The organism is Halorussus salinisoli (genome assembly GCA_005239435.1).
Taxonomy (GTDB): Archaea; Halobacteriota; Halobacteria; order Halobacteriales; family Haladaptataceae; genus Halorussus; species Halorussus salinisoli.
Map to the genome: position 1 here is coordinate 1 of SZNP01000007.1, position 54,360 is coordinate 54,360.

61 protein-coding genes (1 of these 61 only partly in view) are annotated in these 54,360 nt (G+C 65.1%); 32 read left to right on the plus strand and 29 right to left on the minus strand.

Annotated features, from left to right (window positions below; all coding sequences use genetic code 11):
* The 3 genes from E2484_RS18680 to E2484_RS18690 all read right to left on the minus strand — a co-directional run.
* On the minus strand, window positions 1–703 hold a 703-nt coding region (locus E2484_RS18680), incomplete at its 3' end, for a twin-arginine translocation signal domain-containing protein (RefSeq protein WP_137286713.1).
* 259 nt (window positions 704–962) lie between these two features.
* Window positions 963–1,940 carry an aldo/keto reductase gene (locus E2484_RS18685; RefSeq protein WP_394347933.1) on the minus strand — a complete coding sequence of 326 codons (978 nt, stop codon included), beginning with the start codon at window positions 1,938–1,940 and terminating at the stop codon, window positions 963–965.
* A 57-nt stretch (window positions 1,941–1,997) separates the two neighbouring features.
* Window positions 1,998–3,446 (minus strand): extracellular solute-binding protein, encoded by a 1,449-nt coding sequence (locus E2484_RS18690; protein ID WP_137286715.1) that lies wholly within the window; start codon window positions 3,444–3,446, stop codon window positions 1,998–2,000.
* Between the two features lie 224 nt (window positions 3,447–3,670).
* On the opposite strand from E2484_RS18690, the gene E2484_RS18695 reads away from it, so the two are divergent.
* Window positions 3,671–4,522 (plus strand): hypothetical protein, encoded by an 852-nt coding sequence (locus E2484_RS18695; RefSeq protein ID WP_137286716.1) that lies wholly within the window; start codon window positions 3,671–3,673, stop codon window positions 4,520–4,522.
* A gap of 41 nt (window positions 4,523–4,563) precedes the next feature.
* Here E2484_RS18695 and trmB read toward each other — a convergent pair whose 3' ends face one another.
* Window positions 4,564–5,619, minus strand: coding sequence for an HTH-type sugar sensing transcriptional regulator TrmB (trmB, locus tag E2484_RS18700; RefSeq protein WP_137286717.1), 1,056 nt, complete (start codon window positions 5,617–5,619; stop codon window positions 4,564–4,566).
* A gap of 524 nt (window positions 5,620–6,143) precedes the next feature.
* The gene (locus tag E2484_RS18705) at window positions 6,144–6,887 is read right to left on the minus strand and encodes a proteasome assembly chaperone family protein (RefSeq protein WP_137286718.1); all 744 of its coding nucleotides are present in this window, start codon (window positions 6,885–6,887) and stop codon (window positions 6,144–6,146) included.
* Window positions 6,888–7,009: 122 nt separating this feature from the next.
* Here E2484_RS18705 and E2484_RS18710 point away from each other — a divergent pair, with 122 nt between their 5' ends.
* Window positions 7,010–7,240, plus strand: coding sequence for a PRC-barrel domain containing protein (locus E2484_RS18710; RefSeq protein WP_137286719.1), 231 nt, complete (start codon window positions 7,010–7,012; stop codon window positions 7,238–7,240).
* 228 nt (window positions 7,241–7,468) lie between these two features.
* On the opposite strand, the gene E2484_RS18715 is transcribed toward E2484_RS18710, so the two are convergent.
* Window positions 7,469–8,086, minus strand: a complete 618-nt coding sequence (locus E2484_RS18715) for a metalloprotease (protein ID WP_137286720.1) — start codon at window positions 8,084–8,086, stop codon at window positions 7,469–7,471.
* Window positions 8,083–9,384: a TraB/GumN family protein gene (locus tag E2484_RS18720; RefSeq protein ID WP_137286721.1), complete on the minus strand. Its 1,302-nt coding sequence runs from the start codon at window positions 9,382–9,384 to the stop codon at window positions 8,083–8,085. Before E2484_RS18720 ends, E2484_RS18715 begins: the two co-directional genes overlap by 4 nt.
* Window positions 9,385–9,570: 186 nt before the next feature.
* On the opposite strand from E2484_RS18720, the gene E2484_RS25165 reads away from it, so the two are divergent.
* The 4 genes from E2484_RS25165 (at window position 9,571) to E2484_RS18735 (ending at window position 15,902) form a co-directional block, all read left to right on the plus strand.
* The gene (locus E2484_RS25165; RefSeq protein ID WP_170977415.1) at window positions 9,571–10,935 is read left to right on the plus strand and encodes a hypothetical protein; all 1,365 of its coding nucleotides are present in this window, start codon (window positions 9,571–9,573) and stop codon (window positions 10,933–10,935) included.
* On the plus strand, window positions 10,932–12,134 hold the full coding sequence (locus E2484_RS25170; protein ID WP_170977416.1) for a glycosyltransferase family 2 protein: 1,203 nt from the start codon (window positions 10,932–10,934) through the stop codon (window positions 12,132–12,134). The genes E2484_RS25165 and E2484_RS25170 overlap by 4 nt, the downstream gene beginning before the upstream one ends.
* A 4-nt stretch (window positions 12,135–12,138) precedes the next feature.
* Window positions 12,139–13,701 (plus strand): oligosaccharide flippase family protein, encoded by a 1,563-nt coding sequence (locus E2484_RS18730; RefSeq protein ID WP_137286723.1) that lies wholly within the window; start codon window positions 12,139–12,141, stop codon window positions 13,699–13,701.
* A 197-nt stretch (window positions 13,702–13,898) separates the two neighbouring features.
* A complete protein-coding gene (locus tag E2484_RS18735) occupies window positions 13,899–15,902 on the plus strand; it encodes a hypothetical protein (protein ID WP_137286724.1) in 2,004 nt (667 codons plus the stop codon).
* On the opposite strand, the gene E2484_RS18740 is transcribed toward E2484_RS18735, so the two are convergent.
* Complete coding sequence (locus tag E2484_RS18740; protein ID WP_137286725.1) at window positions 15,863–17,083, minus strand: DUF1616 domain-containing protein; 1,221 nt, start codon at window positions 17,081–17,083, stop codon at window positions 15,863–15,865. The two genes, E2484_RS18735 and E2484_RS18740, sit on opposite strands and share 40 nt — an antisense overlap.
* A 461-nt stretch (window positions 17,084–17,544) precedes the next feature.
* Between E2484_RS18740 and E2484_RS18745 the strand changes: the two genes are divergently transcribed.
* The gene (locus tag E2484_RS18745) at window positions 17,545–18,039 is read left to right on the plus strand and encodes an acyl-CoA thioesterase (RefSeq protein ID WP_137286726.1); all 495 of its coding nucleotides are present in this window, start codon (window positions 17,545–17,547) and stop codon (window positions 18,037–18,039) included.
* A 43-nt stretch (window positions 18,040–18,082) separates the two neighbouring features.
* Here the strand turns inward: E2484_RS18745 and E2484_RS18750 are convergent, their stop codons facing one another.
* Both E2484_RS18750 and E2484_RS18755 read right to left on the minus strand, forming a co-directional pair.
* On the minus strand, window positions 18,083–18,874 hold the full coding sequence (locus E2484_RS18750; protein ID WP_170977417.1) for a DUF4397 domain-containing protein: 792 nt from the start codon (window positions 18,872–18,874) through the stop codon (window positions 18,083–18,085).
* Between the two features lie 190 nt (window positions 18,875–19,064).
* A complete protein-coding gene (locus E2484_RS18755; protein WP_137286728.1) occupies window positions 19,065–19,835 on the minus strand; it encodes a DUF4397 domain-containing protein in 771 nt (256 codons plus the stop codon).
* Window positions 19,836–20,040: 205 nt separating this feature from the next.
* On the opposite strand from E2484_RS18755, the gene E2484_RS18760 reads away from it, so the two are divergent.
* A complete protein-coding gene (locus E2484_RS18760) occupies window positions 20,041–20,505 on the plus strand; it encodes a hypothetical protein (protein WP_137286729.1) in 465 nt (154 codons plus the stop codon).
* Here E2484_RS18760 and E2484_RS18765 read toward each other — a convergent pair.
* The 4 genes from E2484_RS18765 to E2484_RS18780 all read right to left on the minus strand — a co-directional run bounded on the left by E2484_RS18765 (window position 20,466) and on the right by E2484_RS18780 (window position 24,008).
* Window positions 20,466–21,380 carry an extracellular solute-binding protein gene (locus tag E2484_RS18765; RefSeq protein WP_170977419.1) on the minus strand — a complete coding sequence of 305 codons (915 nt, stop codon included), beginning with the start codon at window positions 21,378–21,380 and terminating at the stop codon, window positions 20,466–20,468. The two genes, E2484_RS18760 and E2484_RS18765, sit on opposite strands and share 40 nt — an antisense overlap.
* 168 nt (window positions 21,381–21,548) lie before the next feature.
* Window positions 21,549–22,439, minus strand: a complete 891-nt coding sequence (locus E2484_RS18770; RefSeq protein ID WP_137286731.1) for a class 1 fructose-bisphosphatase — start codon at window positions 22,437–22,439, stop codon at window positions 21,549–21,551.
* Window positions 22,436–23,230 (minus strand): class I fructose-bisphosphate aldolase, encoded by a 795-nt coding sequence (locus E2484_RS18775; protein ID WP_137286732.1) that lies wholly within the window; start codon window positions 23,228–23,230, stop codon window positions 22,436–22,438. The genes E2484_RS18770 and E2484_RS18775 overlap by 4 nt, the downstream gene beginning before the upstream one ends.
* Window positions 23,231–23,375: 145 nt before the next feature.
* Window positions 23,376–24,008 (minus strand): helix-hairpin-helix domain-containing protein, encoded by a 633-nt coding sequence (locus tag E2484_RS18780; RefSeq protein ID WP_137286733.1) that lies wholly within the window; start codon window positions 24,006–24,008, stop codon window positions 23,376–23,378.
* A 146-nt stretch (window positions 24,009–24,154) separates the two neighbouring features.
* Between E2484_RS18780 and E2484_RS18785 the strand changes: the two genes are divergently transcribed.
* Window positions 24,155–24,745: a cysteine hydrolase family protein gene (locus E2484_RS18785; RefSeq protein WP_137286734.1), complete on the plus strand. Its 591-nt coding sequence runs from the start codon at window positions 24,155–24,157 to the stop codon at window positions 24,743–24,745.
* A gap of 96 nt (window positions 24,746–24,841) precedes the next feature.
* On the plus strand, window positions 24,842–25,702 hold the full coding sequence (locus tag E2484_RS18790) for a 3-hydroxyacyl-CoA dehydrogenase family protein (protein ID WP_137286735.1): 861 nt from the start codon (window positions 24,842–24,844) through the stop codon (window positions 25,700–25,702).
* Window positions 25,703–25,720: 18 nt separating this feature from the next.
* Here E2484_RS18790 and E2484_RS18795 read toward each other — a convergent pair whose 3' ends face one another.
* A complete protein-coding gene (locus tag E2484_RS18795) occupies window positions 25,721–26,791 on the minus strand; it encodes a phytoene/squalene synthase family protein (protein ID WP_137286736.1) in 1,071 nt (356 codons plus the stop codon).
* Window positions 26,792–26,938: 147 nt separating this feature from the next.
* On the opposite strand from E2484_RS18795, the gene E2484_RS25765 reads away from it, so the two are divergent.
* The 3 genes from E2484_RS25765 to E2484_RS18805 are packed head-to-tail and all read left to right on the plus strand — an operon-like array spanning window position 26,939 to window position 28,497.
* Window positions 26,939–27,178, plus strand: a complete 240-nt coding sequence (locus E2484_RS25765; protein WP_321112731.1) for a hypothetical protein — start codon at window positions 26,939–26,941, stop codon at window positions 27,176–27,178.
* Window positions 27,124–27,327, plus strand: coding sequence for a GrpB family protein (locus tag E2484_RS25770; protein ID WP_321112732.1), 204 nt, complete (start codon window positions 27,124–27,126; stop codon window positions 27,325–27,327). Before E2484_RS25765 ends, E2484_RS25770 begins: the two co-directional genes overlap by 55 nt.
* Before the next feature lie 27 nt (window positions 27,328–27,354).
* Window positions 27,355–28,497, plus strand: a complete 1,143-nt coding sequence (locus E2484_RS18805; RefSeq protein ID WP_137286738.1) for an acyl-CoA dehydrogenase — start codon at window positions 27,355–27,357, stop codon at window positions 28,495–28,497.
* A gap of 167 nt (window positions 28,498–28,664) precedes the next feature.
* Here the strand turns inward: E2484_RS18805 and E2484_RS18810 are convergent, their stop codons facing one another.
* Window positions 28,665–28,958 (minus strand): helix-turn-helix transcriptional regulator, encoded by a 294-nt coding sequence (locus E2484_RS18810; RefSeq protein WP_137286739.1) that lies wholly within the window; start codon window positions 28,956–28,958, stop codon window positions 28,665–28,667.
* 95 nt (window positions 28,959–29,053) lie between these two features.
* Window positions 29,054–29,206: a DUF1059 domain-containing protein gene (locus E2484_RS18815; protein WP_170977420.1), complete on the minus strand. Its 153-nt coding sequence runs from the start codon at window positions 29,204–29,206 to the stop codon at window positions 29,054–29,056.
* A gap of 345 nt (window positions 29,207–29,551) precedes the next feature.
* Between E2484_RS18815 and E2484_RS18820 the strand changes: the two genes are divergently transcribed.
* The 3 genes from E2484_RS18820 (at window position 29,552) to E2484_RS18830 (ending at window position 30,878) form a co-directional block, all read left to right on the plus strand.
* Window positions 29,552–29,827 (plus strand): DUF7111 family protein, encoded by a 276-nt coding sequence (locus tag E2484_RS18820; RefSeq protein ID WP_137286741.1) that lies wholly within the window; start codon window positions 29,552–29,554, stop codon window positions 29,825–29,827.
* Window positions 29,828–30,001: 174 nt separating this feature from the next.
* A complete protein-coding gene (locus E2484_RS18825; protein ID WP_137286742.1) occupies window positions 30,002–30,595 on the plus strand; it encodes a class I SAM-dependent methyltransferase in 594 nt (197 codons plus the stop codon).
* 73 nt (window positions 30,596–30,668) lie between these two features.
* On the plus strand, window positions 30,669–30,878 hold the full coding sequence (locus E2484_RS18830; RefSeq protein ID WP_115796150.1) for a ribbon-helix-helix domain-containing protein: 210 nt from the start codon (window positions 30,669–30,671) through the stop codon (window positions 30,876–30,878).
* Window positions 30,879–30,890: 12 nt separating this feature from the next.
* On the opposite strand, the gene E2484_RS18835 is transcribed toward E2484_RS18830, so the two are convergent.
* A complete protein-coding gene (locus E2484_RS18835; protein ID WP_137286743.1) occupies window positions 30,891–31,304 on the minus strand; it encodes an MPN domain-containing protein in 414 nt (137 codons plus the stop codon).
* A gap of 186 nt (window positions 31,305–31,490) precedes the next feature.
* Here E2484_RS18835 and E2484_RS25775 point away from each other — a divergent pair, with 186 nt between their 5' ends.
* A complete protein-coding gene (locus tag E2484_RS25775) occupies window positions 31,491–31,625 on the plus strand; it encodes a DUF7503 family protein (RefSeq protein WP_321112734.1) in 135 nt (44 codons plus the stop codon).
* Window positions 31,626–31,627: 2 nt separating this feature from the next.
* Here the strand turns inward: E2484_RS25775 and E2484_RS18840 are convergent, their stop codons facing one another.
* Window positions 31,628–33,706, minus strand: a complete 2,079-nt coding sequence (locus tag E2484_RS18840; protein ID WP_137286744.1) for a caspase family protein — start codon at window positions 33,704–33,706, stop codon at window positions 31,628–31,630.
* A 126-nt stretch (window positions 33,707–33,832) separates the two neighbouring features.
* Window positions 33,833–34,507, minus strand: coding sequence for a hypothetical protein (locus tag E2484_RS18845; protein WP_137286745.1), 675 nt, complete (start codon window positions 34,505–34,507; stop codon window positions 33,833–33,835).
* A 111-nt stretch (window positions 34,508–34,618) separates the two neighbouring features.
* Between E2484_RS18845 and E2484_RS18850 the strand changes: the two genes are divergently transcribed.
* Window positions 34,619–35,296 (plus strand): VOC family protein, encoded by a 678-nt coding sequence (locus E2484_RS18850; RefSeq protein ID WP_137286746.1) that lies wholly within the window; start codon window positions 34,619–34,621, stop codon window positions 35,294–35,296.
* A gap of 387 nt (window positions 35,297–35,683) precedes the next feature.
* Here the strand turns inward: E2484_RS18850 and E2484_RS18855 are convergent, their stop codons facing one another.
* Window positions 35,684–35,989 (minus strand): DUF5779 family protein, encoded by a 306-nt coding sequence (locus E2484_RS18855; RefSeq protein WP_137286747.1) that lies wholly within the window; start codon window positions 35,987–35,989, stop codon window positions 35,684–35,686.
* Between the two features lie 158 nt (window positions 35,990–36,147).
* Here E2484_RS18855 and E2484_RS25175 point away from each other — a divergent pair, with 158 nt between their 5' ends.
* The gene (locus E2484_RS25175; protein ID WP_170977421.1) at window positions 36,148–36,294 is read left to right on the plus strand and encodes a DUF7503 family protein; all 147 of its coding nucleotides are present in this window, start codon (window positions 36,148–36,150) and stop codon (window positions 36,292–36,294) included.
* Here E2484_RS25175 and E2484_RS18860 read toward each other — a convergent pair whose 3' ends face one another.
* From E2484_RS18860 to E2484_RS18870, 3 genes are all read right to left on the minus strand, one after another.
* Entirely contained in the window at window positions 36,295–38,430 is a 2,136-nt protein-coding gene (locus tag E2484_RS18860; protein ID WP_137286748.1) for a hypothetical protein, read from the minus strand.
* A gap of 8 nt (window positions 38,431–38,438) precedes the next feature.
* On the minus strand, window positions 38,439–39,143 hold the full coding sequence (locus tag E2484_RS18865) for a DUF7504 family protein (RefSeq protein ID WP_137286749.1): 705 nt from the start codon (window positions 39,141–39,143) through the stop codon (window positions 38,439–38,441).
* 208 nt (window positions 39,144–39,351) lie between these two features.
* Window positions 39,352–39,807, minus strand: coding sequence for a ferritin-like domain-containing protein (locus tag E2484_RS18870; protein ID WP_137286750.1), 456 nt, complete (start codon window positions 39,805–39,807; stop codon window positions 39,352–39,354).
* 321 nt (window positions 39,808–40,128) lie between these two features.
* Between E2484_RS18870 and E2484_RS18875 the strand changes: the two genes are divergently transcribed.
* The 9 genes from E2484_RS18875 to E2484_RS18910 all read left to right on the plus strand — a co-directional run bounded on the left by E2484_RS18875 (window position 40,129) and on the right by E2484_RS18910 (window position 48,911).
* Complete coding sequence (locus tag E2484_RS18875) at window positions 40,129–41,352, plus strand: LeuA family protein (protein WP_321112783.1); 1,224 nt, start codon at window positions 40,129–40,131, stop codon at window positions 41,350–41,352.
* Window positions 41,353–41,529: 177 nt separating this feature from the next.
* A complete protein-coding gene (locus tag E2484_RS25780; protein ID WP_321112735.1) occupies window positions 41,530–41,655 on the plus strand; it encodes a hypothetical protein in 126 nt (41 codons plus the stop codon).
* Between the two features lie 163 nt (window positions 41,656–41,818).
* Window positions 41,819–43,600 carry a biosynthetic-type acetolactate synthase large subunit gene (gene ilvB / locus E2484_RS18880; protein ID WP_137286752.1) on the plus strand — a complete coding sequence of 594 codons (1,782 nt, stop codon included), beginning with the start codon at window positions 41,819–41,821 and terminating at the stop codon, window positions 43,598–43,600.
* Entirely contained in the window at window positions 43,597–44,313 is a 717-nt protein-coding gene (ilvN, locus tag E2484_RS18885; protein WP_137286753.1) for an acetolactate synthase small subunit, read from the plus strand. The genes ilvB and ilvN overlap by 4 nt, the downstream gene beginning before the upstream one ends.
* Window positions 44,306–45,367: a ketol-acid reductoisomerase gene (gene ilvC / locus E2484_RS18890; protein ID WP_137286754.1), complete on the plus strand. Its 1,062-nt coding sequence runs from the start codon at window positions 44,306–44,308 to the stop codon at window positions 45,365–45,367. The genes ilvN and ilvC overlap by 8 nt, the downstream gene beginning before the upstream one ends.
* A gap of 4 nt (window positions 45,368–45,371) precedes the next feature.
* The gene (locus tag E2484_RS18895) at window positions 45,372–45,689 is read left to right on the plus strand and encodes a hypothetical protein (RefSeq protein WP_321112736.1); all 318 of its coding nucleotides are present in this window, start codon (window positions 45,372–45,374) and stop codon (window positions 45,687–45,689) included.
* A gap of 168 nt (window positions 45,690–45,857) precedes the next feature.
* A complete protein-coding gene (gene leuC / locus E2484_RS18900; RefSeq protein WP_137286755.1) occupies window positions 45,858–47,297 on the plus strand; it encodes a 3-isopropylmalate dehydratase large subunit in 1,440 nt (479 codons plus the stop codon).
* Window positions 47,294–47,932, plus strand: a complete 639-nt coding sequence (gene leuD / locus E2484_RS18905; RefSeq protein WP_137286756.1) for a 3-isopropylmalate dehydratase small subunit — start codon at window positions 47,294–47,296, stop codon at window positions 47,930–47,932. The genes leuC and leuD overlap by 4 nt, the downstream gene beginning before the upstream one ends.
* A 1-nt stretch (window position 47,933) precedes the next feature.
* Window positions 47,934–48,911, plus strand: a complete 978-nt coding sequence (locus tag E2484_RS18910; RefSeq protein ID WP_137286757.1) for an isocitrate/isopropylmalate dehydrogenase family protein — start codon at window positions 47,934–47,936, stop codon at window positions 48,909–48,911.
* 43 nt (window positions 48,912–48,954) lie between these two features.
* On the opposite strand, the gene E2484_RS18915 is transcribed toward E2484_RS18910, so the two are convergent.
* On the minus strand, window positions 48,955–49,188 hold the full coding sequence (locus E2484_RS18915) for a DUF7563 family protein (protein ID WP_115863977.1): 234 nt from the start codon (window positions 49,186–49,188) through the stop codon (window positions 48,955–48,957).
* 471 nt (window positions 49,189–49,659) lie between these two features.
* Between E2484_RS18915 and E2484_RS25180 the strand changes: the two genes are divergently transcribed.
* Window positions 49,660–49,815 (plus strand): DUF7557 family protein, encoded by a 156-nt coding sequence (locus E2484_RS25180; protein ID WP_170977422.1) that lies wholly within the window; start codon window positions 49,660–49,662, stop codon window positions 49,813–49,815.
* Window positions 49,816–49,825: 10 nt separating this feature from the next.
* Here E2484_RS25180 and E2484_RS18920 read toward each other — a convergent pair whose 3' ends face one another.
* The 4 genes from E2484_RS18920 to E2484_RS18935 all read right to left on the minus strand — a co-directional run bounded on the left by E2484_RS18920 (window position 49,826) and on the right by E2484_RS18935 (window position 52,276).
* Window positions 49,826–50,470, minus strand: a complete 645-nt coding sequence (locus E2484_RS18920) for a protein sorting system archaetidylserine decarboxylase (RefSeq protein WP_137286758.1) — start codon at window positions 50,468–50,470, stop codon at window positions 49,826–49,828.
* Window positions 50,470–50,925, minus strand: a complete 456-nt coding sequence (locus E2484_RS18925) for a DUF5799 family protein (protein WP_137286759.1) — start codon at window positions 50,923–50,925, stop codon at window positions 50,470–50,472. The genes E2484_RS18920 and E2484_RS18925 overlap by 1 nt, the downstream gene beginning before the upstream one ends.
* 98 nt (window positions 50,926–51,023) lie before the next feature.
* Complete coding sequence (locus tag E2484_RS18930) at window positions 51,024–51,419, minus strand: OsmC family protein (protein ID WP_137286760.1); 396 nt, start codon at window positions 51,417–51,419, stop codon at window positions 51,024–51,026.
* 119 nt (window positions 51,420–51,538) lie between these two features.
* Window positions 51,539–52,276 (minus strand): metal-dependent hydrolase, encoded by a 738-nt coding sequence (locus E2484_RS18935; RefSeq protein WP_137286761.1) that lies wholly within the window; start codon window positions 52,274–52,276, stop codon window positions 51,539–51,541.
* Window positions 52,277–52,434: 158 nt separating this feature from the next.
* Between E2484_RS18935 and E2484_RS18940 the strand changes: the two genes are divergently transcribed.
* From E2484_RS18940 to E2484_RS18950, 3 genes are all read left to right on the plus strand, one after another.
* A complete protein-coding gene (locus E2484_RS18940) occupies window positions 52,435–52,737 on the plus strand; it encodes a hypothetical protein (RefSeq protein ID WP_137286762.1) in 303 nt (100 codons plus the stop codon).
* A gap of 171 nt (window positions 52,738–52,908) precedes the next feature.
* Window positions 52,909–53,433, plus strand: a complete 525-nt coding sequence (locus tag E2484_RS18945) for a gluconate 2-dehydrogenase subunit 3 family protein (RefSeq protein WP_137286763.1) — start codon at window positions 52,909–52,911, stop codon at window positions 53,431–53,433.
* Window positions 53,430–54,360, plus strand: partial view of a GMC family oxidoreductase gene (locus E2484_RS18950; protein WP_137286764.1) — the 5' portion only. 704 nt of this gene lie beyond the right edge of the window; only the first 931 of its 1,635 coding nucleotides appear in the window; its start codon is at window positions 53,430–53,432; its stop codon lies beyond the right edge, outside the window. Before E2484_RS18945 ends, E2484_RS18950 begins: the two co-directional genes overlap by 4 nt.

The following is a 54,360-nucleotide window of genomic DNA, read 5'->3' on the forward strand; positions in this document are numbered from 1 at the left end:
CCTTGGTGACCTGCGAGAACTTCTCCCACTTCATCGAGTTCTGAGCCCACTCGTCGAAGTCCGACTGCCCGTACCCGGCGTTCTTCAGGTACTGCTTGTTGTACTGCATCGTCGGGAAGTCCGGGAACAGCGGGATGGCGAACAGGTCGCCGTTCGGTCCCTTCGCCGTGGAGACGCTCGCCTCGAAGTACTCGTTCTCGAGTTCCTGCATGCGCTGCTTCGGGAAGTTCCCGGCGTTACTCAGGTTGAGCAACTGGTCCCGGACGATGAACGGAATCGTCCACCCGCTGTCGACGTACAGGATGTCGGGCTTGGAGCGACCCGCCGACAGCCACTGCTGGTACTGCGACCGGCGGTTGTCGGTGACCGACGGTCCCGCAAGGATTTCGACTTCGATATCCTTCGAGAGTCCGTTTTCGTACAAAATCGGCTGGAGTTCTTGATTCCACGTCTCTCCCTGAAAGTCGGGGTCGGTCGCCCACTGAAGCGTGGTCCCCTGCCCCTGATTGTCGACGTCACCGACAGTTCCGCCGCCGTCGTTGGCGGTGTCGCTCCCGTTGTCTTCGGGCTGGTCGTTACCAGTACAGCCCGCGATGCCCGCCGCCGCTCCCGATGCACCTACAGCCTGAACGAACTTTCGGCGCGAGACTCCTCCGTCTCGCCTGCGACTATCGTCAGACTCGTGCGAACTACTATCAACCATTCCACTACTTATCACGGCGTTTTCCCATATATACCCTAGTGATAGTAACTACATCTGTTGTTACAAATCCCTTAGCAGTAAGGAGTGGTTTCCGAATCGGGTAGTATGGTTGTGTACCGCCTAAACTCCGAGCGTCCGCGCCGTCCAGTATTTTCGTGGCGAGAGCGGACACCGCAATCACCTCGGAGTAGGGCCTATAAAACCGCCGGATACCCCAGAACGAAACGGTTGCAACTGTTGTCGTTCCGAAAAACGGAGGTTATAAATCAGCTATGTTTCGTGACCAAACCGGGTTTTTGGGCGCTTCGAGGCGTTCTCGTTCCTCGTCCGACAGCGACACGTCGAGCGCGGCGACGTTCTCTTCGAGGTGGTCGATGCTCCGCGGACCGATGATGGGCGAATCCACGACCGGTTGGTGGAGGAGCCACGCGAGGCTGACCTGCGCCGGCGTGACGCCCTTCTCGTCGGCGACTTCTCGCACCGCGTCGAGTACCGCCCAGTTCTCGTCGGTGAATCGCTCGTAGGTGTGTTCGTCGGTCGCGGCCCGGCCCTCCTCGGGTTCGGAGTCGCGGTCGTACTTGCCGGTCAGGAACCCGCCGCCGAGCGGACTCCACGGGACGACGCCGATACCCTGGTCGGCGCAGACCGGGAGGACGTTCTCCTCCTCTTGGCGGTCCACGAGGTTGTACTGGGGTTGCATGCAGGTGAACCGGGCGTAGTCGTCGAGGTCGCTCTCGTAGAGCGCCTGGGTGAACTGCCACGCCGCCATCGTGGAGGCACCGATGTACCGCACTTTCCCGGTCTCGACGAGGTGGTCGAGGGCGTGGAGGGTCTCTTCAATGGGCGTGGTCTCGTCCCATCGGTGAATCTGGTAGAGGTCGATGTAGTCAGTGCCGAGTCGGTCCAAGCTACCCTCCACCTGGTCCAGGATGTGCTTGCGCGAGAGACCCTGCTTGTTCGGCCCGTCGCCCATCGACCCGTACACTTTCGTCGCGATCACTAGCTCTTCGCGGTCGTACTCCTCGATGACGTCGCCGACGATTCGCTCGCTCTCCCCGTGAGAGTAGACGTTCGCGGTGTCGAGGAAGTTGATGCCGAGGTCGATGGCACGGTCGATTATCTCGTGGCTCCGCTCCTCGTCGCCGATCATCCACTCGCGGTCGCTCCCGAAGTTCATACAACCGAGGCAGAACCGGGAGACTTCGAGTCCGGTATCGCCGAGCGTGGTGTACTCCATCTCTGGGTCGGACATGAACCGCTCTACGGCGACCCTCGATAAAACGATACGGGCAGATCAACCGCTCTGTTCGATCTGCTCGATTTGAGCCTTGAGGTCGGCCATGTTCTGCTCCGGGTTCCCTTGCTGGCTGTACGCGAGGTTGACTTGCTGGGCGATTTTCGCCGACTCCTGGGGCCAGACTGCCGTGACCGGACGCGGAATCGCGTTCTCGCCCGCCACTTTGAGGGTGTCGAGATACCGGCCGATGACCGGAACGTCGGCCGCCCGGTCGGACTCGAACAGGGCCGATTTCGGTGGAGACCATCCGAGTTCCTCGAAGATGGTGATCTGAACGTCGTCAGCCGTGAACGCCCGTAACACCTCGAACGCCGCCTCCTTGTTCTGAGAGTTCGGGTTGACGGTGTTGTGCCACCCGCCGAGCGCCGCGACCGGGCCGCCAGTCCCCTCGTAGTTGGCTTCGTCGGCCGTGACGCCGAACGGGATAGGCATCGCGCCGAGGTCGGTGCCGAAGTTGTCTTCGGTCCCGTTCTGTCGGATGGCGAACGGCCAGTTGCGGTGCATCACGGCGTTGCCGTTCGTGAACGGCGCGAGCGAAGGGCCTTCGGTCCACTGGAGGACGGCTTGCGGCGTAATCGGCCCCTGGAAATCGCTCGACGTCGCTCGGGCGTCCGGACCGTGGATGAACGTCCGGACCATCCTGATGGAGTCGATGACCTGCTGTTCGTCCACGGTGACGGGTCGGTCGCCCACCGGCCCGAACAGGTTGTCGAGGCCGCCGAAGTAGGTTCCACCCCAACTCGACATGAACTCGTTGAAGTCACAGCACGACAGTCCCTCGTAGGCTTGCGCCTGAAACGTGAAGCCGAAGTCGATGTCGTCGTTTTCGTTCAGCACCGTGTTGGTGACTTCCGAGAACCGCTGCCACGAGATGGACTCGGTCGCCCAGTTCTCTCCCTCGGGGTCGAAACCCGCGTCCTCCACGAGGTCCTTCCGATACTGTATCGTCGGAAAGTCCACGAACAGGGGAACCCCGTAGAGATCGCCCTCCTGACTCGTCGCAGTCGAGACGGCTGCCTCGAAGTACTCGTTGTTGACGGTGTCGAGGACGTCCTGTGGGAGATTTTCGCTCAGGTTGAGCAACTGGTCCCGGACGAGGAACGGAATCGTCCACCCGTTGTCCATCCGCATTATGTCGGGCTTCTGTCGCCCGGCCGACAGCCACTGCTGGAACTGCGCCTGTATGTCGTCGGAGATGTTCGACCCCGCCACGAGGTTGATTTCGATGTCGTTCGAGAGGCCTGCGTCCCGAAGGGCCTGTACTATCGCGTCCTCGGCGCCTTTGGCTTCTTGATTAGCAACCCACTGTATGGTCGCTCCCTGACTCGTCACCGCTCCGACCGGCCCGCTCGCCACCCCGACCGCGATACCCGTCCCACCGGTCGCCTGCAGGAAGTCACGACGGGAGACGCCGCTGCTTGCCGCACGTTCTGAGCTTTCTGTCATCTCGAACCACCGCCAGTAGTAACGGCCCTTAATCGCTTTGTTATTGAGTAACTCACCGGTGTCCTCCTTCGGGTAATTGGGCTATCAAGTACGGTGTCCGACAGTTACTATTCGATTCGAAGTACCGTCCGTCCGCCAGGTCCGGGGCTCGTTCCGGCATCAATTCTCGGTGAGGCGTCAGTACCGCCGGAACCCTGAAGGCACGACCCTCGTATTCGTAAACGATGCGCTCCCGCTACGAATCGCTCCGGAACGACGAACACACGGGTGAACGCCGATGCTGGCCCTGTACAGCCGTCAACGCCGCGATACTGCTGTTCGCGTGCGTCGGCGTCGCGCGCCGACGCTCGCGGTCGCTCGCGGCCGCGCTCGGGGTCGTCGGCGCGGCGGCCATCGCGTTCCGTGGGTATCTGGTCCCCTACACGCCGCGGTTCGCGCCGCGACTCGTCTCCGCTCTGCCGGGCGAGTTCTCCCTCGGAAAATCCGGTGGTCCAACGCCTGGCGCACCCGACGCCTCGGAGTCGCTCGGCGACTCCGGCGGGGGTGAAGCAGTTCTCGCCGCGCTTCTCGACGCCGGCGTGGTAATCGCCGCCGGCGAGACGGTATACCTCGAAGACGACTTTCGAGAGGCGTGGCGCGCGGAGATGCGGAACCTCCGGAACCGGGACGACGACGGTCTCGCGGCCGCGCTCCGGGCGGCCGCGCCCGAGGGTCGGGTCGTGGACGTCGTGAACCCGAGCGAGAACGGATGGATCGAACGGGACGACCGCTGGTTCGTAGTCTCCGACGGGAGCGACGACCCCGCTACCGAAAACTGGCTGACTCGACCCGTCGCCGTCGCCGAGACCGCCGCCGTGCGGACGCTGGCCGACCGCACCGACCTGCCAGCGAGTCGTCGGGCGCAGGCGGCCGGGCCGCTCCGGACCTTCCTCGAACGCTGTCCGGTCTGCGACGGGTCGGTCGAGGAGACGACCGCGATGGACTGCTGTGGCGGTCCGGGCGGGACGCGACCCGACGCGCCGGACGAGGTGCTGGCCTGTGGCGACTGTGATGCGCGCCTCCACACGTTTCAGTAGAGCGCCCGGCAACGTTGAAATAGAGTGCCCGACGAGGGTAGTCAGCGCGCGGGCGGACTGTTCCGACCGATTCGGATTTCGTGGGCTTCGACGTCTTCGAGGGCGGCGACCTGTCCGCCGACCGTGACCTCGCCGTCGTCGGTCCGAATCTTCATCCCGGCGACGCGTTCGCCGCCCTCGAACGAGAAGCCGACGACTTCGCCTTCCACGACGCGAGACTCGCCGGTTTCGATGTCTCGACCCTCGATGGTGGCGTAGAAGTCGCCGTCGAGTTCCTGCAACTCCTTCACGCACCGCCGGATAGAGGCGTAGCGGCGGGGGAACGGGCGGTCCTCGCCGTCGGTCGCGAGGGTGCGCTCGGCGGTGGTCCAGAGGACGGTACCGAAGAAACCGGAGACGAGGAAACCCAGCGCCGACCGGTTGAAGATGACGCCGTAGCGGTCCTCGTCGTCGCGCAGGGCGTCCTGAGTGGCGTAGATGGAGTACTCGCCGTCTGCGACCGCGATGACGGGCGTCGTGATGCCCCGCCGAGCGCGGGCCGTGGTCGCCACGTCGAGGTAGTCGAACTCCTCGGGTTCGGGCGCTTCCGAAGCGGGCGTGACCAGCAGTTCGACGCTGACGCCAGCGTCGATGGCGTCGCTGAGGTCGTCCGCGAATCGCTTCAACAGGTCGGGCGTCAGCGAGAGCGCGATTTCGAACTCGGCCGCAGCGATGACGTCTTCGAGGTACCGGAGGATGGTAGAACGGGACTTGACCAGCGAGACGGCTTCGGTGTCGCGGGCGGGAGCGGTGTATCTGGCCTCCAGTTCCGAGACCATCTCCATCAGCGACGACTGGACGCCGGAGAACGCTTCTTCGGGGTCTACCGCGATGACTTTCATCGGCCGCGACTCTCGCAACTCCACGAGACCGCGGTCGCTGAGGCTCCGAACCGTGTCGTAGACTCGCGGTTGCGGGATGTCTGTCCGGTCGGCGATTTGGCTCGCGGTCAGGTCGCCGTGTTCGAGGACGGTGAGGTAGGCGTCTATCTCGTACTCCCCGAGGTCGAACCGGTCTCCAACCTGCTCTATCGTCGCGTGTAGGTCGTCGGAGGTCATATACGTGGACACACACGGGAGGGGTAAATGATTTATCCGGTTTCGAGTAGCACTCCGTTTCGGAAACACGTTTCATCCTCTGCGTATCTTCGAGGAGAGAGTGAGACGCGAAGCGACGGCTCAGAGAAATAAATTCATAACCTAAAGATATAAAAAAGTATCTAAGGCGTACGAAAATCGTTCTCTCTCGGACGGGCCAACTTCCGGTCGGCACGCTCCGGGATCGTTCCGGCTTCGTTTACAAACCCTCGGAGCGCCGGAGGCCCGCGGTCGGACGCAAGTCGAAGCACACGGCGGCAGGCGAGGAAGGAAGAGACGAGCGAACACACGAGCAACGACTGCGGTGAGTACCAGCAGTTCTACCGCGAGCGAACGACCGAGGCGAGTGAGCGAGCGGACCAAGGAACCCTCGAACGAGGTCCGAACGAAGTGAGGACCGAGTGAGGGGGTGACGCCGTGTTTCTGTCGAGCTTTTACCAGCGGAGGGCCGCCGAAGGCGGCCCGGAGCGCAGTAAAAGGTCGTCCTACATGTACATCCGTCCTTCCGGCCCGTCGGTCTCGGCGCGCTCCGAGAGGCGTTCGGCGAGGTCCTCGTAGTAGCCCCGGACTTCGCCAGCGAACTCCTCCAGCGGTCCGGTGTCGATATCGAGGTCGTAGACGCGCTGTACCGCGTCGAGGAGTCGAATCGCGGCTTCCACGTCGGGGGCCTGGGCGTGAACCGGCGTGACGAACACCCCGGTCCGGAGGTCCGACTCCATTCCGCGAGCCATCACCTCGGCGTTCATTCCGTCGAGGAATCCGCGACCCATCGCCGTAATCCCGGCGTCGGCGAGTCGGTGGTCTCGGTAGTCGTCGGTGGCGACGTAGAACACCTGATGCTCGTCGGGCGCGTGGGGAATCGTGACCCCGTGGAGGACCGACACTTCGTCGATGCCGCCGGTCTCGGTCCACTCCAGTACGGCCTCGCTGAACGGTTTGGCGGCCCACGCCGGGACGAACAGTTCGCCGACGAGAACCGACAGTCCGGCCTCCTCGTGCGAGAAGACGCGAGTGTGGTGGCGAGGCTGGCCGTTCTCGAACGGCGTAATCGCCGGAAGCTGGTCGGCGGTGATGTGGCCGACCTGCTCGAATTCGAGGTGGTCCACGAGGTAGTCCACCGCGGTCAGACCAGCGAGTCCGAACTGTGAAAATCCTGCGATGACCGTTTCCTGCGGGTTCTCGGCGTTGATCTCGAACGAAGCACCTGCTGAACGCGGTTCCCCACTCATGCGACAGGCTACGACGAAGCGGTCCTTAGGTCTTTGCTGGCACTCGGGCGGCTATCGCGTCGAGGATGTCGTATCAACCTTCGCCCACAGTACTCTTGGCTCGCCGTGTTGCGAGTAGAGCCGTGACCCAGCCACTCACCGAAGACGACGAGGGCAAGCGAGTCGTCGGCCCGAACGACGAGGAAATCGGCACGGTCGAGAAAGTAGACGCGGGCGTCGCACACGTCGACCCCGGGTCGTCGGTGTCCGAGGCGGTCAAGGAGCGACTCGACTGGGGCGACCAGGGCGATTACACGTTCCAGGAGACGCACGTCGGATCGGTGACGGCCGACGAAATCCTGCTGGCGGAGTGAGACGAGACCGGAGAAATCGAGCAAAGTCAGTCGATACTTTCTATCCACTCGTTACCCACTGATCGCAACGACGAAGCAACCGAGGAGGAAGCGGGGTAGCAAAGCCCCCGCGCGCTCGCGGCCCCTTTCAACCCGGCGTGGTTTCGTCCGTCGGCAGACCCACGTGGCTTGGCCGGTCAACAGTTCCGACTCTGAACGGATTGCAGAGCGTCGAAAGAATCGAAACCCTCAGATGAACGAGAAACCGAACAGCGCCCACGCCGCGAGCGCGAAGCAGGGGAGGCCGAAGCCGAGGAACGCCGCGAAACTCCACTTCTTCACCGTGTTGCCGTCGAGCGGGCCAAACGGAATCATGTTGAAGCCCGCGAGCAGGAAGTTGATGCGGACGCCGAGACCGGCCACGTCGCCGAGCATGCCGCCGAGGAGCAACTCCAGCGGGAAGAACAGCAGTCCGAGCGCCACGTTGGTCAGCGGCCCGGCCACCGCGATGAGACCGTGTTCCCGGAGCGTGGCCTGCCCGCGGTGGTAGACGGCACCCGGCGCGGCGAACAGGAAGCCGGCGAGCGCGCCCGCGACGGCGAGGAACAGCATCCCGTAGTCGGCCCGGAACTCCGCGACCTGTCCGAACTTGATGGCCGTCACCTTGTGAGCCATCTCGTGGAGCAGGAAGCCCAGTCCCGCGGTGACGAGACTCGCCGGGAGGAGGCCGAGCAGGACGTCTGGCTGGTACATGATGGCCCGCCCACCGCCGCCGAAGAACAGCGCGAAGGCGACGCTCAGGGCCGCCCACGCGATAGCGATGTCGAGTAGCTCACGGGTGCCGAACCGAATGTTCCCCACTCTCATGTCAGCGACCGAACGATGAGGTCCGCGCTGTTCTGTGCGCCCTGCACCATCAGGTCGGAGATCTGACCGACGCCGCCGATTTGAGACCCGAGCAGTGGCAGGACCACGAACGGGAACGCGAAGCTAGCTATCATGCTCCCGACGTTGGTCATCGCCACGATGGCGATGAGTCGGAAGAGCGGAACGTCGAGCATCCGGCCGAGGAGGTCCCGAATCGGACTCTCCTCGTCGCTCAGAATCTCGTTGAGTTCGGCGATGTCACCCACGTTGACCGAGGTGTACTTGAGTTCGACGTAGCCCGCGAACCACCCCGGCGCGAGCAGCGGGTTGACGCTGGTGAGCCACGCCACCGCGCCGCCGACGCCCGCGGAGGTCCAGCGCGCGCCCGCCAACTTCGCCAGTCCGAACGCGAAGACGCCGTTGAACAGGAACCACGCCGCGAAAACTTTCAGGAGGAACGTGTTCTGCACCCCGGCCATGAACAGCAGGAAGAAAAACGACAGGAAGCCGAGCGCCATCACGTAGCCGAAAATCTTGAACAGCGAGAACCGACTCCCCGACTCGGTTCCCACGAGGTCCTCCATCGGCGGCAGGCGCTCGGGGTGTTCGAGATACTCCTCGATGCCCGCTCGGTGGCCCGCGCCGACGACTGCGACGACGTGGTGGCCCGCCCTTCGGAGCGCCACGAGTCGGTGGGCGATGAAGGCGTCGCGCTCGTCGATGAGGGCTTCCGCTCCGCCGGGCGAGAACTGGCGGAACTCCTCCATCATCGCGGTCACGACGTCGCCGTCTGTCAGTTCCTCGATGTCGAACTCCTCTTCCTCCGCGGAACCGCCGACGCCGACCATCGCCAGGCAGAGTTCCCAGACCATCCGAAGCTTCTCGAAGAAGGTCATCCGGGCCCAGAACCGCTGGATAGTCGTCTGGATGTCCCGGTCGACCAGCGCTACCTCGCTACCGACGCTCTCGGCGGCGTCGATAGCGGCTTGCATGTCGGCCCCGGGCTCGATGTCGAAGCGGTCGCCCATCCGCGTCTGCACGTACGACAGCATCCAGTAGGCGATGAACTGGAAGACGGTGTTCCCTTCGAGAAGGTCCGAGGGTTCGAGGTCTTGGGCCACCTCGCCCTGCATCTGGCGATACCGGCCCTCGTCGAGTTCGACCGCGACCACGTCGGGGCGCTCCTCGTCGATGGTCTCGCGGACCTCCTCGACGCTGTCCGCGGAGACGTGGGCGGTCCCGACGACGTGGACACTCCCCTCGCCGTCCCCGGAGTCCAACTCGGCTGAATCGCTCATCGTTCGCCTTACACGCTATCCCTTTTTACCGTTGTCGGTGCCGAGAGAATTACCAGCCTGCCGAGATTTCCGCCCGTTTTCCGCGTCGACCGGCGCGGCCGCCTGCCCCGGGAACGAGGCGTTACACCGAGGAAATCGCGCAATAACAATGGCCCGCGCGTTCCACGACCACACGAACACCGCTTCATGAACCGCCGACGATTCCTCGGGGGCGCGTCCGCGGGTGCGGCGCTCGCGCTCGCTGGCTGTCCGGCCACGCGCGACGAGTCGAGCTCCGACGACGTTCGTCCCTCCGAAGACACCTACGTCTCGGACGAGGGCCCGGTCTCCCGCGCGGACTTCGACCGCGAGGTCAACGCGCGAGACGCGGGCGCAGACTCCGGCGGCGAGACGCCGATAGACGACCTCTTGAGCGACCACGCGAGGTCCGACCGGGACGAACTCCTCGTCTTCCCCGAGGGTCGCTACCGACTCGGGAGTCTATCGCTCGAAGATGCCGGTCGGTTCGGCATGGTCGCCGCCGACGGGGCGACTCCGACGCTGGTTCCGGACGGCCCGACCGACGAACTCGGACCCGCTTTGCTCCAGGTTATCGACGCCGAGGCGTTCGTCCTCGACGGGTTCGCGCTCGACTTCCGCCGGCAGGGGTACGGCGGCAAACTCCACGTCACGACGAGTGGGAACCTCGCGGTCCGAAACGTCGGGGTCCGCGGGCGGTACCCCGCCGACGCCAGTGGGTTCCACCTCGCGGTCGAATCCGAGGACGCGACCGGACTGGTCGAGAACGTCTCGGCCCCCGGCGGCGGCCCGAAGGGTGGCAAGTCCATCGGCGCGTTCGTGGACCGCCGCCACGCGGGCGAACTCACATTCCGGAACTGCTTCTTCCAGAACTTCCCGAACAACGGACTCTACGCCTCCGCGCCCGGCGGCGACGGGAGCCTTCGGGGTTTCGGCGGCGTCGTCCGGGTTCTGGGCGGTCTCTACCGGAACAACAACATCGCCAACGTCCGCCTCGGTGGTCGCGGTGCAGTCGCCCGCGGCGTGACCATCGTCGTGGACGAGGTGCCGCCGTACAACGAACTCAACGCCAGAGGTCTCCTCTTTCGAAACGGGGGCGACCACCGGGTCGAGAACTGCCGAATCGTCCTCGGCGAGGACGCGGGCGACAGTCTCGGCGCAGTCGTGTTCAACCCCGACGCGGGCCGGGTCTCGATTCGGGACAGCAACGTCGAACTGGACCGCGACGAGGTTCCCGCGGTGTACGCGCCGCGACCCTCCGGGAAGGCCCCCGCCGAGACCGGGCCGGTGTTCGAGAACGTCTCGATTCGAGGCACTGCGGGAGGCGGTCGAACCGTGGACGTGACGGGACGGGACCGAACCCAACTCCGGAACTGCCGGGTCGTCCAGTCGGGCGACAACCGAGCGGGCGTCCGGTTCGCCCGGTCGGATCGGTGTCTCCTCGCTCGCACGACCATCGACGTGACGGGAACGCCGATACTGAACAGTCGGTCGTCCGTGAACAGACGCGACGTGAACGTGGTGGGAGCGTGACGACCCAACACTCGTCCGGACGAGACAGTCAAAATTCTCCCCGAAACAATCGTTACTACACCCGAAAGGGTTATGACTCTATCCAAAAGAAATCAGATTCGTTCCGAGGCAAGTACGGAACGGCGGCAGAGGAGCGACTCCCGCCGCTCTCGGTCGTCGTCATCGCTCGAAACGAGGCGGACCGCATCGACCGATGTCTGGACGCAGTCCGGACGGCGACAGAGGCGTTCGACAGCGAGGTGGTCGTCGTGGACTCGAACTCGACCGATCGGACGGTCGAGCGGGCGAGCGACCACCCGGCGTCCGTCCTGCGGATTCCCGACGACGACCTCTCGGCGCCAGCGGCGGGCCGGTACGTCGGCGCGGCGTTCGCGGCGGGCGAACAGGTGCTGTTCGTGGACAGCGACGTGGTACTGGCAGACGGCTGGCTCGAAGCCGCGTCTCGGAGGCTCGCGACCGCCCCGAATCTCGCGGGCGTCGGCGGCCATCTCGACGAGGGCGAGGCGACGGCCAACGACGCCAGCGAAACGGCGGACGGAGACGCGACCGAAGCGACCGAAACGACCGGGACCACCCAGACGACCGAAGAGGTCGATTGGCTCCACGGAGTCGCCCTCTACGACGCCGACGCGCTGGCTTCGGTGGGCGGCTTCGACCCCTTCCTCCGGTCGCTGGAGGACCTCCACCTCGGCTTCGAGTTGACCCGCGAGGGCTACCGACTCGTCCAGTTACCGACCGTCGTCGGCGACCACGCCCGTGACTCCGCGACGCACCTCGAACCGGTTCGGCGGTGGCGGCGGGGGTTCTTCCACGGAGTCGCCGACGCCCTCTTTCGGTCGGCGTCGTCGCCGCGCCTGCTCGTCAAACACCTCGAAACGCTCCGGCACTCGGTCGCCGCTAACTGCTGGCTCCTCGTCGGACTGGCGACGCTGGCCGCGCCGCCCGCCTTCGCGGTCTGGTTGGCGATTTCGGTCGTCGGAGTCGCCGCGATGGCCTGGACGCAAGGTCTCGTGCGCACGTACGAACTACTCACGTTCTGGTTCTTGCTCTTTGTCGCCGTGGCGACCCACGACTGGCGCGCGCCGCCCGGCCGGGACCAGTACCCGCTCGACCGAATCGAGTGCGTCAAGCGCGGTCCCGGGTTGCAGTCCCGGCGAGCGCGCGGACGAGCGTTCAGACGGGGGTCCCGAACCAGGTGATTCGATGGGTCGGAATCTCTTCAGCGCCTTCCTCTCTATCTTCAGCGCGCGGGTCCTGACCTCGGTGGTCGCAATCCTCTCGCTCCCCGTCGTCGTCCGGATTCTGGGACCGGCCGGGTACGGCGACTACGCCTTCCTGATGTCCGCGTTCAACCTCCTGATGATATTCGTGAGTTCGGGCGTGACCGAGGGCGTCCAGAAGTTCGTCGGCGAGGACCGCGACGACGAGTGGCGCGACCGGGTGGTCGGCTTCTACCTCAAACTCGGGGTGGCGCTCGCGATGATCGGTGGCGTCGGCGTCGCCGGAGTCGCGGTCTTCGGCCCGGTCGAACAGTGGCTCGGCCCGGAGTTCCGGCGCTACTTCGGCCTGCTCGCCCTGCTGGTACTGACGGTCCAGTTCCGGTCGTTCACTCGCCGGACGCTGATGGGCATGGGGCTGGAACGCTACTCCGAACCCCTCCAGGTGGCGAGCAAGGTGGTGTGGGTCGTCGCGGCGCTCGGTCTCCTCTCGCTCGGGTGGGGCGTCGCGGGTCTGCTCGCGGCCAACGTGGTTTCGAGCGGGACCACGGCGCTGGTGGGCGGCGCGCTGATACTCGGCCGGGTGTCGGTTTCGCGGGTCGTCTCGCGACTTCCCCCGGAGTTCCCCCGGTCGGAGCTCCTGTCGTTCAACGCGCTGAACGTCGTCCTCGCGCTCCTGATGATGTCGCTGTATCACGTCGACGTACTCATGCTCCGGACGCTCGCTGGCGACTCGGTGACTGGCTACTACAAGGCCGCGCTCGCCGTCGCGGAGTACCTCTGGTTCGTCCCGCTCTCGCTTCAGACCCTGCTCCTGCACTCGACTTCTGACCTCTGGGCCGACCGCCGACTCGCCCGCATCGAGTCGCTGGCCGCCAAAATCACCCGCTACGCTCTCCTTCTGACGGTCCTGCTCGCGCTCGGGGTCGCCGCGCTCGCCGACCGGTTCGTCCCGCTCTACTTCGGCGCGGAGTACGCACCCGCAGTCGCGCCGCTCCGTCTCCTCCTGCCGGGCGCGCTCGCGTTCGCGGTCGTCAGACCCGTCTTCTCCATCTCGCGGGCGAACGGCGACCTCCGGCCGCTGGTCGCCGCGACGGGCGGGGCCGCGCTCCTGAACGCGGCTCTCAACGTCGCGCTCATCCCTCGATACGGGATGGTCGGGGCCGCAATCGCGACCGGGGTCGGCTACGGTTCGATGCTCCTGTTTCACGTCGCCAGCGCCCGACGACTCGGCTACGACCCGCTCGCCGACCTCCGGGCCGGGCGGGTGGCCGCGACCGCCGGGTTCGGGGCAGTGGCAATTTTCGGGACCGCCGCGGTGCTGGAACGCGACCCGGTCGCGCTCGCGGTAGTCCCGGTCGTCGGGTTCGCGGCGTACCTCTCGGCGGCCCTGCTCACGGGTGCCGTCGGGAGGGACGAGATGGGAGAGATCGCGGCGGCGCTTCCGGTTCCCGAGCAGGTTCGCGCGTTCGCCGGGTCGCTCGCGGGGGTGTTCGCGGGCGCGCTCGCGGTGCTCGGCGTCGAAACCGACGAGGGGAGTGGCGAGTGACGAGGAGATGCAAGCGACGACGTGGTGACGAAGAAACGCCTCGTTGGACTGCTCGCCGGGCCGATCGACCGGGGGTAACGTGTGGATAACAAAACGCTCGGTGGCTGTAGCGTCCCACGACCGATGAACCGGTCCGTCGCTGTCGAGCGGTCGGCATCCGGAGGAAGTACGAGACGTGTCGAGACGGCAGGTGAGACATGAGCGGTAGCAGTCGATTAGGCAGTTACGTCGCCGACCGGCGTCTCGACGTTCTCGGAGCAGTGGCGGGGCTACTCGTCGCGGTCGTCCTGTTCCCGATGCGGTTTCTGGCCTCCCAGATATACGTCGAGACGATTCCGATAGTAGTCGGGTCGGCCTGCTTGCTCTACCTGCTCACGGTCCGCGAGGACGTGCGCGAGACCGACCTGCCCGAACTCTCCGGCGGATTCGCCCGGTTCGCGCCGGGCGTTGTCGTGGCCGGAATCGGCGTGATGGCCGCCCTCGCCGCGGTTTCCGGGCGCCGAACCGTCGGCTTCCTCGCGCTGGCGGCGGTCGTCGCGGCCGGGATTCTGATTCAGATCGCCTTCGTCGCGGAGGAGCAGTTGGACGTGCGCGTGCTGTTGGTCCAGATTCTGGGTCTCGCGTTCGTGGTCCGGTTCACCGCGCTCTACCTGACGCCGGGACTGGTCGGCATCGACAGTTGGTCGCACCTCTACGAGTTCGCCGACGCGATTCTGGCCGACCACTCGCTCGCGGCCATCGGCGACACGAAGTACTTCACCGCGCCGCTCTACCACCTGCTGGTCGTGACCGCGGCGGAGGTGCTCGGGGTGTCGCTCCGGCGGGGTCTCTTCCTCTCGCTCGGAGTGTTGATGGCGCTCTCGGTGCTTTTCGTCTACGTCACTGCCCGCTTTTTCGTCCCGGTTCGGTGGGCGCTGTTCGGGACGGCGATGTTCGCGGTCTCGGACCAGGCCGTCCGGTGGAGCATCCACGTCATTCCCACGAGTCTGGGGCTGTTCTTCTTCGGAGCCATCGTCTACGCGCTGGCCCGACTGTTCTACACCGAGTCGCCGCGGCGCAACGTCGCGCTGGTCGTGGTGTTCAGCGTCGCCATCGTCCTCACCCATCAGGTGTCGTCGTTCATCATGCTGGTGCTGGTCGGAGCGGGCGTCTTCGCCCAACTGCTGGTCAGGTTTTCGGGCCGGTGGAGTCTCGGCCCGCTCGCGCCTCCCGGAGGCGGCGAGGGTGCGAACGAGGTCGGAAACTCGGACGCCGCCGGGGCCGGTGTCGGGGCCTCGCAGGTCAACTTGCTCGGCGTGCTGGCGTTCGACCTCGGCCTGCTGGTGATTATGTGGTCGATAACGCCCTACGGCGACGACTCGTTCCTCCGGACCGTTCTGGACTGGCTGGTTCTCACGCTGGCGGACTCCGCCGGATTCCTCAATCTCGCGGGGTCGGCCGGGGCCAGCACCGGCGACGCAGGCGCGGAACCCAGCCTGTTGGCCGATATAGCGACGTATCTCGACGCCGGGGGAATCCTGCTGTTGCTGTTCGTGACCGTCCTCGGAAGCCTCGTCGCACTCGGCCGGAGTCAGGCCCGCCAGCGCGCCTACACCTTCGTCGGCGCTATCGCCATCATGCTGGCGTTCGCCTTCGTCCTACCGCTGTTCGGTATCCGGACCTTCCTGCCGAGTCGGTGGTTCGCGTTCCTCCACGTCCTGATGGTGGTCGTCGGTGCGATCGGTCTCTACCACCTCTCTCGGACGCTCCCGCGCGAGGTGGCGGTGGCGCTCGTGGTGATGTTCGCGGCGACGTTCTCGGCGGTGATGGTCTTCTCGGTCAGCGGCACCCGCGACAACCCGGTCGTGTCGAGCGAGCGCACCCGGTACGCTTACACCGAGAGCGAACTCGCGGCGGTTCGGACCATCGGCGACGTTCGGCCGAACTCGGCCGAGCGACTCTACACCGACCACCCGTACAAGGCGGTGTTCAGACGCACCGAGGCTCACCCGTCGGCGACACTCGAACTGACCGCGGGCGGGAGACCGATAGCCGGGACCGACGTGCGGGTCTACCGGCGCTATCAGTCCGACGGCGGCGCGCGCTTCGAGGGACCGGACGGGTTCGCGCCGATTCGACATCTCTCCGAGCGAGAGGTCTGCGGTGCCCGGGCGAGCAACGTCTACTCGAACGGCGACGTTCGGATGTGTTTGGCGGAATAGACCCGACGGTTCTGGGGCAGTCGCTGGCGGTCTGATCGGTTCGACGACCGACCCTGAGTTTCCGGGGCAGTTGCGGACGTCGTGGTCGCCTGGTTCCCGCCGTCGTTCAGCCAGAGGTCCACGTAGCGGTAGGCCGACTCGGCGGTCGGGTCGGCCGGGACCGGCCCCTCGAACAGCATCACGCGAAGGCGGACGTCGGGGCCGACTGTCGGCGGCGCGAGGTCGAGTCGGACGCGCTCGGTTTCGCCCGCGGCGACCGATACCGCGGTCCGGTGGAGACGTTCCTCGGCGCGAACGCTGGTGCGGTCGTCGGTCGTCTCGACGCGCTGGAGTTCAACTACCAGCGAGTAGTTCACGGCCCGGCCCTCGTGGTTCTCGACGCCGACGACCAGTGGCGTCTGCTCGCCCGGCGCGAACGCCGGGAAGTCGTCGGCGACGAGGGTTCCGTTCTCGTTCTCGCTGAGGAGGTAGAGTTCGGTGAACTGCTGGCCGGGTTTCGGCACCGCGACCGCGAAGCCGATGCCCGCGACCGCGACCAGCACGCCGACCGCGAGGACGACGTTGGCGGCCCCGAGTCCGTCCTCGTCGGTCTCTCCGGCGTTCGTCGCCGTCTCTCCGGCGTCCGACGACACCGGCGACGGCTCGGGTCGGAGCGTCGGCGCGAAGCGGGCCTCGGCCGGGAGTCGGAGGCGAGCGACTGCGGCGACCAGGCTGGTCAGCACGGTGAATCCCGCGAGCGCGACGACCAGCGGGCGGGCGTACAACCCCATCGGCGTGAAGTTCAGCGCGAGCGCGGTGGCTGGCGTCACGGCGGCGCTGACGCCGACGGCCAGCGTGACGCGCTCGACCGCGTCGATGCCAGCGCGCTCGCGGAACTGGAATCGCGGGGCCACGGGGTCGCCCGCGTCGTCGATGCGCTCGACCGCGGGTTCGTGGCCGGGGAACACCACTGCGACCGCGGCGTACCCCGGCAGAAAGAGCAGGAGCGGCAGACCGACCGCGAGGGTGACGACTCGCGCGAGAATCGCGACCGGAGACGCGCCGAGCGGGTTCGACAGCGGCGCTCCCGGTTCGACTTCGAGCAGGACGACCGCCGCGAGCAGGGCCAGCGCGACCGCCGCGAGCAGGTCGAGCGGAACGCGGCGAGCGACCCGGACCGGCGAGTCGGGTCCGTCGCTCATCGGTTCGTCGGTCGAGCAGTGTCCGCCGATCGAGCAGTGTCGGCGAGCGAGCGACTCGTAGCGACAGTTTGCTGGAGGTTCATTAGCGTCGAAGTCGGTTCGGTCGCCCTTTGTTATGGCGGCGTTTCCGGCCGGATTGGGCGGGGCGACGTGTTCGTGAGTCGGCGCAGACCACGGTACGCGCCCCGGGACACCGACTACGGGACGCGACCGTGAGCGCCGACAGGTGCGAACGGTCGGGGAGGTACGGGGGCGCGGTGCCGTACGGTGGCGGTGCCGTGCAACGCCCGTTTCGTCCTGCGACAATACTTTTGCTTGTTAAGGAAATTTATACGCTCGGAATGGAATGAAAATTATATCTGGTAGAAACGTCTTCGTTTCTCATCCGTCCGTAGTCGGTCGAGGGAGACCGTACGTGAAAGGCGAAAACGGCATGGCCCGGGAGCGAGACGGTTCGACCGATGTCCGACACCGCGACGCTGATGGACTCCTACACGGAGATGACCGAGTTGCTACTGCCTAACGACACCAACAACCTCGGCCGGGCGCTCGGCGGGGCAGTCCTCCACTGGATGGACATCTGCGGGGCTATCGCCGCGATGCGATTCTCGAACCACCAGTGCGTGACCGCCTCGATGGACCACGTAGATTTCATCTCGCCAATCGACCTCGGCGAGGTCGCCATCGTGGAGGCGTTCGTCTTCGACACAGGACGGACCAGCATCGACGTGAAGGTGGACGTGCGGGCCGAAGACCCCCGCGAGGGCGAGGAGCGCGACACCACCACTTCCTTCTTCACCTTCGTCGCGCTGGACGACGACGGGACGCCGACCGAAGTGCCGAGTCTCGACTGCCCGACCGAGAACCAGCGGGCGCTCCGGGATGCGGCACGCGAACAGCGCCGCGAGCAGTTGACTGCGGTCGCCGAGAAAATCGAGAACGGCGGCGACGAGTGAGTCGTCGCGCCACGCGAGTCGTCGCGCTACGTAAGTCGCCGCGCTACGCTTCGGTCGTCGTCTCGTTCATCTCCGCGGGTGTGGTCTCCATCGGAGTCGTCTCCTCGACCGCTTCACCCTCGGAGTCGGTCACGAGTATCAGCTGGAAGGGTTCGTCCCCCGCGGCCTCCTCGGGCGAGAGGTAGCCCGCGGCGAACGCCGTGTTCGCGGTTCCGCTCTCCAGCGAGACGTTGACCGTGCTGACGACCTCGCCGTCGTTGTCCTCGGTCGCGGTCCGGACTTCGAGTTCGTAGTCGTCGGCGGGAACTTCCACGTAGTCGCTCGCGTTGGCGAACGAGACGTTGTCGAACAACACCGTGTCGGTTCCGGCGACGGTCACGTCCACGGCGGGCGCGTCGGGCGAGGCGTGAATCAGCCTGACCGAAGCGTTCCCTTCGCCGGGCGTCTCGAAGTCGTCCTCGAAGACGCCGGGTTCGAACGTCTCCTCGCCGACTTCACCGAGCGCCGCGATGGTGGTCTGCGTTCCGGCGTCGAGGGTCACGTTGCCCTCGAACACCACGGACTCGTCCTCGCTCGTCTGAATCGTCACGTTGTGCTCACCCGCGGAGACGTTGAGATAGTCGCTGACGGTGCCGAACTCGACGCCTTCGAGAACGGGGTCGCCGTCCACGAGTACGTCCACTGCGGGCGCGTCGGGTGAGACGTGAGCGACCCTGACTTGTGCTTCTTCGTCCTGTACGGCCGCGAACGACCCGCCGACGCCGAGACTGGCGATAAGAGTTATCGCCAGGCCGACTGCGACGAGTCGTTTCAGTGGCTTTTCGTCTGGTGTCATTGCCGAACTAGTTTGTGCTTCAACAAGATATAAATCGGTTCGACCCTCCATGTGGGTAACCGATACAACCCATACGCGTAACCGACACAACCGAAATCAAGACGTCGATTTCCGCAACCCGACCACGCTCCGGCCGGTCGAAATCTGGCTTACCGTCGCCGAAAAGAAATATTTCGTGATGTCTCTCGACTTACCCCATCTCGGTCGTGGTCGTCTCGTTCATCGTCGTTCCATCGCCGCTGTCGGTCGCCACGATGAGGTCGAACGGCACGTCTGCCGGTGCCTCGTCGGGCGAGAGATAGCCCGCGGCGACCGCCGAGTACACCGTCCCGCCCTCCAGCGAGACGTCGAAGGTGGTCACGACCTCGCCGTCGTTGTCCTCGGTCGCGGGCCGGACTTCCAGCGTGTAGTCGCCCGCGGGAACCTCCACGTAGTCGGTGGCGTTGCCGAACGTCACGTTGTCGTAGAGAACTGCACCCGACTCCTCGACGGTCACGTCCACGGCGGGCGCGTCGGGCGAGGCGTGGACGAGTCGGACCGAGGCGTTCTCGTCGCTGGGCGTCTCGAAGTCGTCCACGTAAATCGCCGGTTCGAAGGTCTCCTCGCTCACCTCGCCGATGGCCGCGACGGTGTACATCGTCCCGGCCTCGACGGTGACGCTCCCCTCGAAGACGACCGATTCGTCCTCGCTCGTCTGGATCGTCACCGTCCGCTCACCCGCGGGCACCTGCAGGTAGTCGCTGACGGTGCCGAACTCGACGCCTTCGAGGACCGGTTCGCCGTCCACGAGTACGTCCACTGCGGGCGCGTCCGGCGAGAGGTGTGCCACCCGGACCTGCGCTGCTCCCGAACCGTTGGCTCCGACGGTTGCTATCCCTACCCCTACGAATCCCGTCAACACCAGCACGGCGACGCCGACCGTCACCACTCGTCTCGTCTTGTTCGTCTGTGTCTCACACATACTGCGACAGGGCTTCAGGACGATGTGTACATAAATCGCCACGACCATTTACGGCGTAACGTGACGTAGAAGCGACGAAAACGCGGATTACGGTCGGGCCCCGAGAAGTGACGACCACGCCCCCGTTCGCATAAAACCCTTCTAACGCGGGCGAACGCCTCTTCGGAAGGAACGCTTATCGGCGTCGCTCTCGTACTCGGCGAGTATGGGACTCGACGTGGCGGTTCCGGATCCGCCCGAACTCGCGGAAGAGACCGACATGCAGGAGTACGAGGACGTAGAAATCCAGGGCGACACCGACTACCGCCGGACCGAACTCGAGGAGTTCCTGCGCGACGGCGCGTGGGCCGAGGCGTTCGGCGAGTGGTCCGAACACACCGACCTCGACGAGTCGGAGTTCGAAATCGCCCGCGAACTCGGCCTGTTCCGCGAGTTCGACTTCTTCTGGGACGACTTCGCCGACCGAGTCGGCTACCACGCGCCGGGCATCCCCGAGGACTGGAAGGCACGCGATTACCACGCCGACCTCGACTCGTGGAACGCGGTCTCTGGCATCAACGCCGCGATGACCGAACTCGGCCAGATCGTCTGTGACGTTCTGGAGTCCGACTACATCGACTGGGAGGCCGACTACGAAGCGCCCGAAGACCTTCCGGACTTCGAGACCTGATTTTCCGACTCCGCGTCCCGAACGTCCTTTTCTTTCGGATAGCCTTCTGGCACGCCGAACCCCGCCGCGCGTAGCGTCTCGTGCGCCGAGGCGAGAGCGCGCACCCACTCGCGGCCGCGGTCGGTGCGGGCGTGTGCAGCGTAGCGAATCGGCGACCCCGAGACGGTTCGGTCGGCCAACTCCACGCTCGCTCCGGCGTACTCGTCGGCCAGCGCGGGGTCAGAGAAGTCGATACGGTCCGGGAGTACGAGCGAGGGTAGGTCGTGTTCGACCGCCATGTTCCGGTAGGCGAACGCGGCGTCGATGCCACCCGCTTCCAGCGTCCGGAGGAGTCCGGTCTCCGGAAAGACGTCGGTCCGGGCGAGGACCGACTCGACGTCGATACCCTCCGCGAGGTCGAGCGCCATCGCGGTCCGGTAGCCGAGCGGGTCCCGTTCGGGGTCGGTCCGGCCGAGCGAGAGGTCCGAGTCCGCGACCAGCGCGCGCCAGTCGTCGTGTCGGGCGGCCACGGATTCGGGTCGATAGGCGACGACCAGCGCGTTCGTGGCGAAACAGGTCACGCGCTCGGCCATACCCGAGAACAGCGTCGGGTCGGCCAGCGCCACCGCGTCCGGGTCGCGCAGGCCGTCTTCGAGCAGACGACGACAGGCGACGCTTCCGTGGGCCTCGACGCTCGCGTCGCCGAACTCGCTGGCGAGTCGCTGGAGGCTCCCGGCAACGAGGACGTTCGCTCGGCACAGCGTGGAGTCTTCCCCGCTCTCACTCGAATCTTCCGCGTCGGCGCCCGGCCGGACCGCCAGCGCGCCGACGCCTGCGGCGCTCCCGGCCGCGAGCAGACCTGCACCCTGCCGAAGGACGTCGCGCCGACTCGACACGGAGGTAACGACAATACGATACTCGAAAAGAGTTTCGTAACCAGTAATGGTTACGCCACGTTCTCGATTCGCTCGGCGTCGCAAGCGGATTCCGATTCCGACGGTCACGAGGCAATCTCACGGTTCTCGGTATCCCGCGAAAAGAGGCGGCCGACGGCCAAGCGTCCCTCAGAACTCGGCTTCGAGTCGGTCGACGAGGTCCTCGTTGCCGACGTATACCGGCGTGCGCTGGTGAATCGCCTCGGCGTCGGCGTCCAAAAGCGACTCTTCGCCGTTCGAGGACGCGCCGCCCGCAGACTCCACGATGTACGCGATGGGGTTGCCCTCGAACTGGAGGCGGAGTTTGCCTTCGGGCCGCGACTGAAGTTCGGGGTAGGCGAACACCCCGCCGTAGGTCACGACCTGGTTCACGTCGCCTATCATCGCACCGCCGTACCGCAATTTGAGTTCGTCCTCGACGTCGCTGGCGTAGTCGGCGAAGCGGTCGGTCCAGTCCGGCACGCGCCCCCCGAACCCGTAGACCGTCGGGTCGTCGGGCAGGGTCACGCCTTCGCGGACCGCGCGGCGTTCGGCGTCGGAGTCGCCGTCGCCTTCCACGACGTATTCTGTCACCTCGCCGTCCCGGGCGACGACCATCGTCGTGATGGGACCGTAGAGGACGTACGCCGCGGCGACGAGGTCCCGGCCACTGGCGGGGAGTTCACCGTCGTACACTCCGAGGATGGTCCCCATCGAGTTGTTGGAGACGAGGTTCGAGGAACCGTCGAGGGGGTCTACTGCGACCGCGTAATCCCCGTCGTCTCCGCAATCGACGACCTCCTCGCGCTCTTCGCTGGCGAACTGGCCGACGCCCTCGATGGCGGTGAGTCGCTCTGCGAGCAACTGGTCGGCCCACACGTCGGCTGCCAGTTGGGTCTCGCCGCTCGCGTTCTCGTCGTCGGTCTTCCGGCGGCGGCCCGCGAGTCCGCCCCGGATTTCGGGCGCTGACCGGGCGACGACATCGATGGCGTCCGAAATCGGGTCGCTCGACTTCGCGTTCGGCGATTCGGCGTCGCTCATTCGTCGAGGGCTTCGTCGGCAGTGGCGTCCTCGAAGATGACCTGTTCGAGCGCGTCGAGGATGCGCTCGGGTTCGTCGCGCTGCCAGACGTTCCGCCCGACCGCGAGTCCCGACCCGCCGGCGTCCATCACGGCCTCGACGCTGGAGAGGAACTCGTAGTCGCTGACCTTCGACCCGCCGGACATGACGACCGGCATGTCACCCGCCGACTGGACCGCCCACTCCATCGACTCCCGGGCACCGGGGTACTTGACCTTCGCCATGTCCGCGCCGATTTCGAGCGCGATGCGGGTGGCGTAAGCGATGACGCTCTCTTTGGTGTCGTTCTTCAGGCCCTGCCCACGCGGATACGACCACATGACGACCGGCAGGTCGTATTCGCTGTGGGCCTCCTCCTGCACGTCGCGGAAGTCCTCGTACATCGCCTTCTCGTGGTTCGAACCGGAGTAGACCGTGTATCCCACCGCGTCAGCCCCGAGTTCGGCGGCGTACTCCACCGACCAGTTCTGGGGAGAGTGGGGTTCGCCCATCCAGAGGTTGCTGGTGCCGTTGAGTTTCGCCAGCAGGTTCACCGAGTCGTCGTAGGAGGGGTAGTACGTCTCGGCGACTCCCTTCTGGACCGCCAGCGACGTGACCGCGTCGTGCGTGGCGATGTCGAAGATCTGCTCGGGGTCGAGCGTCTCCGGCACCGAACTGAAGTCCGCGGAAGGTCCGTGTTCCAATCCGTGGTCGTAAGCGAGGATGAGTGCCTTGCCGTCGCGCGTTACCGGAGAGTCTTCGAGTGGTATCATCTATTCCAATCTCCGGTAACATCGCATAAGAGTCTAATGGTCGGTGCTTCCCCTGTGAAACCGTCTCAGAGAGCATAAAGAGCCGCTAAAAGCGACGTAACCCCGTTTTAGCAAACCAATAAATTACTACTCGTATAGTAAAAACTCAGGCGAGGTCCCGGGCGTCGTCTCGCCACTCGGAGACGCGTTCGGCGTCGAGTCCGAGCGAGTCGGCGACGTGTTCGGGGTCGGCGGTGGCGAGACTCCGAACCGAGGTGACGCCGCCGTTGGCGAGTATCTCGGCCATCTCCTCGTCGACGCCGGGCACGTCGGTCACGGGGTCGGGTTTGCTCCGCTCGCGCCACGCCGCCTCGGCCTCTTCGGCGGCCCCGCTCCCGTCGGTGGACGCCTCGCCGGTCGGCGTCCAGTCCCCGCTCGTCGTCTCGGTGGTCTCGGGTTCGTTCGACTCCCAGTCGCCGTTACTTGCCGCGACCCACGCGCGTTCGTCGTCCTGAAGCCCTCGAATCTTCTCCGAGCGCTGTTCGAGCGAGTCGTCGTTCTCGTCGCTCCCTCCGAACGACCAGTGCAGCGAGTGTTTCTTCCGCAAGCGAGTGGCGACGCCGGGGTTCACGCCCGCGTCGATGAGCATCTCGTAGGAGACCGACTTGTCGATGATGCCGGTCGCGTCGAAGTCGGCGTCTGCCAGCACCTCGGCAGTCGCCGGGCCGACGAAGTGGATGTCTCTCAACTCCGTCACGCCGTCGGTGAATTCGTCGTCAGAGGCGTCGTTTTGGCTCACGGGGCGTCACCAGTTTGTTTCGGACTCACACTGGTAGGGCTTGAATGTTTTGCATAGTGTAGAGGAAGTTAAACAGATTCGATATAGATACCGTTCGGAAATTCGACAACGAAACTCCTACGTCCCCGAGTTGGGAAGGTGACAGTATGAACGACCCGGTCCTGGTTCTCGTAGACTTCCAGCAGGGGTTCGACGACCCGTCGTGGGGGACGCGCAACAACCCCGACGCCGAGGAGCGCGCGGCCGACCTCCTCGATGCGTGGCGGCGCGCTGGTCTCCCTGTCGTCCACGTCCGACACGACTCCCGGGACGCCGAGTCCCCGCTCCGGCGCGACAGCGAGGGGTTCGCGTTCGAGTCGGAGGTCGAACCCGCGGACGACCGACGTGCGGACGGCCAGTCCGCGGGCCACCGGCCCGCGGAAATCGAGGTGGTCAAGCGAGTCAACAGCGCGTTCGTCGGCACGGAGTTGGAGTCGTGGCTCCGGGAGCGAGGGTACGAGACTCTCGTCGTCGCAGGACTGACGACCGACCACTGCGTCTCGACCACGACGCGGATGGCCGAGAACCTCGGCTTCCGGGTGGTCGTGGTCTCGGACGCGACCGCAACTTTCGACCGGGAAGCCCCGGACGGAACCGAAATCCCCGCTCCCCAGAACCATCGGGTCGCCTTGGCCCACCTCCGCGGCGAGTTCGCTCGCATCGCCGACACCGACGAGTTACTCGCCGAACTGTCGTAGCCGAGACCCCAACCGTCCGCCGGGGGACGTTTCCGAGTCGAACGCCCGATTCGTAACTTCGGTAGCCTTACGACCCGACCGCAAGAATTGCCTAGTATGGTACGAGATCTCGACAACATCGGGAGTATCGGCGTCGTCGGTGCAGGCACGATGGGGAGCGGCATCGCGCAGGTCGCGGCCCAGAGCGGGTACGACGTGGTGATGCGCGACATCGAGGAGGAGTTCGTCCAGAACGGCTTCGACTCCATAGAGGACAGTCTGGACCGATTCGTGAGCAAGGACGAAATCAGCGAGGACGAGGCCGAGGCGACCGTCGACCGTATCACGGGTACTACGGAACTCGCCGACCTCGCGGACTGCGACCTCGTGGTCGAGGCCGCGCTCGAGGACATGGACGTCAAGCAGGACATCTTCGAGGATTTGGACGACGAGATTCCCGAGGACGTGGTGCTGGCGACCAACACCTCCACGCTCTCCATCACGACCATCGCCTCGGTCACGGAGCGCGAGGAGCAGATCGTCGGACTCCACTTCATGAACCCCGTGCCCATTATGAAAGGCGTCGAAGTCGTCGTCGGCGAGAAGACCGACGACGACGTGACCGAGTTGGCCCACGCGTTCGCCGAGGACCTCGGCAAGGAGACGTGGGAATCCGACGACAAGCCCGGGTTCGTCACCAACCGCATCCTGATGCCCTGGATAAACGAGGGCATCCGAGCCTACGACGAGGGCGTGGCGACCAAGGAGGACATCGACAAGGGGATGAAACTCGGTACGAATACCCCGATGGGGCCGCTCGAACTCGCCGATCACATCGGACTCGACATCTGTCTCGACGCGAGCGAGACGCTCTTCGAGGAACTGGGTGACAGGTACAAGCCCGCCTATCTGCTCAAGCGGAAGGTCGACGCGGGAGACCTCGGCAAGAAGACCGGGCAGGGCTTCTACGAGTACTGAAGAAGACCTTCGAGGGGTTCACGACGGCGAGAACGGCTCTTCTTCCAACTGCGCCCGAAGTTCGCCGATTCGCTCGCGCTCGACGCCGTCGGACTTGAACAGTTGAATCAGTCCCATCACTTCGGCGCGAGAGACTTTCACGCCGCCTTCCTGTACCACGTCCTCGGGTCGCTTCAGGAGTTCGCGGCTGGTGCCGACCGCGAGCAGGTAGGGGATGGCCCACGCTTCGAGGGTGTTACCCTGCGACTCGGGGAGGGCTTCGAGGTAGCGCTGGGCGTCGTCCATGTATCCTCGCGCGTGGCGCGTGACTCGGCGAATGACGCCAGCGACCGCCGTCTCGTTCTCGGGGGCCGTGACGTTCGCGGGACTGACGCCGCGTTCGTGGAGCCACGTCGCCGGGAGGTAGACGTTGTTCTCCTCGCGGAAGTCGTCGGATACGTCCTTGGCGACGTTGACCAACTGGAGCAAGAGCGCGAACCCGCGGGCGTTCGCCCGGAGGACCTCCGCGCGACGGTCGTCCACGTCCTGGGCGACCAGGTTGGTGATGAGTTCGCCGACGGTCCCGGCGGCGTACCAACAGTACTCTTCGAGTTCGTCGATAGTTCCGATTCGGAGGCCGCCGTCGTCCTCGTAGCGTTCGACGAACTCGGCCATCCCGAGGACCAACTCGCTCACCGGCGGGTAGATGGCCGACTGGGCGTCGTCGCCCAGCGACTGGAACGTGGCGACGATGCGCGGCGAGCGGGCCACCACGTCCCAGTCTTCGTCGGTCTCCAGTTCGTCGGCGTTGGCGGGAAGCCACGGTTCGACGGCGCTTCGGAACTCCTCGATACTCGTCGGGTCGTCGGGGTCGAGTGCCCGATCGTACAGGTGCAGGAGGCGGGCTTGCTCCTCCGGCGGGATGTGTCCGGCGTCCTCTACGGTGTCGGCGACGCGACAGAGCAGGTAGCCGACGCAGATGTAGGAGGCCATCGGCTCTTCCAACACGTCGATAGTGATGGCGAACGTTCTCGAAACCCCTTGGACGGCATCGAAACACCAGTCGATGTCGGCGTCGTCGAGACGTTCGGTGGGCGGCTCCGTATCCATTGACTTTTGATGCTTAGGGTCCCGAGATTGAAAAGCTTGAGCAAACAACTTAGAACTTACCGCCAGCGAAACGAGAGTCAGCGTGGGTGAGAGTCGCCCGGTGGACCCGGCCCAACGTTTATTCTCGCCCGTCACGTCGATTCGGGTATGATTCCGACTCCGAAAGACGCTGCAAAAGTCCTCGTCGGCAAGCCGCTGAAGTTCCAGAAGAACCGGCTCAACGTCGCGTCGTTCGTCCTCCAAGCCGCCCTCGCCCTGCGAAACGGCAAGCCCAAGCGCGCCTTCCTCTTGCTCGGGGCGGCCAGCGTCGCACCGAAGCACCCCGCGGCATCGTGGCTCCTCCAGGGCGCGCTCGCGGCCGACGACGTCCGTCGCAAACTCTTTTAAACCGAGTACGGGAGTACGAGGAGCTAAAGCGCGAGTTGGCCCGCGATCATCCCGACGACCGGGACGCCTACACCCAGGAGAAGGGCGAGTTCGTCGAGCGCGTCCTGGCGACGGCGACGGACGACCCCGCGCCGCGAAGGGAAAACTAAAGGGTGGTTCCGGCGCAACTTTTGCGCATGGACTTCAGTCTCTCCGCCGAGCAGAAGCAGATACGCGACATGGTCGCGGAGTTCGCAGACGAGGAGATCAAGCCCCGCGCCGACGAGATAGACGAGACCGACGAGTTCCCGCAGGACCTCGTGGACGAGATGGCCGACCTCGGCCTGATGGGGATGCCGTTCCCCGAGGAGTACGGCGGGGCCGGTCTCGACTACCACTCCTACGCCATCGGACTGGAGGAGATCTCCCGAGGGTCGGGCGGTCTCGGAACCGTCGTCGCGGCCCACACCAGTCTCGCGGGCAACATGCTCTACGAGTTCGGCGACGAGGACCAGAAGCAGGAGTACCTCACTCCCCTGAACCGCGGTGAGGACGTCGGTGCCTTCGCGCTCTCGGAGGCGGGCGCGGGGTCGGACGTGCCCGCGATGGACACGACCGCCGAGAGGGACGGCGACGAGTACGTCGTCAACGGCGGAAAGCTCTGGATTTCCAACGGCTCGGTCGCCGACACGGTCACGCTGTTCGCCAAGACCGACCCCGAGGCGGGCAGCAAGGGCATCTCGTCGTTCGTCGTCCGGCCAGAGGAGGACGACGGCTTCCACGTCGAAGGTACCGAGGACAAGCTCGGCGACAAGGGGTGTCCGACCGCCGAACTCCGATTCGACGACATGCGCATCCCGGAGGACCGACTCCTCGGCGAGGAGGGCCGCGGGTTCGTCCACGCGCTCAAGACGCTCAACGGCGGGCGCATCACCATCGCGGCGCGGTCCATCGGTCTCGCGCGCGCGGCGCTCGAAGACGCCCTCGAATACTCCCAGGACCGCGAGCAGTTCGACCAGCCGATTTCGGAGTTCCAGACCATCCAGCACAAACTGGCCGACATGGACACCAAGGTCCAGGCCGCCAAGATGCTGATGCACCGCGCGGCCGACCGCAAGATGCGCGGCGAGGACTACATCAAGCAGGCCGCGCAGGCAAAACTATACGCCTCGGAGGTCTCCCGCGAAGTCGCCAACGAGGGCATCCAGATTCACGGCGGCTACGGCTACACCAAGGACTTCCCGGCAGAACGCTACTACCGGGACGCCAAGTTGAACGAGATTTACGAGGGGACCAGCGAGGTCCTGCGGAACACCATCGCTAACGAACTGCTGGAGTGATTCGTTTACTCGGTTCGTTTCTCCGGGTTCGATTCCTCTGGTTTCCGGCGGTCGGTCTGCTGTTCGGAGTCGTGTTGGTCGTCGTGAAACTACTTCCAACTGGAGGAGGGGAGAGGGTCGTCGTGGCTGGCCTACTGACCGTGGTCACGGTCGGAAATCTCTCCCGACTACTCAGGTGACCGGTCTTCGCCCACTTTCCCGCGCATCCACTCGAAGTGGTCTTCCACCCGCTTCTCGCCCGCGTCGGTCAGCGCGTACGCCTCGTGAATCCCCTCGGTACGTTTCTCCACGAACCCCTGCTGAATCAGCGATTCGAGCGCGCCGTAGAACGACTTCGAGTCGATGTGGGTGTCGTAGTGGTCTTCGAGTCGGGTCTTGAGACTCTGGCCGCGAAGCGCGTCGGCGTCGTACAGCAGGACGCAGACGTCGCGTCGTCGCCCGCTCTGGAGCCATCTGGTCATGGTCGGAAAATCTGGCCGAACGACTACGACGTTTGCGCTTCGGGCGCGGAAAAAACGGTAGCCGGTGAGTCGATTCGGGGCGACCAGCGGACTGCTCAGGTCGTCTCCATCATGTTCCGCGCCTCGTCCTCCGAGACGGACATGTCGTGCTGTGATCGGGCGTGAATCTGGATGAAATCGACCATCTCCTCCTCGTGCTCGTCGGTGATCTCGAAGTCGCAGTCCATTCCCTGGTCTCGACAAGCCATGTGCTTTGGCATCTGTTGTCAACCCCCGCCACAGAGGTGGCACGCACGAGGTGATAAAGCTACGGTGGTTGCCGATGGCGGCGTCGGAGCGGGCGCGCTCGGCCGACCAACTACTACCGCAAACGCTCGACTGACTAACCACTACCACAAACGCTCGACCAATCATCCGACACGAAAGCTCCGCGGAACAACCCCAGGGGTGGGATAAAGGGGCCGCGCACTCGCGGGGGCTTTCAAAAACAGAACAGAATCTGTCTCGGCGGTAGTCTTCACTCTGATTCTATCTCTACTCATCCTTAGAGACGAATCGGTACCTTCGACTGTCACCGTCCCGAACCCCCGGCCATGACCGAACAGGAAGACACCGACGAGGGCATTACGGCCCGCTACTACGAGACCGACGACGAGCGTGTGCTGGAGTTCGAATCCGGCCGTGCGACCGCCGCAATCGCACAGAACGTCGAGGGGTACGCCATGCTGAAAGTCCGGCCGAGCGCCGACGGCGACGAACTCGAACGCTACTACGGGTTCGACATGGCGCTGGACCACGCGGCCGAACTGCTCGGCGCGTCGCCACACGACTTGCCGGTCCCCGACGACGCCGAAGACATGGGGATGTAGCCTCGGTCACGTCGCTTCGTATAACTGTATCTACCCAAGAGATGTATCTACACAGCTAAGGAAATTATTCTGATTGCTTAGATACCACGACGCCTTCGACCGGTATGGACGGAGCGAACGAGTAATCGCGGACGAGGAGAACCTATTTTACCGCCGGAACCAGAGCCTACAGTAATGGGTAAATTCCAAAATACTGCGTTACCGGACTGGGACTGGTGGGGGAAACTCTGGCCGACGCCCGGCGAGACGCTCCGAGAACTCGGGGTCGCGTCCGGAACGACTCTCGTCGAGGTCGGGTGCGGAAACGGTTACTTCGCGCTTCCCGCGGCGCGAATCACCGAACCAGCACCCGTCTACGCGCTCGAACTCGACACGGACGCTCTCGACGAACTCACCCATCTGGCAGAGCAACAGCGAATCGACAACGTCGAACCGATTCGCGGCGATGCCCGAGAACTCGCTCGCCACTTACCGGAGCCCGTCGATTACGTGTTGATAGCGAACACGTTCCACGGGGTCGGAGACATGACGGGGTTCGTCCAGCAGGCGTTCGACTCGCTCCGTCCCGGTGGTCGGTTGGTCGTCGTCAACTGGCACGACCTGTCCCGTGAGACCACGACGATAGAGGGAAGTCCGCGAGGTCCACCGACCGACCTGCGGATGACGCCCGAGGAGACCGAGAACGTCGTTCTCGCCGCGGCGGGGTTCACGCTCGCCCGGCAGGTCGAGCTACCGCCGTATCACTACGCACTCGTGTTCGAACGGTGAACGCGAACGTGACTACCGACGTGATACGAGCCAGGACACAACATCTATCCCGCGTGCGGTCCCATTCCCGGGCATGACCGAATACACTACCGTCTCGATTCCGAAGGACCTCGCCGACCGAGTGGACGAGACCATCGAGGGGACCAGTTTCTCCAGTACGAGCGACCTCGTGCGGTTTCTGCTCCGGAGCATCGTCATCCAGCACCAGAAAGAGGGCCAGCTCACCGAATCGGAGTTCGAGGAGATAACCGGGCAACTGCGCGAACTCGGTTATCTGGAGTAGCGTCCCGCCGAATCAGACCAGCGATTCGGTCGGTGGTTCCGCGTCGACGACCTCCAGCGGTTGCTTCCGGCCCGAGCGGTCGAACACCGCCAGCGACGACTCTTCCCACGGCGGCACCGCGACAAGTATTGCCTCGTGGAGGTCGTCGGTCTTGGCGACTTCGAGATTCCCCCGAGGGTGGGAGACGAATCGGCCCTGCGTCTGCCCGGCCGGAACCGAGAGGTCGACGCCGAACACCGCGGTCAGCGACTTCCCGGCGTCGGGCGGGTAGAAGTGAGTGAACACGGGAACGTCCGGCGGAACGTCTTCGATGCCCTCCAACTCCCCGGCGGGCGTAACCGCGAGCGAAACCGTCACCTCGTCCGGTTCGGCATCTGCCGCGAAGTCGAGTAACACGCTCACGAGTCCCCGGGTTACGTATACCACACGCACGTTTGGTGCCGTCGATGTATAACGATACTGCCTCCCGACGACTGTGAACTTCCGTCGAGAACACGAGAAGTGGTAACTATTTTCAGTACACATGCCGTCCGTCAGACTTGCGTCAGACGCAAACATGTCTCGAAATATATAGAATATTTTATATTACAATAGCTATTACCTTTTGGTGTAATGGCAGAAACCGACCTGACTACGTACCTCGAAGCGAATCCCCGGATGATGGGTGTACTGTTTACGATGCTACTGTTGCTCTCGCAAACGGGGAACGCCGCAGGTGCAGTCGCGGCGTCGTGTTACGGACCGTAAAATCAGTACGCGTCCAAGTCGATACTGTTACTCCACTCGAACTTCCCGTCGATTTCGACCGGGAAGTCTTCGAGCGCCAGCGTCGTCCGGAGTTCGTCGGTCGTGAGCGAGAACGGCCCGTGTTCGCCCGACGTGAGATGATACCGATCGGCGTCGCCGAAGAGAGGCGTGAAGAACCCGCCCATTCCGCCCTCTCCCGAGACGTAGCTTCGTAGCGTCACCTCGAACTCGTCGTCCCCGTCACCTGTGTCGATGACACAGAGGACGGCGACGCCGCTTTCGGTCTGGACGACGTCGTGATTTCCGTCGCCCACTACGATGTACTGATTCCCGACGATGCTCCGACCCCGGGCGATGGACATCGCCGCTCGGAGTGGGAACCCACGATTCAGCAGGCGAACCATCGTCTTTCCGACCCTGACCGCGCCGCTGTTTATAACGTCGCTGAGCGTGACCACGCCACCGACGCTCCCCGCGTCGACCAGAGCCATCCCCTGGTCGTAGGACTGGCAGGCGTTCAGCATGAACGCCTCGGCACCGACGTCCTCCACGTCGGCCGCGTCGAGGTAGCCGTCCGCACACTCGAACCCGTTATCGTCGATGTGTCCGATGTAGTGGAGGAACGCGGTCTCTTCGGCCAGTACGTCGCGGAGTCGCTCGACGGTCAGGTCGCGGTGGACCGTCACGTCGAACGGGAGGTTCTCCCGGGACCCGTACACCTCCGCCGCGATGTCGCGCTCTTCGTCCATCGCGGTGTCGTTGCACACCACGGCGATTTCGATGTCATCGTCGTCTGTCTCTCGCTCGAGGCGATTCCGGAACGCGGTCGGAGTCGCCTTGCTGGCGTCTACCGGAGCGTGGTCGCCCAGCCACGCCTGCTCCACCGAGTCGGTTCGCTCGGGTTCGACCAGCGGAAAGGTCTCGCTCGACCCGGCCGTACTTCTGGTGAACTCGTCGCTCGACTCGCCGTCGCGGGCGACTTCACCGACCGCCGCGGTCGGGCGCTGTGCGGTCGTCTGCCGAGTATCGGGCGTGCGGACGACCGCCAAGTCGTCGACGAGGAAGGGTATCGACTCGACGTTCTCCGGCGTCGGGTCGACGTGCGTCGTCAGTTTCCACGTCGGGACGAACTCGGCGACGACCTCGAAAGGGACCGAGAGGTAGGCGTCGAGTCGCTCGGCCAGCGTCCGGTCGTAGAGGTCGGCGAAGTCCAAATCCACGTGGGGTTCGACCGCTTCCCGCTCGTGCAACGTCACCGGGTAGTACCCCTCTGTCCGGGTCACGCAGTCGAGGAGAAACGTTTGTTTCAGGGTGCGGGCCACGGCTTCTTCGAATCCCTGCGGACCGTCGAGAGCGTGCTCGAACCCGTCGTCGGTGACGATTCGGGGTGTACTTCCCGGCACCAGTTCCGCACCGAGGTAGAACGCGAGCGGTGCAGCGACGTAGGCGTGTCCCCGGTCGGGCGGCAGTTCGATACGAACGCCGGTCTCGGGCACGTCGAGTTCGTCGGGTACGCGAAGCTCTCGACCTACCTCGACCAGCGGCGGGTGGCCCCGCAGGGTAGGAAAACTCCGCTCGGGGCTGGTCGTCTTCAGCGCCGACCCGAGCGTCGAAAGCGCAGTCATCACGTCGCGGGGGTCTTCGGTCGTCGTGACGGTCGCCGCCGGACGTTCGTGGTGCGAGCGCGCGCCGACCCCGACCTCGGTCTCGGACTCGAACTCGAAACGAATCCGGTCGTCGCTCGCCGTTACCGAGACCGGTCCGTCGACCGCGAGGTACAACTTCATCGGGGCGCACACCTCGACTCGGTAGGCTCCCTCCGGAAGTCGTCGGTCGGTTCCCGTCCGTACTTGGAGACGCATCTCGCCGTCAGCGTCCCGAACGTAGGTCGCTACGAACGACGGGAGCGTGACGGCGTCGGTCGTGACGGAGACCGCCGCGTCCACCGGAAACCGGAAGTCGTCGTCGGTCGGCGTCGGCGAGACTACCGACGAAGTGTGCAGGGCGTACGTTCTCCGCTCGATGTGGTCCCGAATCTCGACGCCGGGCCGGACCGACGTGGGGTCGAACGAGAGCGTCACGGCCACGCCCCCCGTTTTCTCGGCGTCGAGTGTACCCCTATGGAGAAACGCATGTGTTCCAATTTACAACGTAGCTCCAAAAATTTATCGCCGGGTCCGGTCTATCGTCTCGACAGCACCCGCCTACTATCGTAACAACATGCGTAAGTTTTCGGCGTACAACTTCGGAGTCGACCGTCGCGCACCTCGGATAGCGTCGTCGAGCGCACGTGCCGCGTCGTCTAACACTCCGCGTCCGTGACCGAGAACGACGCGCTCGGGTCTGAGACCCCGAAGTTCCGAAGGTGGCGTGAGTCGCATCATGGGGTGGACGCCGATTCGCTCGCCGGGCGTCGTGAAGTACGGCGCGTTGCCGACGCTCTCGGAGACGACGAGGGTTCCCCGCTCGTCGTCGTAGAGCGCCGCTTCCTCCCAGCCGAACGAGTCGGCGACCTTCAGGAGTTTATAGTCGGTGCCCGGCAACCTGGCGTCGAATCGGTGGAGTTCGGCCTCTAGCTCGGGAACCCGGTCGAACCACGCGGGGACGTAGACCGGAACGTCGTGACGCCGGGCGATGTCGTTCGCGTCCCGGTAGTGACGATTCAGGAGGACGACGACGCCCGCCACGTCGCCGAACTCAGCGATCAGGTCGTCGATTCCCGCGGCGTCTACGGGGTCGGTCACCCAGACGCCGGCGTCCGTGGCGAGCGCGTGACTGGCCCGCAACATCGTCTCGTCCGGGTGGGCTATCCACCCGACGCCGTCGTCCCAGCGGTCGATTTCCTCGTAATCGGTCGCGGACTCGGTCTTCTTCAGGGGCATACCCGTCGTTACGGACCGAAGCCACAAAATCCCCACCGACGGGGACGGTCGCGCGACTCTCCGCCGTCGCCACGCGGGGGTTTAAGCGCCGGGCGTTCGTACCTCGTAGCCATGCTTTCGGGGTTGCGATGGCTGGCGCTCGAAGCGAAGTACCTCGACCGCGCCCGCGAGTTCTACGAGACCCATCTAGATCTGTCGGTGGTCCGCGAGGGCGACGGCGAAGTCGTCTTCGACGCTGGCGGGACGAATCTCGTCCTGCGGGAACCCGGCGAGGTGCCCCGCGGCGGGGTCCACACCCACTACGCCTTCGCCGCGCCGCCCGACCGCTACGCCGCGTGGTACGACCGACTCGCTGAGTCGTTCGACCTCACGGAGTTCGACTTCGGCGGTGCGAAGTCGCTGTACTTCTACGACCCGGACGGCAACTGCGTCGAAATCGGCGGCGTCGGCGGGGGCGAAGCCGCCATCACCGACGTCTTCGAAATCGTGCTGGAGGTAGAAGACCTCGCGCGCGCCGAATCGCTCTACCGGTCGCTCGGATTCGAGGTGGTGGACCGCGGCGACGAGCGCCGCCGACTCCGCCTCGGTGGCCCGGTGGACCTCGAACTCTGGGAACCGCAACTCGGGATAGCCGACGCTCGCGGCGGTCTCCACGTCGACGTGGGATTCGTGGCCGACGACCCGGAGTCGGTGGCCGAGGCGGTCCGCGACGACGTTTGCGCGGTAGAAGAGATAGACGATGGCGTGCGCGTGCGCGACCCCGATGGTCACTATCTGACGTTCCGGTAGCGACGCTACCGACCTCCTCGGGGCTACCGACGCTGTCTGGCTCAGCCCTCTCGGGGTAGTCGGACTGTGGGTCGCTCGCCCGAGACGACCCGGAGCGTCCGAGCAAGGTTGGCCGCGCCTTCGTACCTAAACCTTTGCGTCGACCAGCAGTCTGCGGAAGCGACGAGGGAGTGACCGCAGAGAGCGAATGAGTAGGCAGGGTAAGGACCGCGGTTGCGGTTCGGGACGATATCGTGCGGTTGCAGTACGAGGCGGTGCTGTACGGTAAACTCCGTGGTCCGAACAGTAGCTAACCACTCCGACTCCTCGACGAACTGGTACAGACGCTGACTCGATGGCGTACGTCACAGCGCGCGAACGTGGGCTCGTCTTCCGAGCCCAGTCGCCTCAGAGTCGGTCCGTGTCCACGCTCACGTCGGCGGGCGTCACGATGAGAAACTCCCGGAAGTGGATGAGACTGCCGCCGCGCTCTTTGACTCGCGGGGCGAGGTCGGCCGCCAACTCCGGTAGTTCGCCCTCGATAGCCAACACGAGGACGTTGCCCCGGTCGATGACCTCGAACCACTCGCACTCGTCGGTCGTTCCGTCCAGTTCTCCGAGGACGATTCGTCGGTCGCTCTGCTCGTGGTCGTCGTCGCCGTTTTCTATCTCCTCCTCGACCGTCTGGAGGTCGAGGTCGAACCCACTATCCATACGCGCTCGCTCGCACTCCCCCGGCAAAATCCTTGCCCCCTGAGGGTCGTTTGGAAACCGCCTATTTTAAATAAATGGCCGTAATCTATTTCAAGAATTTTTCTATTACCATCTTTTAAACAAGTTCAATTACGGGGCCGTCATTGCCACAAGTGGTCATGCCACAAACCACGCTGCGGAACGAGATGGCGGACTACCTCGAAGCACATCCCCGGATGGCGGGCGCACTGTTCACGATTTGCCTGCTCCTGATGCAGGCAGGAAACGCGGCGGCGAACGCCGCAACTGCAAACAACGGTCCGTAATTAAAACTCTTCGACCGAGATTCGGTCGGACCAGTACAGGTTCCCATCGAGCGTGACGGGCATCGTTTCCAGTCCCAAGAACTGATTTAGTTCTTTTTCGGACACAGTAAACGTATCGAGTGTCCCAGACCCGAGATAGCGCGTGTCCGACTCGACGATGTTCGTCGTGTTCATAGACCCGATTCCGTACTCCCGAGTCGGATGAGTCTGGAGAGTGACCTCGAATCGGTCTTCCGTCATCCGGTTCACTCGTATCTGCATCGGCGTTCCGCTCTCGCTCTGACACAGCGTCAGTCCTCCGTCTCCGACCGTCACGTACTGGTACGCGGGCGGGGTCGTCTCCTTGGCGACCGACAGCGCGACTCGAAGCGGAAAGCCGCAGTTGAGGAGTCGCGCGAGCGACTGGCCGATCTGGGTGGCGACGCTGTTGGCGATTTCCGCGAGGGTGACGACGCCGCCGTAGCTTCCGGACTCGACCAGTGCCTCGCCCTGCGCGTACGACCGGCAGGCGTTGAGGACGAACGCTTTGACGTTCACGTCCGGGAGCGTGCGGGCGTCGAGGTGGCCGTCGGGACATCGAATCCCCTGGTCGTCCACGTGGCCGATGTAGTGGAGGAAGTCGGCGGGTTCGGCCAGCAACTCGCGGAGTTCGTCGGTCGTGAGTCCGTCGTGGACCGACACGTCGAACTGGAGGAGGTCGCGCAGGCCGTAGAACTCCTCGACGACGCCCTCCTCCATCATGCGCTCGTCGTTGCAGACGACGTGAATCTCGATGTCGGTCTTGTCGGGAGTCGACCGTTGGACGCGCCGCCGGTAGGACTCGACGGTCGCCTTGTTCGCTCCGAGCGGGAACCCCTCGCCGACCCACGCGTGTTCGGCGGTTTCGGCCGGTTCCGGGTTGAAGATCTCGCCCTGCGAAGGCGTCGCGGAGTCGGCGTCGGTCGTGCTTCGAGTGAAGTCGTCGGTCGCGGAGTCGACGGCGCAACCGGTCGTGGCGGAGTCGCCGGTCGGTTCGTTCCGGAAGAACTCGTCGAGGGGTTCCGGCGTGGGGCACACCGACGCGGCCGTCGGGTCGCCCGGACACCGGACCAGCGCGAGGTCGGTGGCGACGAACGGTAGCACCTCGACGTTGTCCGGCCTCGCCATCACGTCGGTCGTCAGACTCCACTCGGGGACGAACTCCGCGACGGTCTCGTAGGGAATCGAGAGGTAGGCGTCGAGTCGCTCGGCCAGCGTCCGGTCGTAGAGGTCGGCGAAATCGAAGTCAACGTAGGGTTCGACCGCTCGCCGCTCGTGGAGGTCGACCTGATAGTAGCCCTCGGTTCGAGTCACGCAGTCGAGGAAGAACGTCTGACGGAGGACGCGCCCGACTGTCTCCTCGTAGCCGAGCGGTCCGGCGAGGTCGTACTCGAACCCGTCGTCGGTGACGAGTCTGGGGTCGGCGGCCGGAACGACCTCCGCGCCGAGGTAGTAGGCGAGCGAGGCGACGGGGTAGACGTACTCGTAGTCGGCCGGAACCTCGATTCGGACGCCGGTGTCGGGGCATTCGATGCCCCCGGGCGCGTCGAACGAGTCGCCGACTTCGACCAGCGGCGGGTGGCCCCGCAGTGTGGGGAAACTCCGCTCGGGACTGGTCGTCTTCAACGCCGACCCGAGAAGCGAAATCGCGTCCATCGCACCCGCGGGGTCGCCAGTCGTCGTAACGGTGCCAGCGGGTTGGTCGTGGAACGACCGCGCGCCGATTGCCACCTCGGTCGGGCCGTCGAAGGCGACTCGGACTGCCGCCTCGTCGTGGCCGAGTTCGACCGCGCTCTCGACCGACAGGTAGAGCTTCATCGGTGTGGTGCTGAGTTCGACGGCGTACGCGCCGGGGTCGAACGACCTGTCGACGCGGTCGGCGTTGTCGGCGACGAGTTCGCCCGACCGGGTTCGGACGAGAACGTTCGCCAGTTTCGGCACGACGATGGCGCTGGTCTCGACGACGACTGCCGCATCGACGGGGAAGTAGAACTCGTCGGCAGGGACGGGCGTCGGGTCGACTGCTCGCGGAGTGTACAGTTCGAAGCGGGCGTTCTCGATGGGGTCTGCTATCTCGACGCCGGTTCGCTCAGGAGTGTTCTCGAACGTCGGGTCCATGAATCACCTCACAGGCGTACCCAGTCGGTCGACTGTTCGTGCTGTGGCACGTGCCAGCGCTGTTCGGTCGGCAGTCCGTCGCGCTTGCGCAGTTCGATTCGGGCGTCGAACAGCGGCGAGAGTCGGTCCACGACGTCGTCGTCGTCGGGTCGCGGCAGGTGGTAGTGGCCCATGCCGCGGACCCCGCGCACCATCGCCGAGACCGACCGGACGAACTGCGCGACATCGCTCGGACCTCGTTCGTGGACCAGTCGGCCGAGCGACGACACCGACAGTCGAAGTTGCGAGGGGTCCAACCCGTCGGTGGTCTCCTGAAAGTAGCCGATGGCGGCGACGATCTCCTCGCGCAGACGGGTCAGTACGTCCCGGTCGTCGTTCGCGGCCGGGAGGTCGAAGTCCCTGCTCTTTGCGGCCTTCGGAACCGAACGCTGGCGCGCGTGCTGGTCTACGACCCACACGTCCGGGTCGTCGGACTCGACGCCAGGCGGCAGTCGCTCGAAGACGTTTCCGCGTCGGGAGTCGGCCAGCGCGACGACGCGCTTGCGGTCGGCGTTCGGCGCGCCCAGAAGCGTCTGCGTCGCCGTTACCGTCACGTCTTCCGAAACGGTGCCCGTAACGAGGAGATTGCATCCGTCGCTCTTGAACCGTTTCAACACCTCCTGAAAATCTTGGGTCGAGCAGTCTCCGCGAAAGCTTGCCCGCTGGAGTGACATCTCGTCTCATACCTGAGAGTGGGTGAAAATAAAATTTTGTATTCCTTTAAAGCCGGACAGAGAATCCCGCAGCGATACGTGCGCAAGCAACGCCTTCCGAGCGTATTTTCCACCCCACGTGTGGTAACGAGCAGCAACTCTCTAAATCGTATCGGCGCGAACCGTCGGGACGCAGACCTGCGTCGAAAATCGGCCGACTGCAGGGCCGTCAGTTTTCGTCGTACTCGCGCTTGAACCCGCGGAACTCCGTCCGGTGTGCCTCCTCGTCGCTCAGGACGGTGACGGCGAGGTCCTCGGTCACGGGGTCGTCGGCGTCGCGGGCCGCTGAGACGAGTTTTCGGTACGTCTCGATGGCGTCTTCCTCGGCGTCGAGGACGCCGTTGATGACCGACAGCACGTCCGTGCTGTCCTCCGGCGGTTGGAGACTCTCCTGGCGGGCCTCGAAATCGTACGACGCGGGCGGGCGCTCGTCAAGTTGCTTGAGTCGCTGGCCGAGCATCTCGGCGTGGTTGAGTTCCTCCTGAATGTCGGTTTCGAGGCTCTCTCTGACCTCTTCCGCGCTGACGCCCTCCAGCACGATCGAGTTGGTCAGGTAGTTCATCACGGTCTCGATTTCGTCACCGTAGGCCTTCTTCAGCAAGTCAGTGACTTCTTGAGTAGTCATGCACTCATTTTTCGTTCGCCAGCCCCCTTACTGTTCCGGCGGTGCTGGTCGGCGACGTGACTACTCTCGACCGGTCGTCCATTCCGCGCCCGAGACGGTTCCGCTCTCGAATCCGGGAAATCAACGTCTATTCGGAGGTACGAAAAGTACTATCGTCTTCGTGAGTTTAAGGAGTATTAAGGACCTACCGACGATTACAGGACGTTTCAGTCGGGCGATTTTGGGATCGTCCCTACCCGAGTAGAACTATCAACCGCTCGCAACCACCTGTCTCAGCGAAACGGTTAAATAGGAGGTGGCGGCCATGACCGAGTACGATGTCTGACAACGACATGCACTCGTCCGACACCAGTCGGGCGGGTCGAGTTCTTCGACGGTACGTTGAGAACTAAAAGCGAATTCGACTCCGCACGGGTCTTCGACACGACCCTCCGCGACGGCGAACAGGCTCCCCGCACCTCCTTCTCGTACGACGAGAAGCGAACCATTGCCGACGCCTTGGACCGGATGGGCACCCACGTCATCGAGGCCGGGTTCCCCGTGAACTCCGACGCAGAGTTCGAGGCCGTCAGCGACATCGCCGCGAGTACGTCCGCAACCACTTGCGGACTGGCGCGCGTCGTCGAGAAGGACGTGGAGGCCGCTATCGACTCCGGCGTCGAGATGGTCCACGTCTTCGCCTCGACCAGCGACGTGCAAATCGAGGATTCGATGCACGCCACCCGCGAGGAGGTCGTGGAACGCTCGGTGAACGCAGTCGAGCGCGTGAAGGAGGCGGGCGTAACCGCGATGTTCTCGCCGATGGACGCCACCCGGACCGACGAAGACTACCTGAAGAGGGTCGTCGAGGCGGTCTCGGAGGTCGGCGTCGATTGGATAAACATCCCCGACACCTGCGGGGTCGCCACGCCGAGTCGGTTCGGCGACCTCGTCCGACTGGTGGACGACCACACCGACGCGCGCATCGACGTTCACACCCACGACGACTTCGGCATGGCGTCGGCCAACGCCATCGCCGGGTTCGAGGCCGGGGCCGACCAGGCGCAGGTCTCGATAAACGGTATCGGCGAGCGCGCGGGCAACGCGGCCTACGAGGAGGTCGTGATGAGCGTCGAGAGCGTCTACGGCGTGGATACGGGTATCGACACGACCGGAATCGCCGAACTCTCGGCGATGGTCGAGGAGTATAGCGACGTTCCGATTCCGGCGAACAAGCCCATCACCGGCGACAACGCCTTCGCTCACGAGAGCGGTATCCACGCCGCGGGCGTCATCGAGAACTCCGACACCTTCGAGCCGGGGGTCATGACTCCCGAGATGGTGGGTGCCGAGCGCGAGTTCGTACTCGGCAAACACACCGGCGCGAACTCGGTCCGCAAGCGACTGGAGGACCACGGGTTCGCACCGACCGACGACGAAGTTCGGCAGGTGACTCGCCGCGTCAAGGACTACGGCGCGGAGAAGAACCGCGTCACCGTCGCCGACCTCGAACGGTTCGCCCGCGAGGTCGGCGTCGCACGCGAGGAAACGGAGGTCCGCGCCTGATGAACGCTCGCGAAGTGGCCTCCGGCCGCCAGCCGTGCGCGGCGGCGTCGGACGGCGGGTTTCGAAGGGCGGAGCCCGAGGGCGAGTGTGGAGGTGTGGCATCCTCCCGACCTTCGCGCAAAGGTTGCCGTCCGCGCAAGGGTTATCACCGTCCGTCTCGGTACGTATCCAGTAACGATGCGACAGTCACTCACTGCACCCGGCGCGAGACGTTTCGCGCCCCGAGAGCGAGCGGCCGACGCCGCGAGCGCTCGGGCCGCAAGCAGTGCGACTGTCGAGCGCGTGATTATCGTAGGGGCTTGAGCCCCTACACTACCACTTCTCCGACCCGACGTTCCGCATCGTTTTCCGACCGACAGCACCGAGACCGCGCTCGACCAACCGTGACACGAACGACACCGATAACACAGAGGACAGCACCGACAGAGAGCTATCGACCGCCGACAACATCGGAGGTGGGCCGGACGTGAGCGAACCCGCGCCGCCGAAGTCCGACGCGGCTGACTCCGACGCGACCGACTCCGGCACCACCGGGACCGCCGACGCGGACTCCGACGCCGAGGTCCAAACCGGCGCGGAGTCGGTCGTCGCCGCCCTCGAACGCGCCGGAGCCGAGACGCTGTTCGGCGTGCAGGGCGGCGCGATTATGCCCGTCTACGACGCGCTGTACGATTCGGACCTCCAGCACGTCACGATGGCCCACGAGCAGGGCGCGGCCCACGCCGCCGACGCATACGGCGTGGTGGCCGGCGAGCCCGGTATCTGTCTCGCCACCTCCGGTCCGGGGGCGACCAACCTCGTCACCGGCATCGCCGACGCCGACATGGACTCGGACGCGATGCTGGCGCTGACGGGACAGGTCCCCTCGCACATGGTCGGCTCGGACGCCTTCCAGGAGACCGACACGACCGGCGTCACCGCCCCGATTACGAAGCACAACTACTTCGCGGGCGACGCCGACACGGTGGGCGACACGGTCGGCGAGGCGTTCGCGCTGTCGGCCGAGGGCCGGCCCGGTCCGACGCTCGTGGACCTGCCGAAGGACACGACCCTCGCCGAGACCGACCGCGAACCCGGCCCGGCGGAGACGCCCGACACCTACTCGGTCGAGGAAGATCCCGACGACGAGCAGGTCGAGGCCGCGGCCCGCGCCATCGAGCGCGCGGAGAAGCCTCTGCTCCTGTTCGGCGGCGGCGTCGTCAAGAGCGACGCCTGCCAGGAGGCCCGAGGGTTCGCCATCGAACACGGCATCCCGGTGGCGACGACGATGCCCGCCATCGGTTCGATGCCCGAGGACCACGAACTCTGCCTGTCGTGGGCCGGGATGCACGGCACCGGCTACGCCAACATGGCCATCACCCACACCGACTGCCTGATCGCCGTCGGCACTCGGTTCGACGACCGGCTCACGGGCGGCCTCGAGACGTTCGCTCCCGAGGCCGAGGTCGTCCACGTGGACATCGACCCCGCAGAGATATCGAAGAACGTCCACGCAGACTATCCCGTCGTCGGGGACGCCGGGAGGGCCATCGAGCGCCTCTCGGCGGAGATGGACCGCTCGCCCCAGACCCGCGAGTGGCGACAGCAGTGCCAGTCGTGGAAGGACGAGTACCCGCTGGCCTACGCCACGCCCGACGACGAACCGCTCAAGCCGCAGTTCGTGGTCGAGGCGTTCGACGAGGCGACCGACGACGACGCCATCGTCACCACCGGCGTCGGCCAGCACCAGATGTGGGCCGCGCAGTTCTGGACCTACCGAAGCCCCCGGACGTGGGTCTCCTCCCACGGACTCGGCACGATGGGCTACGGCGTCCCGGCCGCCATCGGCGCGCGAATCGCGGCCGACGACGACCAGCAGGTCGTCTGCTTCGACGGCGACGGGTCGTTCCTGATGACGATGCAGGAACTCTCGGTCGCGGTTCGGGAGAACCTCGACGTCACCGTCGCGGTCCTCAACAACCGCTACATCGGGATGGTCCGCCAGTGGCAGGACGCCTTCTTCGACGGCCGACAGATGGCCGCCGACTACGACTGGTGTCCCGAGTTCGACAAACTGGCCGAGGCGTTCGGTGCCAAGGGCCTGCGCGTCGACGACTACGACGAGGTCGCCGACGCGGTCGAAGAGGCGCTGAGCTACGACGGCCCGGCGGTCATCGACTTCCACGTCGACCCCGCCGAGAACGTCTACCCGATGGTGCCCAGCGGCGGAGCCAACGGGAAGTTCGCCCTCTCGGAGGACCAGCTATGAGCAGCGACGACTCGCCCGACGAGCAGGCCGAACCGCACCCGGAGATTCCCCGGAACGGACTGCCGGGCCCCTCGCCCGACGAGCGACCGCACCCCGAGGGTCGGCGCAACGCGAAGGGCATCCGCATCGACCCCGAGGCGGAGGCCGAACCCGAGCAGCGGTCCGCGGTCGTCTCGGCGCTGGTCGAACACGAACCCGGCGTCCTCTCGCGGGTGTCGGGGCTGTTCTCCCGGCGACAGTTCAACATCGAGAGCCTGACGGTCGGCCCGACCACGGTCGAGGGCCACGCCCGAATCACGCTGGTGGTCGAAGAGACCGACCTCGGCATCGACCAGGTGAAAAAGCAACTGGCGAAGCTCAAGCCCGTGATTCAGGTTGGCGAGCTCGACGACGACGCGGTTCGCGCCGAACTCGTCGTGCTGAAAGTCCGCGGCGAGGAACCGGACAAAGTCCAGGCCATCACCGAGATGTACGAGGGCCAGACCCTCGACGCCGGACCGCGGACCATCACGGTCCAGATTACGGGCGACCAGCAGAAGATAGACGACGCCATCGACGCGTTCCGGCAGTTCGGCATCATCGAGATCGCCCGAACCGGCCAGACCGCGTTGGCGCGCGGCGACACTCCGACCACGCCCGGCGAGGAGCCGGGTCACGCGAAAGAGACCGACGAACGAACGGACGAAGTTCAAACTGGAACATACGATGACTGACGAATTCGACACCGAGATTTACTACGACGATGACGCGGACAGCACCCGAATCGAGGACGCGACGGTCGCGGTCCTCGGATACGGAAGTCAGGGCCACGCTCACGCCCAGAACCTCGCGGACAGCGGGGTAGACGTAGTCGTGGGCCTGCGCGAGGACTCCTCCTCGCGCGAGGCCGCCCGCGACGACGGCCTGCGCGTGGCGACGCCGAAAGAGGCCGCCAGCGAGGCGAGTATCGTGTCGGTCCTCGTGCCCGACACGGTGCAACCCGCAGTGTACGCCGACATCGAGAGCGAGTTGGAGGCGGGCGACACCCTCCAGTTCGCCCACGGGTTCAACGTCCACTACGGACAGATCGAACCGTCCGAGGACGTGGACGTGACGATGATAGCGCCGAAGTCGCCGGGCCACCTCGTCCGGCGCAACTACGAGAGCGGCGAGGGCACGCCCGGCCTGCTCGCGGTGTATCAGGACGCGACCGGCGACGCCAAGCAGGAGGCGCTGGCGTACGCGCAGGCTATCGGCTGTACGCGCGCAGGCGTGGTCGAAACCACGTTCCGCGAAGAGACCGAGACCGACCTGTTCGGCGAGCAGGCCGTCCTCTGTGGCGGTATCACCGAACTCATCAAGGTCGGCTACGAGACGCTCGTGGACGCGGGTTACAGCCCCGAGATGGCCTACTTCGAGTGTCTGAACGAGATGAAGCTCATCGTGGACCTCATGTACGAGGGCGGGATGGGCGCGATGTGGGATTCGGTCTCCGACACCGCCGAGTACGGCGGTCTGACCCGCGGCGAACAGGTCGTCGACGACTCCGCACGCGAGAACATGGAGGAAGTCCTCGCACAGGTCCAGAACGGCGAGTTCGCCCGCGAGTGGATAGCCGAGAACCAGGCCGGACGGCCGTCCTACCGCCAGCGCCGCATCACCGAGAAGAACCACGAAATCGAGGACGTGGGCGAGCGACTCCGCGACCTCTTCGCGTGGGCGGAGGAAGCAGAAGACGAATCGACCGAGAACGACAGCGAATCCGAGAAAGTGACAGCGGACGACTGAGACCATGAACCGAACCAACCGAACCGACGACCCGATAACCGACCGAGAACCGACTACGATGGGCGAGGTGAGCCACACGCATCCCCACGCCGACCGCGGTACCGTCAACCGACCCTTCGAGCGCGGGCCGGTCGTCGCCGCCGACGGCGGACGGAGAGAGGCGTACGACGCCGACGCCCGCGAGGAAGAGCAAGAGGAAGACGACGGAGACCACGAACACGACCGCATGAAGGACGTGAACCACACCCCGCCGCACGGCGACGGGGTGGACCGAGTGTTCGAGCGCGGCCGAGAGAACGAAGCCGTAGAGTCCGAAGAGTGAGTCAGTAGCGATGCACGTACGAATCGATTTTTCCGACGCCGAGACGAGTAGCCGACGGTCCGGAGCGACGGCAGGTGCCGAGGCTTCGACCACCGATATCGTTCCGAAAGCACGGTTTTCGACGCTCAAAGAAATGAATACGATTACTTCGCAACGGAGGAGGTTCGCTTGAGCGAACGCACCCTCTACGACAAAGTGTGGGACCGCCACAAGGTGACGGAACTCCCGACCGGACAGGACCAGTTGTTCGTGGGTCTCCACCTGATTCACGAGGTGACGAGTCCCCAGGCCTTCGGGATGTTGCGCGAGCGCGACCTCGACGTGGCCTACCCAGAGCGCACTCACGCCACCGTGGACCACATCGTCCCGACCGAGGACCGCGACCGACCCTACGAGGGCGCGGCCGAGGAGATGATGGCCGAACTGGAGGAGAACGTTCGCGACGCGGGCATCGACTTCTCCAGTCCCGACACCGGCAATCAGGGCATCGTCCACGTCATCGGCCCGGAGCAGGGGCTGACCCAACCCGGCATGACCGTGGTCTGTGGCGACAGCCACACCTCGACGCACGGCGCGTTCGGCGCGCTGGCGTTCGGTATCGGCACCTCTCAGATTCGGGACGTGCTGGCGACCGGGACCGTGGCGATGGAGAAGAAGGACGTCCGACGGATTCGGGTCACGGGCGAACTCGGCGACTGCGTCGAGGCCAAGGACGTGATTCTCCAGATAATCCGACACCTCGGCACCGACGGCGGCGTCGGCTACGTCTACGAGTACGCGGGCGAGGCCATCGAGAGCCTCGACGTGGAGGGCCGGATGAGCATCTGTAACATGTCCATCGAGGGCGGCGCTCGCGCGGGGTACGTCAATCCCGACGAGACCACCTACGAGTGGCTCCGCGACACCGACGCGTTCCGCGACGACCCCGAGAAGTTCGAGAGACTGAAACCGTACTGGGAGTCGATTCGCTCGGACGACGACGCCCAGTTCGACGACGAGGTGGTCGTCGACGGCGACGACCTCGAACCGATGGTGACGTGGGGAACCACGCCCGGACAGGGCGTCGGCGTCACGGAACCGATTCCCGACCCCGCGGACCTGCCCGACGACAAGCAGGACACCGCCCGACGCGCCCAGGACCACATGGGCGTCGAACCCGGCGAGACGATGGAGGGGTACCCCATCGACGTGGCGTTCCTCGGCTCCTGCACCAACGCCCGCCTGCCGGACCTCCGACGGGCGGCCCGCCTCGTCGCTGGCCGGGAGGTCCACGACGACGTTCGCGCGATGGTAGTTCCGGGAAGCCAGCGCGTGAAGGCCGCCGCCGAGGAGGAAGGACTGGACGAGGTCTTCGAGGACGCCGGGTTCGACTGGCGCGGGGCCGGTTGCTCGATGTGCCTCGGCATGAACCCCGACCAACTGGAGGGCGACGAGGCGTGTGCCTCGTCTTCGAACCGGAACTTCGTCGGGCGACAGGGGAGCAAGGACGGCAAGACCGTGCTGATGAACCCCCGGATGGTCGCCGCCGCCGCGATCGAAGGCGAAGTGACCGACGCCCGCGAACTGCCCGAGACCGACGCCGCCGACTCGGAGGTGGTTCGCCGATGACCGACGAAATCGAGACGGTCGAGTACGCCTCGGGCACGGGTATCCCGGTCCGAGGGAACGACATCGACACCGACCAGATAATTCCGGCGCGATTCATGAAGGTCGTGACCTTCGACGGTCTCGGCCAGTTCGCCTTCCACGACCAGCGATTCGACGACGAGGACAACCAGAAGGACCACCCGTTCAACGAGGACCGCTTCCGAGACGCCTCCGTGATGGTGGTCAACAGCAACTTCGGCTGTGGCTCCTCGCGCGAACACGCTCCGCAGGCCCTGAAGCGGTGGGGCATCGACGCCATCGTGGGCGAGAGTTTCGCCGAAATCTTCGCGGGTAACTGCCTCGCGTTGGGAGTGCCGACTGTCACGGCCGACCCGGAAGCGATCGAGACGCTCCAGAACTACGTCGAGGAGCATCCCGACGCCGAGATTGAGGTGGACGTGGCGGACGAAACGGTCCGGTACGACGGAAACCGAATCGACGCCACCGTGGACGACGCCCAGCGCAAGGCCCTGGTCGAAGGCGTCTGGGACACCACGGCCCTGCTCAAGTCGAACGCCGAGTCGGTCGCCGAGACCGCGGCCGACCTGCCCTACGTCGAGACCGGGACCGCCGACGCGACCGAGGAGGCCGAGTGAAATGGCGGAACAAATTGCAATTGTTCCGGGCGACGGCATCGGGAAGGAGGTCGTCCCCGCGGCTCGCGAGGTGCTGGAGTCGGTTGAACCCGACTTCGAGTTCGCCGAGGCCGACGCGGGCGATGCAGTGAAGGAGGAAACCGGGACCGCGCTCCCCGAGGAGACCCGCGAACTCGCGGCGAGCGCCGACGCCACTCTGTTCGGCGCGGCGGGGGAGACCGCGGCCGACGTCATCCTGCCCCTCCGGCGCGCGGTCGATTCGTTCGCCAACGTCCGGCCGGTCCGGGCCTACCCCGGCACCGAGGCGCTCAAGCCCGAGACCGACCTCGTCTTCGTCCGGGAGAACACCGAGGGCGTCTACGCGGGCCACGAGTCCGAGATTGCGCCCGGCGTAACGACGTTGACACGGGTCGTTACCGAGGCGGCGTCCGAGGAAATCGCCCGTTACGGCTTCGAGTACGCCGCCAATCGAGGGGAAAGCGTAACGATCGCACACAAAGCGAACGTGATGCGGACCACCGACGGCCTGTTTCTGGAGACCGCCGAGTCGGTCGGCGCGGAGTTCGACGTGCCCACCGACGACGCGCTGATGGACGCGCTGGCGATGCATCTCGTCCAGCGGCCCGAGGAGTACGACGTAGTGATCTGTCCGAACCTCGCGGGCGACGTGCTGTCGGACCTCGCGGCGGGCCTCGTCGGCGGCCTCGGTCTCCTACCCAGTGCGAACGTCGGCGACGAACGCGCGCTGTTCGAGCCGGTTCACGGCACTGCGCCCGACATCGCGGGCGAGGGCGTCGCCAATCCGAGTGCGGCGATGCTCTCGGCCGCGATGCTGTTGGAGTACCTGGGATACGAATCGGAAGGCGAGCGCGTTCGCTCGGCGGTGAAAGCGACGCTTTCGTCCGGTCCGCACACGCCGGACCTCGGCGGCGAGGCGACGACCGGCGACGTGACTGAGGCAGTACTGGCGGAACTGTAGCACAGCGAGAACTCGGTTAGTTCAGGGTCTCTACCCGAAACGGTTATCGAAGCGGTTCGCGGCCGCCGATGAGATTCGTCGTGTCCACCTCGTCGGCCCGCGCGCCTCCCTTCTTGACCTCTGTCGCGGTCATGCACTCCAGACAGCCAAAGACCTCGTTGTGGTTGTTCCCGAAGACGCGTGCGAAGTCCCGCGTAACGAAAGAGCCACAGCTCTGGCATCGGTTCTCGGCCATCGTGTCATCGCCGTTGGTGAGTCTGTTGTCGGTGGTGGTCATGCTGCGCGATAGATACACACAATCCTATCCACTTTGTTATCCAGTACCTACACCCCCGTAATCAACCATTAGCGGACCCAGTAACCGGGTATTACACAGTTCCTCACCCGGTGGTTAATTCCGAAAGCGTACCCCTAATTTAAGTTGATGGAGTGAGAATCACGCCGGGTCGCCGGCGAGATTCGACTCGATTGCTTCGAATCGGTGGCCGTCGGGACGTGAAATTCGCTTCGACGCCTCCTAACCCCGACGGGGATTCGCGGTTACTTCTCCGAACGGTTACGGTAGGGGCCGCGAACCGTCTCGCGTTCACACCAGCGAGCAGACGTACGAGGGCGTGCCGTTTCCAACGAAACGATCCGTTCTTTTAAGTCCCTATGGAGTAGCTAGGGCGTCCTATCGCATCTCGCACTCTCCGAGCAGTTCCACTGCCCCTGTCGCTTAAGAGGATTGATGGCATACTTCGGGGTGATGCCCAAGATCCAACTCGACGAGGAGACGATAGAGCGCCTCGACAGTCTTCGGGTGGAGGACGAGTCCTACGACGAGATCATCACCGAGTTGATCAACATCTACGAGGCCGAGGAGCGAACGCTGTTCCACGGCGGCGACTACAGCGGCGACTGACTCGCGGCGATTACGTTTCGGCGATTACGGTCTCGCCCGACCGAACTTTCTGGCCGCGCTCTACGGCCACGTCTGCGGGTCCGACCGACTCGGGGAGGAGTACGTCCGCGCGACTGCCGAACGAGATGTGGCCTAGGCGTTCGCCGCGGTCGAGTTCGTCGCCGGGTTCGACGTATGGGTGGATGCGGCGCGCGAACGCTCCTGCGATGAGCGTCACCTCGTGGTCGGCGAACCGGACGTGGAGTTTCTCGTTCTTGTCCGACTCCTTCGAGAACGCCGGGCGGTGCTTGCCGGGTTCGTGTTCGACCGCTTCGACGCGGCCGCCGAACGGCGCGCGATTGACGTGTACGTCGGTGACGTTCATGAACACGCCGACCCGGACGCGGTCGCCTTCTCCGTCTCTTCCGCTCTCCTCGCGGACGACCGAGACGCGACCGTCGGCGGGTGCGAGAACACCTGTCTCCGGCGGCGTCCGGTCGGGGTCCCGGTGGAAGAGCAGCGCACCGACGCCCAGCAGGACGAATCCGAGGCCGGCGAGCGGGAACCAGAACCCGGTGAGTGCGGCGACCGCGAACGGGACCGACGCGTACCGCCACGCGCCCGGCGTGAACCGCCCCAGCAGTCGCTGGCGACCGGCACGTCGCTTCCCGCCCATCAGTCGCCGGCGGCCTCGCGGACCTGCGCCCACTTACCCTGGGATTCGAGGCGCTGCTGAAGTTCGTTCGCGTACTCCTGGGCGAGTCGGTCGGCCGCGTTGACGCGGTCTCGGTCCACGCCGCCGCCACCGCCGCCCAGACCGAGGGCGTCCTTCACGGAGTCGAAGACGCCACCGCCGCTCTGCTTACCGCCTCCGCCACCGCCGCCCGCCATCGAGTTCATCTGATTCCGAATGTTCTCGAGTTCGGGCATCACCTGCTCGACTTTCGAGGTGTCGGCGACGATGCGGGCCTGCTGGTCGTCCCCGGGGTTCTCGATTTCGAACTCCACCGCGGTCATGATGAGACCCCACTCCTGGCGGGAGAACTGCGAATCCGTGATTTGCTGTGCGAACTCCTGATCGACGGCCATCCGGTCACCTACGATGAGGTCCTGCCACGCGCGTTCGGTCATACCCGAACTATTGGGTTGCGGATGGTATGAGGGTTTTCCTGTGAGACGGACGACGGCAGTTCTTAAAAAAGACCGTTCGACGTAGAGAGTCGTCGTCTTCAGAGCGCGCCGCCTTCGACCGTAACGTCGGCCTCCAGGTCGGTCTTCAGCGCGTCGTGGACCTTACAGAGTTGGTCGGCGCGCTCGACGACCCGACCGGCCTGCTCGTCGTCCATCTCGGTCTCGGTCTTGACGGTGAACTGGACGGCGTCGAGTTTGTCGTCGTCGTTGAGGTCGCCCGTCACGTCGATTTCGATGCGACCGAGGTCGCCCACGTCGCGCTGTTCGGCCCCGACGCGGAGGGCCGGGACGTAACACGACCCGTACGCCGCGAGCAGGGATTCGAGGGTGTCGGGCGCGTCCTCGCCCGTGGCGTCGATGGTGACCTCGAAGTCGCGTACCTGATTCTCGGACTTGTACCCTTCCTCGGAGACAGTTGTGACTTCCTTCGTCATGCGCTCGGACGTTCGCCCGCCAAACCCCTAAGGTTTGCTCTCGGCCGACCCGGGTGAAGCGAGAGCGAAAACGGTCGAGAGCGAAACAATCGAATCCGGAAATCCGGAGCGTCGAGGGCTCAGTAGTCCAACTCGTCGCCGAGGTCGAAGCTCTCGTCACCGTCGAGAATCTTCACTTCGGCGTCGCTCCCCGTGCCCTTGACCTCCTTCCGGAAGTCCTCGGGGTCCTGTTCGATGGGCGGGAAGGTGTCGTAGTGCATCGGGAACGCGTAGTCGGCGTCGACCCAATCGACCGCGATGGCAGCCTGCATCGGTCCCATCGTGAAGTGGTCGCCGATGGGCACCGCGGCGACGTCGGGTTCGAGGAACGGGCCGATTACCTCGCGCATCTCGGTCTGGAGCGAGGTGTCGCCCGCGTGGTAGAACGACTGACTCTCCTCGTCGGCGATCTGCGTGGGTTTGGTGTCGCTGACGACGAACCCGGCGGGCATCCCGCCGGAAGCCCCGTAGCTGGTGTCCATCCCGTTGGTGTGGTCGGCCCGAACCATCGTGACGTAGGCGTCGTCGCACTCGACGGTGCCGCCGAGGTTCATCCCCATGCCGCCGACGGCCTCGAAGTCGCCGTACTCGTCCCGGCAGTACTCCACGACTTCGGGCGTAGCGACCAGTTCCGTGCCCTCGTAGCGGTCCACGTCGCCGATGTGGTCGGCGTGGCCGTGGGTGAGGAGCAGATAGTCCGGGTCTAGTTCCTCGGGGTCGGTCTCGGTCTTGGGATTGTCGAAGAAGGGGTCGATGAGCAGTTCGGTCCCGCCGACCTCTACGTGGAACGTCGAGTGGCCGTACCAGGTGAGTTTCATGTGCGGGTAGAACTACACCTGTTTGGCACTTAAAGGATGTTGGCACCCCGCGCAGATATTTCGGGTGCTACGACGGAAGGTGCTTTCATTTCCCAGAAAAATTTATCCCAGATAGTGCATAAATATATAGTGTCGGCCAACGTGCCGACGGCTCGACCATGAAAATCGAAGCACTCGCAATAACGGCGCTCGTCGTCCTCGGTCTCCTCGTCGGCGGCGGGGCGGCGGTGGACACGACCGACGAATCGACCGCGGAAGCCTACATGACGAGTCCGCCCGACCTGACCTCGCCGGTACCGCAACTGACTTCGCCGAATCCCCAACTGACCTCTCCGGTGTCGCAGGCGGACTCGCCCGCACCGGAAACGTCGCCTATCGACCAGATCGAATCTCAGTCCTCGGACGGAGTCGCTCCGCAGACGGTCGAAACGCATCTCCACGACCACACCCGGGCGTACTGACGAAAGCGACGAAGGGCGTAGGTCGTCGGTAGAGAACAACTCGTATGATTCTTTCAGACGTTTTTATCTGTGTTTAGGAAACGTAGAGATGCCTTCCATCGACCTCCCGATGCACACCGCCTACGGCCACATGGCAACCCCTAAGTTTTAGGCTGGCCTAACTCCGGGCAGATGGAACTGACTCGCCGGGACGCACTGGCCGCACTCGCCGCCAGCGGCGTCGCCGTCGGGACCGGAGCGGTACTGAACGGCGACCTCTTCGCCGACGACCCCGAACCGGAGGACCGGATGGACTCCCTGCTCGCGGTCGCCGAGGTCGTCTACCCCTCCGAGGTCTCGGGCGTCGAGGAGTTCGTCCGGACCTACGCGCTCGGCCGAGTCGAGGACCGACCGGACTACCGCGACGGGATGGTCGGCGCGCTCTCGACGCTCGACGAGTACGCTCGGACGTGGCACGACGCCGACTTCCGGCGTCTCGACGACGAGACCCGCGAGTCCGTGCTGGACCAGATGGGCGTCGATACCGCGAGTCCCGACCCCGAGGGGAGCGACCCGGCCCGCGTCCGGTACTACCTCGTCAACGAGTTGCTGTACGCCCTCTACACCTCGCCGACCGGCGGGGAACTCGTCGGCATCGAGAACCCGCAGGGCCACCCCGGCGGAACCGGAAGCTATCGACGGGGGCCCCGAGGATGACGGGGGCCGACCGCGACCGGACCCCCTCCGAGCGCGCCGACGTTTGCGTGGTCGGGGCCGGTCCCGCGGGGGCGCTCGCGGCCCACCGACTCGCCAAGCAGGGCCACGACGTGGTGATTCTGGAGGCCGGGAAACGCTTCGACTTCGAGGACCGAAAGCGCCGGATGGAGCGGGCGATTCGACCGGGCCACGACCCCCTGTCGGTCTGGGAGATGGGCGGTCCCCGCGACCGGTTCACCTCCGACGGCGAGTGGTTCTACCCGCTGAACCGCGCCCGAGTCAAGGGCGTCGGCGGGACGAGTCTCCACTGGCAGGGGATGGTGATGCGACTCCACGAGTCGGACTTCGAGGAGTGGCCCGTCGAGTATCGGGAACTCCGGCCCTACTACGCCGAGGCGGAGGAAGCACTGGGCGTCGCCGGCGCGGCGGACAACCCCTACGCGCCGCCGCGCGAGAAGCCCTATCCGATGTCGGCCTTCCCGCCCTCCCACAGCGACTCCATCTTCGCGGAGGCGTGCGAGCGAGTCGGCGTGACGATGCATTCGGTGCCCAACGCCCGCAACTCCGAGTCCTACGACGGACGGAGTTCGTGCGTCGGATACGGCACCTGCAAGCCGGTGTGTCCCTCCGGCGCGAAGTACTCGGCAGACCACCACGTCGAGAAGGCCGAACAGGAGGGAGCGCGAGTCGTCGACCGAGCGCCGGTTCAGCGTCTCGAACACGACGGTTCGGGCGAGCGCGTGACCGCCGCAGTGTACGCCACGCCCGACGGCGAGACCCACCGACAGGAGGCCCGGGAGTTCGTCCTCGCGGCGGGCGGCGTCGGGATTCCGCGCCTCCTGCTCCTCTCGGAGTCCCGCCAGTACCCCGACGGTCTCGCCAACTCCTCGGGCGCGGTCGGTCGGTACTTCATGGACCACCTCTTCG

What these genes read in the sequence shown, in the direction of transcription:
- E2484_RS18810 (WP_137286739.1), bottom strand. Translation starts at nt 28,958, where the DNA reads ATGACCAGATGGCTCCAGAGCGGGCGACGACGCGACGTCTGCGTCCTG.
- E2484_RS18865 (WP_137286749.1), bottom strand. Translation starts at nt 39,143, where the DNA reads ATGTCACTCCAGCGGGCAAGCTTTCGCGGAGACTGCTCGACCCAAGAT.
- E2484_RS18705 (WP_137286718.1), bottom strand. Translation starts at nt 6,887, where the DNA reads ATGAGTGGGGAACCGCGTTCAGCAGGTGCTTCGTTCGAGATCAACGCC.
- E2484_RS18820 (WP_137286741.1), top strand. Translation starts at nt 29,552, where the DNA reads ATGACCGAACAGGAAGACACCGACGAGGGCATTACGGCCCGCTACTAC.
- ilvC (WP_137286754.1), top strand. Translation starts at nt 44,306, where the DNA reads ATGACTGACGAATTCGACACCGAGATTTACTACGACGATGACGCGGAC.
- E2484_RS18715 (WP_137286720.1), bottom strand. Translation starts at nt 8,086, where the DNA reads ATGAGAGTGGGGAACATTCGGTTCGGCACCCGTGAGCTACTCGACATC.
- E2484_RS18795 (WP_137286736.1), bottom strand. Translation starts at nt 26,791, where the DNA reads ATGGATACGGAGCCGCCCACCGAACGTCTCGACGACGCCGACATCGAC.
- E2484_RS18825 (WP_137286742.1), top strand. Translation starts at nt 30,002, where the DNA reads ATGGGTAAATTCCAAAATACTGCGTTACCGGACTGGGACTGGTGGGGG.
- E2484_RS18695 (WP_137286716.1), top strand. Translation starts at nt 3,671, where the DNA reads ATGCGCTCCCGCTACGAATCGCTCCGGAACGACGAACACACGGGTGAA.
- trmB (WP_137286717.1), bottom strand. Translation starts at nt 5,619, where the DNA reads ATGACCTCCGACGACCTACACGCGACGATAGAGCAGGTTGGAGACCGG.
- E2484_RS18935 (WP_137286761.1), bottom strand. Translation starts at nt 52,276, where the DNA reads ATGAAACTCACCTGGTACGGCCACTCGACGTTCCACGTAGAGGTCGGC.
- E2484_RS18755 (WP_137286728.1), bottom strand. Translation starts at nt 19,835, where the DNA reads ATGTGTGAGACACAGACGAACAAGACGAGACGAGTGGTGACGGTCGGC.
- E2484_RS18735 (WP_137286724.1), top strand. Translation starts at nt 13,899, where the DNA reads ATGAGCGGTAGCAGTCGATTAGGCAGTTACGTCGCCGACCGGCGTCTC.
- E2484_RS18815 (WP_170977420.1), bottom strand. Translation starts at nt 29,206, where the DNA reads ATGGCTTGTCGAGACCAGGGAATGGACTGCGACTTCGAGATCACCGAC.
- E2484_RS18720 (WP_137286721.1), bottom strand. Translation starts at nt 9,384, where the DNA reads ATGAGCGATTCAGCCGAGTTGGACTCCGGGGACGGCGAGGGGAGTGTC.
- E2484_RS25765 (WP_321112731.1), top strand. Translation starts at nt 26,939, where the DNA reads ATGATTCCGACTCCGAAAGACGCTGCAAAAGTCCTCGTCGGCAAGCCG.
- E2484_RS18770 (WP_137286731.1), bottom strand. Translation starts at nt 22,439, where the DNA reads ATGAGCGACGCCGAATCGCCGAACGCGAAGTCGAGCGACCCGATTTCG.
- E2484_RS18910 (WP_137286757.1), top strand. Translation starts at nt 47,934, where the DNA reads ATGGCGGAACAAATTGCAATTGTTCCGGGCGACGGCATCGGGAAGGAG.
- E2484_RS18745 (WP_137286726.1), top strand. Translation starts at nt 17,545, where the DNA reads ATGTCCGACACCGCGACGCTGATGGACTCCTACACGGAGATGACCGAG.
- E2484_RS18805 (WP_137286738.1), top strand. Translation starts at nt 27,355, where the DNA reads ATGGACTTCAGTCTCTCCGCCGAGCAGAAGCAGATACGCGACATGGTC.
- E2484_RS18740 (WP_137286725.1), bottom strand. Translation starts at nt 17,083, where the DNA reads ATGAGCGACGGACCCGACTCGCCGGTCCGGGTCGCTCGCCGCGTTCCG.
- E2484_RS18870 (WP_137286750.1), bottom strand. Translation starts at nt 39,807, where the DNA reads ATGACTACTCAAGAAGTCACTGACTTGCTGAAGAAGGCCTACGGTGAC.
- E2484_RS18940 (WP_137286762.1), top strand. Translation starts at nt 52,435, where the DNA reads ATGAAAATCGAAGCACTCGCAATAACGGCGCTCGTCGTCCTCGGTCTC.
- E2484_RS18850 (WP_137286746.1), top strand. Translation starts at nt 34,619, where the DNA reads ATGCTTTCGGGGTTGCGATGGCTGGCGCTCGAAGCGAAGTACCTCGAC.
- E2484_RS25165 (WP_170977415.1), top strand. Translation starts at nt 9,571, where the DNA reads ATGAACCGCCGACGATTCCTCGGGGGCGCGTCCGCGGGTGCGGCGCTC.
- E2484_RS18830 (WP_115796150.1), top strand. Translation starts at nt 30,669, where the DNA reads ATGACCGAATACACTACCGTCTCGATTCCGAAGGACCTCGCCGACCGA.
- leuD (WP_137286756.1), top strand. Translation starts at nt 47,294, where the DNA reads ATGACCGACGAAATCGAGACGGTCGAGTACGCCTCGGGCACGGGTATC.
- E2484_RS18785 (WP_137286734.1), top strand. Translation starts at nt 24,155, where the DNA reads ATGAACGACCCGGTCCTGGTTCTCGTAGACTTCCAGCAGGGGTTCGAC.
- E2484_RS18895 (WP_321112736.1), top strand. Translation starts at nt 45,372, where the DNA reads ATGAACCGAACCAACCGAACCGACGACCCGATAACCGACCGAGAACCG.
- E2484_RS18920 (WP_137286758.1), bottom strand. Translation starts at nt 50,470, where the DNA reads ATGGGCGGGAAGCGACGTGCCGGTCGCCAGCGACTGCTGGGGCGGTTC.
- ilvN (WP_137286753.1), top strand. Translation starts at nt 43,597, where the DNA reads ATGAGCAGCGACGACTCGCCCGACGAGCAGGCCGAACCGCACCCGGAG.
- E2484_RS25175 (WP_170977421.1), top strand. Translation starts at nt 36,148, where the DNA reads ATGCCACAAACCACGCTGCGGAACGAGATGGCGGACTACCTCGAAGCA.
- E2484_RS18855 (WP_137286747.1), bottom strand. Translation starts at nt 35,989, where the DNA reads ATGGATAGTGGGTTCGACCTCGACCTCCAGACGGTCGAGGAGGAGATA.
- E2484_RS18925 (WP_137286759.1), bottom strand. Translation starts at nt 50,925, where the DNA reads ATGACCGAACGCGCGTGGCAGGACCTCATCGTAGGTGACCGGATGGCC.
- E2484_RS25775 (WP_321112734.1), top strand. Translation starts at nt 31,491, where the DNA reads ATGGCAGAAACCGACCTGACTACGTACCTCGAAGCGAATCCCCGGATG.
- E2484_RS25780 (WP_321112735.1), top strand. Translation starts at nt 41,530, where the DNA reads ATGCGACAGTCACTCACTGCACCCGGCGCGAGACGTTTCGCGCCCCGA.
- E2484_RS25180 (WP_170977422.1), top strand. Translation starts at nt 49,660, where the DNA reads ATGCCCAAGATCCAACTCGACGAGGAGACGATAGAGCGCCTCGACAGT.
- E2484_RS18790 (WP_137286735.1), top strand. Translation starts at nt 24,842, where the DNA reads ATGGTACGAGATCTCGACAACATCGGGAGTATCGGCGTCGTCGGTGCA.
- E2484_RS18845 (WP_137286745.1), bottom strand. Translation starts at nt 34,507, where the DNA reads ATGCCCCTGAAGAAGACCGAGTCCGCGACCGATTACGAGGAAATCGAC.
- E2484_RS18775 (WP_137286732.1), bottom strand. Translation starts at nt 23,230, where the DNA reads ATGATACCACTCGAAGACTCTCCGGTAACGCGCGACGGCAAGGCACTC.
- E2484_RS18750 (WP_170977417.1), bottom strand. Translation starts at nt 18,874, where the DNA reads ATGACACCAGACGAAAAGCCACTGAAACGACTCGTCGCAGTCGGCCTG.
- E2484_RS18760 (WP_137286729.1), top strand. Translation starts at nt 20,041, where the DNA reads ATGGGACTCGACGTGGCGGTTCCGGATCCGCCCGAACTCGCGGAAGAG.
- E2484_RS18930 (WP_137286760.1), bottom strand. Translation starts at nt 51,419, where the DNA reads ATGACGAAGGAAGTCACAACTGTCTCCGAGGAAGGGTACAAGTCCGAG.
- E2484_RS18915 (WP_115863977.1), bottom strand. Translation starts at nt 49,188, where the DNA reads ATGACCACCACCGACAACAGACTCACCAACGGCGATGACACGATGGCC.
- E2484_RS18730 (WP_137286723.1), top strand. Translation starts at nt 12,139, where the DNA reads ATGGGTCGGAATCTCTTCAGCGCCTTCCTCTCTATCTTCAGCGCGCGG.
- E2484_RS18945 (WP_137286763.1), top strand. Translation starts at nt 52,909, where the DNA reads ATGGAACTGACTCGCCGGGACGCACTGGCCGCACTCGCCGCCAGCGGC.
- E2484_RS18860 (WP_137286748.1), bottom strand. Translation starts at nt 38,430, where the DNA reads ATGGACCCGACGTTCGAGAACACTCCTGAGCGAACCGGCGTCGAGATA.
- E2484_RS18685 (WP_394347933.1), bottom strand. Translation starts at nt 1,940, where the DNA reads ATGGAGTACACCACGCTCGGCGATACCGGACTCGAAGTCTCCCGGTTC.
- E2484_RS18690 (WP_137286715.1), bottom strand. Translation starts at nt 3,446, where the DNA reads ATGACAGAAAGCTCAGAACGTGCGGCAAGCAGCGGCGTCTCCCGTCGT.